The following is a 45,053-nucleotide window of genomic DNA, read 5'->3' as shown; positions in this document are numbered from 1 at the left end:
GCTCTAGCAGTTGCTTCCCCGTGTCAGTGGATGCGCATTATAGGGATCTTCTGACACATGGCAAGGGCTTTTTTAAACTTTTCGAACACAAACACTTGAATGATTAATTATCAGCCAAAAATGTAAAATAACCAGTTTTTTTGGCAACTATTTTAACAATGAAATGACATCTTGAAGGGATTCAATAACATGATCTGCTAGTTCTTCTCCTTCTACTGTAATTGGCTTCCCTGTTCTCACCAATATATTAGTACCTATACCCGCAGCCTTACCTGCCTGTATATCAGAAAGCTTATCGCCAACTAAGTAAGATTGTTCTAAATCGAGCTTAAGAAACTCTTTTGCACTATTTATCATACCTGGGGCTGGTTTACGGCATTCACACACTTGCTTATATTGACCAATACCTTTTTCTGGGTGATGAGGGCAATAATAGATACCATCAAGCTCAACACCCTTATCTGCGAATGACCAATCCATCCATTCTGTTAATGTCATAAAGTCATCTTCTGAAAAGTAACCTCGTGCAATACCCGATTGATTAGTTATGACGATTAACTGATAACCCATATCTTTTATTTTCTGACACGCTTCAATGACGCCTTCGATAAACTCAAAGTCATCACTATGAGATACATAGCCTGTATCTATATTAATCACACCATCGCGATCTAAAAAAACTGCTTTATCACTCACCAAAATCACTCTTTATTCAATATCATTTAATGCCGTCATATTAACATATAAGACTTCAATTTTTGATTTATTTAGTTGCTAGTTCGATTAGCTAACTCAACTGATGATGGCCTTTCTCTTAAAAAGCTTGCAAAGCGTGGTATATTATTTTGTGTCACGCCATAATATTTAAATGTTATTACACTACCAATCTTCGGCGGATTTTCTCTTTGTGCTTTACTAAAGCCACTTCCAATTTTAAATCTCGTTCCAGATGGAAGTTCCACAACTAATGCTCCTAATATGTTTTCAAACTTCCCTTTCCCAGCAATATGCTCAATAACAACAGCCTCAGCATCTTGGTATTTTTTTAGTTTTAAGAGTTTTTTACTCCTAGCGGCTATATATAGTGCATCAGCTTTATGTAGCATAAGCCCTTCACCTCCCTTCGCTAAAACAGAGTCTAATGCATTATTTAGCTCTAACTTATTTGCCAATTGACGCTGTTCTATCATTCCTAGATGAAGCGCTGTAGAAGACTGCAAAATTTGTAGCATACGCTGTACCCGTCTTCGAAATGGCTTAGTTGATGTCGGAATATCAAACATCATAAATTTTACTTGCCTCCAACGTTGGTTATTTAAACGCTTTTGCCGAACGATGCCTGACACTAAATCAAATTGATTAGGGGCAATCCATAATTCACCATCAAGGGCAACTTTAGGAAAGCCCTTGGTAAACCACTCAGGTGAAGAAAATATATGCCCACCGCGTGATATTAAGTGCGTTCCGTCCCAATAGGCTCTAACGCCATCAAGCTTTTCACTAACAAAATAATCTTGGATTTGGATATTGTTTCGATATTTAGATGCAAGTTGTATTGAAGGGGGTTCAGATGCACTAACTGTTGTTGTAAGTAGCACAGCACAAGCTACTATTAAAACAAGTGAAAAGCGACAGCACATATGACACTCCTTTGTCATCAAGTTATGTATTGTCTCGTAGTGTAGTTAAGGTTTATTTTTTCGCTAAAAATAATTAATTATTTTCTTTTGCCTTCGTCTCGATAAACTTTAACGCGTCATCAGAAAGATAATTGTTAGATAGATAGTTTCTACCACCAGCATGATGAAGTAACACGCCCCTTGACGTTGTAGATATTTTCTTAACATCCTGCCAATCGAGCTGACTATTTACATGAAAGGATTTGGTTGTAACTCCCTGCTCATCGACAATCACTTCTACAGTATGATTATATGCTTTACTCAGCATTTGCCGCCATAACCACCATGTTTTTTTATAATAAACACTCAAAGCTTCTACCGCTGACAACACTACGACGAAAAATGCCGCATAATGATTGGTCCCTACAACAAAAAGTAATAATAGACCAACAAAGCCAATGATTGCCGCTTTGATATAATCCTTAGCACCCTGTGAAATAACAGACTCTTCAAAGCATTCGAGAAAATGTGCCTTATCAAGAACAAAAGATGTAGAGTAAGAAAATGATTGAGTCATAATTATGTATATACCGCGCTAGATGTTTGCCGCTATTTTACCTTCATAAAAATATTAGGCCACAAATATCGCATTGTTAAAGCAACCCTTATGCAGATAATCACAGAACTTGCCTTGCGAACATTGAAAATGTCAGCTTTCTCATAAGCAAAGTTTAAATCGATCGACTCTATATGGCGTCATATCTATTAAACCAGTATCATTGCTTACTAATTGAACGATTAGTTCAGCACTAATCGCAGCCCACGTTAACCCTAAATGTTGATGACCGAAGTTAAACAAAATATTTTCGTTCAAAGGACTTTTATCAATAATAGGTACAGAGTCAGGAAGCGATGGCCGCAACCCCATCCAACGTGCCTGCGGTGATAATTGCGCTAAGCTTAATTGAGCTAACTCAGGTATATCAACAAACATTGCTTTAGCATGCGTCAATAGAATTTCACTACGTCTATAATCAGGTAAATTCTCTAAACCACCAAATTCTACGGTCCCCGCGAGACGTAAGCCTTCTCTCATCGGAGTCATAATAAACTTCCTATCATCAGAGGCAACGGGTCGTTTGATACCTACTTGAATCGGCAGCATTAAGTGATATCCCCGCTCGGTTTCAAGTGGTACCTTATACCCTAAGTCGGCCACCAACTTTTTACTATGTGCTCCTACACAAAGTACCACTTTATCGACTTGATAAGGCTTTACTGTCGTATGAATTACTGGTCTATTATCTTGAGTAACACAGGTAATATTTTCTTTAATGAACGTTCCACCTTGGTTCAAGAAGTATTCCGCTATATCTTGACATAACTTTCCCGGGTTAACCGTATGAGCAACACTGTTAAATAACAATGCCCCCTTAATATTGCTGTTTAATAAAGGTTCTATCTGTCGAACTGCTTCACTATCTAAGTATTCAACATCAACACCTTTTGTCTTGTACAATGCCATCGTTTTTAAAATTGATTCTTGGGATGTATTTTCATACGTTACCATTGAACCTTGCATAGTAAGTCCGCTATCCGTTTCAATGTCACTTATCAAGCGCTGCCAGCTTGCTATCGCGTGGCTATTGAGCGCCATTATTGCTTCACTGTTATTCTGACGGTTACGTTGTGTCATTTCTAACATAAACCTCAAGAACCAAGGAACTGCTTTGCACAAGTAGTTAGGCTGGATCTTAAACGGTCCAAGCGGGTCAAGTAACATTCTAGGTAACTGAGACAACAATGCAGGATCAGATAATGGAAAGACCTGCTCTGTCGCAAAATGGCCTGCATTACCAGATGAAGCCCCCTGAGCGATACCTTGTCCATCAAACAAGGTGACGCAATATCCTTCCTTTTGTAACAGCAAAGCCGTAGTTAACCCGATAACACCTGCGCCGATAACGGCAATGTGCTGTTGTTCAGCATCTAACTTCACCATATTCTATGTTCTCTAGATTTAAACCGTTTACGTATTACTAAACTGTAGATAGTCCACTTTAATATAAATTATTTAGTTCGCTAGACCTCACAAAAAACGTAAGTTCAAACTCACCATATATAAAGAGCATTTATATTTCTCGACTTAGAAATATAATCTAACAAATTGTACATTTTATATCTTTAAGCTTGGCAACACCAAATAATTGTATACAATATACTTTGATAGGCGAGACATTACAAATTCTTAATGCGCCTAAACTTTATAAAATGGAGTCTGAAATGAACATTAATTGGAACGGTGTTTTCCCAGCAATATCTACACAATTTAATAACGACGGTTCGATAAACTATGAGTCGAATGCTCGTATGTTGGAACAACTGATCAATGATGGTATCGATGGGATCATTGCACTAGGTACTATCGGTGAAAACCTTTCACTCACGCCACAAGAAAAACGGGATTTTATTAAGCATACAGTCGATACCGTTAAGGGCCGAATTATTGTCTTAAGTGGTTGTGCAGAGAACACCGCTCAGGCAGCGGCTCAATACGCAAAAGATATCCAAGACTCGGGCGTTGATGGATTAATGCTATTGCCTGCGATGGTGTACCGTGGCTGTGCTAAAGAAACGTTAACCCATTATCAAACAGTGGCGCGTGCAACTAAGCTTCCTATTATGATCTACAACAACCCTGTAACTTACGGGGTTGATATAGACATCGAGATGACGGCAGTACTTGCTAAAGAGTCCAATATTGTTGCGATTAAAGAGTCAACCACTGACACGCGCCGTTTAACAGAATTACAATCGCGCTTTGGTGACCGTTTTACACTATTGTGTGGTGTTGACGATATTGCCCTAGAGTCCATCTTATTAGGTGCCACCGGCTGGATTTCAGGATTAACTAACGTTTTTCCGCAAGAGTCTGTAGCGCTAATGAAGCTTGCTCGTTCTGGACGTTTGAAAGAGGCGCGTGAGCTGTACCGTTGGTTTATGCCATTACTTCGCCTAGACACTATCCCTAAATTAGTGCAAGCAATTAAGCTTGCTGAACAAATTGTTGGCCGTGGAAGTGAGAATGTTCGAGCACCACGTTTAATACTTGAAGGTGAAGAGCGCACTTATGTTGAAAACACCATAAAACACGCCCTTGCAACACGTATTGATCTATCAAAATTCAACCTAAATTAATGCTAGTTACAAAGCATCGTTAACAGTCGGTGTAAGATGATAATTAAAGCTGGGCTCAAACTTGCTAACTCAGCTTTATTCGTTTGGAGGTTTTATGCGTAAAGGAACTTTTTTTTGTATTGACGCACACACCTGTGGCAACCCAGTTAGGCTAGTGACAAGCGGTCACCCTAATCTAAATGGCACGACGATGAGTGAAAAACGTCAAGACTTTCAAAAAAACCATGATTGGATCCGTCAATCATTAATGTACGAACCACGTGGGCATGACATGATGTCAGGCTCCTTTCTTTATCCGCCCTGCTCACCAAACAGTGATGCGAGTATTTTGTTTATTGAAACCAGTGGCTGCCTCCCCATGTGCGGTCACGGCACAATTGGCACGATTACCGCTGCATTAGAGCAAGGATTGATAACACCTAAAACACCAGGAAAGTTAATCATCGATGTGCCAGCAGGACAAATCGCCATTGAATATAATCAAACTGGTCAGAAAGTGGACTTTGTAAAAATATTTAATGTGCCCTCTTTCCTCGCTCACCAAGACACAATCATCGATGTTCCCGGCTTAGGCACGCTTATGGTCGATGTAAGTTACGGTGGTAATTATTATTGTATTATTGAGCCCCAAGAAAATTTCCCAGGGATAGAACAATGGAGTGCCGCCAACATTCTACATTGGAGCCCTATCGTCAGGAAAGCTGTCAACGAGCAACTAAGTTGTATCCATCCAGAAGATGAGACCGTTTGTGGCATCAGCCACCTACTCTGGACGGGAAATTCGATAAAGCCTAACAGCCATGGAGCTAATGCTGTTTTCTACGGCGATAAAGCCATTGACCGTTCCCCCTGTGGAACAGGCACCAGCGCCCGTATGGCCCAACGTTTTGCAAAAGGTTTATTACAAAACGGTGAGACCTTTATTCATGAAAGCTACATTGGCAGTCAATTTATTGGCAAGGTTGAATCTGTTACCCAAGTAGGTAATTACCCTGCCATCATGCCAAGTATTCAAGGATGGGCTCAAGTTACTGGCTACAACCAAATCATTGTCGATGATGAAGACCCTTATGCATTCGGTTTTCAAGTTATCTAACAAAAAAATTTAAGAGTACATTATGATAAAAATAACAGGACAGCACTACATTAATGGCCAATGGACAAATTCAACAAACGAAACATTTTCAAGTTACAACCCTTGTACAGATAAAGAAAATCCTTGGCAGTTTTTTACTGCAAGCACCAATGACATAAACAATGCCGTCTCTACCGCTGCCCAAGCGTTTACACAATATAGAAACACAACCACGGAACAACGCGCACAATTACTTGACAACATAGCGGTAGAAATAGAACGACTGGGTGAACAACTCATCACGACAGTAATGAATGAAACAGCCCTCCCTCAATTAAGAGTAGAGGGAGAGCGCGGACGTACTTGTAGTCAACTGCGTTTGTTTGCAAACAATTTACGTCAATCTATCTGCCCTGTTTATATTGATAAAGCCATGCCTGAGCGCCAGCCATTACCCAGAGCAGATAGTCGCTTAACCCAAATACCATTAGGGCCAGTAGTTGTCTTTGGTGCGAGTAACTTTCCGTTAGCGTTTTCGACCGCTGGCGGTGATACTGCTTCAGCGCTTGCAGCCGGTTGCCCAGTGATTGTCAAAGGCCACCCAGCACACCCAGCAACATCAGAGTTAGTGTGTCACGCGATTGACCGAGCCATCAAGCAAAGTGATATGCCAAGGGGGATTTTTACCTTAGTACAAGCAAATACTTCACAAGCAGCACAGCAATTAGTCAACGCACCACTGATCAAAGCCGTTGGGTTTACGGGTTCACAGCATGTGGGGGATATTTTAAATAGTATTGCGCAATCACGCCCAGTCCCGATCCCTTTTTACGGCGAGTTAGGCAGTACTAACCCACAGTTTATACTACCTAAATTACTATCTAACCAACCAGTGGCACTAGCACAGAATCAGGTCAATTCAATGCTAATGGGTCACGGGCAATTCTGCACATCGCCGGGGCTGGTTGTGGTAGAAGAGTCACCCGCACTTGATATCTTTGTTAGCGAAATAGCAACGGGAATAGCAGCTGCTAACCCAGGCACGATGTTAACCAAAGGTATCGCTTCAGCTTACCAAAAGAAGTTAACTGAATATTCCAACCATCCAAATTTAACGCTCATTGCTCAAGGACAAACAGGTGAAGGACATTGTCAAACACCTGCGGCAATATTTAGTATCGCCGCAACAGACTTTCTTAGCCAACCCGTGTTGCATGAAGAACTATTCGGACCATGCGCGCTAATCGTAAAATGCCAATCTAAAGTTGAATTTGAACAGGTGGCACAATCTTTACCGGGTCAGCTAACAGCTTCTATACATGGAACTGAGGCGGAAATAAGTGATGCTTTATCATTAATTCATGAAGTTGCGCAACATGTAGGCCGTTTAATTTTCAATCAACTTCCCACTGGCGTCGAGGTGTGTCATTCAATGCAACACGGGGGTCCATACCCAGCATCAACAGCGCCGCAAACAACGTCAGTTGGCAGTCAAGCCATCACAAGGTTCACACGCCCTATATGTTTACAAAACATGCCTCAGGATATATTACCCAATGAACTAAAAGATGGTGCTGCCACACTTCAAATCATTAACTAACGGTTTTTAATTATATTCAACTTTAGTGAAAAAGGGGCTGTATTTGCTTCTTTTTCATGACCAGCTCTTATCATTCTAAACAAAAAAGACTACTATATAAGGTAAGGAAGATAAAAATTTATATAAGTAGTAACAAATAGCAATGGATACGAACTCACCAATAGTACACAAAACACGCACCCAAGTTGTTGTAGAGGTCTTACGAGAAAGGATACTTTCTGGTGATATTGAAGCGGGGAAACCTCTAAGACAAAGCGCTTTAGCTTCAGAGCTAAACGTTAGTCGGATTCCTATCCGCGAAGCACTATTACAACTAGAAGCAGAAGGCCTTGTGAAATTCGAAGCACATAAAGGTGCCACAGCTGCCGCGCTTTCAAGCGAGCAAGTCTGTGAATTATTTGAATTACGCGCTTTAATCGAAACTGATCTCTTAGCAAAATCAATCGTTAATATGAATAGTATTGATATTGAACAAGCTCGTGCAATCTTAACCAAGCTTGAAGAATCATTTAGCCATGCTAATAGTAGCAATTTGTGGAGCGAGCTAAATACCGAGTTCCACACTAGTTTGTATAAAGCCGCTAATCGCCCGAACACAATGGAAGTAGTGCAAAACCTCAATTCAAACTGTGATCGCTATATCCGATTACATTTATTACGAAAAGGCGGGATCCCAAAAGCAGAACAGCAACATCAACAGCTATTAGCTTTATGTGAAGCAAAAGATGTTGAAGGCGCTTGTGCACTTTTAAAAGAACATATCCTAGGCAGCGCTCAAGATTTAATTGAGCTAGTTGATGCTCACAACCACAGCTCAAGTTAATTGACCTACCTATGTTGCTAGCTAACTGTTTTAACTAGCAACTTCTAAACACTCTGAATATCCTAAAGAGTTAATCTTATATTGTGCCTGTTTTGTTTTTCTTGGTGCGAGTACCCTGCGTTGCTGTAGTTTAGTCGCATATAATAAATGCTCTAAGCCATCAAAATCTTGCTCACAACGTATTTTATCCGTTTCACATTGAAAGTGTAGATAGTTATTACTGGAAAAGAGCTGTTTATAAAGACGCTGGTGCGTTTTACTTGATACACAAAAAGCGTACTGGTAACCCAGCTCTGCACTAAGGACAGCAAGTGCTAACGTAAACTCACGGTATAGTTGCCCGTATGGAATATCACCAAAAGGAGCAAGGGATAAACGCATCCATTGGCAGTAACCACCTTTTGATAGATTCAGCTGCGGAAGCTCTTCGATCAACCCTTGCGCGCGATACTCTAGAGGCAGTGGGCCTTGAAAGCCTCTCCCACATATTCGGACACCTCCAAGGCAGCGAGAACCAACACGGGCAATGAAAATATCACTGGTAAGGTCGTTGACATCCGCTTTTCCATCAAACTCAGTTAGCCCAAGCGTCTTATTAAAATTGTCATGTCTTAATTGATAATATTGTTCAAGTAATTTGGGATCTTGAGATAATTCAAAAATAATGTCACTCATGTCTTTTAACCTCCTATTGCACCGCAGTAAACGGGACAACACTTCGTTAATAGACACCGTTGACTGCAAAAAGAGGAGCAGCTTAACAAGCGAAAATTACCGCTAGCTGAACAAAAAACCTCCTTTTAACAGCCTGTATAACTTAGCTCAAAATTAAAAACCAAACAGTTAAAAGAACAAGAACTTATAGAGGAAAAAAATAAAAAAATTTATTCAGCGTTTTTAATCACACGCTGCCATACCTCATACTCAACGCGTTTTTTCCCATCAAACCTCGAGCTATACCATTTGTCTCCCTTAAGTTCGAAGCTAAAAGTGTATTGCTGATTAGCAGGTATTTTATAAGAGGTATGGATAGGTGTTTCTATATATAAATTACCTTCGACTTGGTATGTACCCGCCCCCGCGCTCCAGAACTCATCGCCTGACTTTGTGATAAAGCTAAAATGATTGGCGTTAATTGTTTTTAACGATTTTAACTTTAAGTCGGCATAATTAATTAATTCACCATTATGATCGACATACTCTCCAGAGAGTAATTGCCAAGTACCGACAAATTGGGGCTTCATCTCTACCTGCTTAGCAACCACTGTACTCGTCAACGTACACGCGCTTAAAATGACTAATGACGCTGTGGATACCCCACGTACAACCTTTTTCATTACAATTCCTTATCGTTAATGACTATATTTCATGATCTCTCTTAAGGTTATCGTTTGGCCACCGCTAATTGCTGCAACTTGCGCCAATAATAACTGAGCAGTCGCAAGTGCATCGGCAAGTGCATTATGTGCTGACGCATTCGGTAAACCATAACGATGACAGCAAGCATATAAGCGTAGAAGCTGCTTGTCAAAATGCTCACCTTGACGACTAAGTCTTTTAGCTTCAATAAGTAAAGTATCGATTAATTCAAAAGGTAGTTTATGCCCATACAGCTTTTGCGCAGCTTGCTGTAGAAAAGAAATATCAAGAGCGCCATGATGAGCAACTAGAACTCGCCCTTTCATGGCTGCTAATAATTGCTCTAACCCTTGCTCTAAACTAAGCGCATTCGCTAAATCACGATCATGAATACCGTGAATTGTAGCGCTGTCCCCTACGCCTTGTTCAGGTGAAATTAGTAATTGCCTCGCCTCAGCCAAAATAATTTCACCATTAATAATCGGTACCCAGCCCATGCTGATCACTTCATTCTTTTTTGGATCAAGACCAGTCATCTCAAGATCAACACTGAGCAGTTCACTATGCTTAAATGAACGAGATAAGTCACAGCTATGACGAATAAAACGTTTTAGCTCAGGGTCTTTTGCTTTGAGACCTAATAGCACGCGATTAAGCTGCGCAAAGCTTAAATTTGTGCTCAAAATAGCCCCCTTGTAAACTTAAGCTGTAAACCATTTTGTGCACTATGGACAGCTTCGAACGCATCTTTTAACTGATGACGTAATAAGCGTGAAATATCGCCAGGCTTTAGATAATTCGATGGTTTCTTACCGCGTGCCGCCTGTTTACCTTGATTTTTCAGGCGCATATGGCCAATGAATTCCAATGCATCTTTCAGGTTTTTGACGTCCTTCTCACTGAGTATTGCTTTACCAAGTAACTTATCGAGCCTCGCTTGGGTATTAACCTCAGAGATCCCTTCAGCTAAAGCATAGACCCTTGCTATATCGTTAATTAATGCGACACCGCGATGTTTGAGGTCTAACGCTTTATTCTCTTCACCGTCACGGTCTAAAACAAATTTACCAAAGAACCCTAAAGGAGGGCGACTCGATAAGGCAACTCCTGCCATCGAAGCAATAAATATTTGATTGCCACGAGTCTTTTTCAATACAAAAGTTTGGAGTAACTCAAAGAGCTCTTCACTACCACTTAATAGGCGCATATCGAAGAATATTGACGTATTAAGCAACGCCTCTGGCGATGGGGTATCGACCCACTTTTTAAAGTACCCCTGCCATGTTTTTAAATCAACGCGCCACTTATCTGTTTGGGCCATAATTTCACCTGGGCAATAAATATAGCCACAAGCGTCTAGACCATGACAGACAAACTCACTCAATAATTTGAAATAAGCATCCTGCTCTGGCGTCGGTGTTTGTGATAAAATCATCGCATTATCTTGATCTGAGCCTGCGGTTTGATCCATACGCCCTTGTGAACCAAACACAATCCAGCTATACGGAAATGGAGGCGTACCGAACTGTTCCTCTCCAAGCTTAAGTAATTGACGCGTTAAAGAGTCTGAAAGTAATGTTAAAATACGGCCAATCTCTTCAGCACGAGCATCAGAGGCAATAAGGCTTTGTAATAGCGCAGGGAAACGCTTACTCAAACTAACTAGCCCCTCAAGTGTTTGCTGACGATTAATCTCTCCAATTAAAAAGATCGGCTGGTTATTTTGTGAACGTACAATGTCCGTAGTGGTTAACATTCCGACCACTTCATTATCTCTTAACACAGGTAAGTGATGAATGTTATGGGTACTCATCATCATTGATGCTTCGAATAATAAGCCTTTACAATCAATGCTCGAAGGGTTTTCTGTCATCACATCTCTGATTAGTGTTTGACCATCTAAACCAACGGCAAGTACCCGAGAACGCAAGTCTCTATCCGTAACAATACCCGCTAACTGTCCGTGTTCAAGAATAATCAAGGACGAGATACGTTGTTCACTCATTAGCTGTGCAGCATCAACAATTTTATCGTCAGGACTTAAGCTAACGACGCCCTCGGTTAATAAGCTCTCAATCGTAATATTAATAGGGGCTGACGAGCCCACTTGCTGTTCAAAGCGCTTCATCCGTTTAGCATGAGCACGATTAAAAAAACGATCAAACTCGCGTGAATCATTACGCAACTGTTTAAATAGCTCTAAATCAATTAAGTAAACTAAGCCATCTTCTAGGATGGTAACTTTGTTATTAACATTTTCTCCGGTTAACAATGAGGGAAAGCCAAAGAAATCCCCCTCTCCTAGTCGATCAAGTAACTCACCTTGCTTGTCTCGGACCTCAAAAGCTCCCGTACGAACAATATAAAGCTGTGGATTATCATAATCGATCTCAACATGGCCGCTGGCTGAAGAAAAATAGCTAATGCGGATCCCTTTGGCTGCCCGAGAAAGAGTCTCTGGAGACAAACTATCAAAAGGAACAATCTGCGATAGGTAGTCTTTAATTTCGGTGATTTCAATATCTTCAGTCAATTTAGCGTCCCCTTGCCACGTTAGTCGTAGTTCATCTGGAATAATATTTAGTTATAGTGTAGCTATCTCAGTTGACTTGCTTTGTTGTAGGTCAATAAAACAACAACTTTATAATGAGAAAAATTATATGTTTATTCAATTTCTTAGCGTACTTGAAACGCTATTATTTACCGCTGGTATTTTACTAATCCTAACCGCTTTATTTAAGTACACTAAACGAACCGAAGACTATCAATCTGTTTGGCGCGTTTTTGTAAACAAACTAAAACATGGCTTTGATATAGCAGAATTCAAGTTTTACCGCGCAGGTGTTTTAGTATTAGTTACTGCATTAATATTACGTTTAGTTAATCAAATCTTTTTTCCATCTTATTGGTAATGAGCAAATATTGCACAAGACATTAGTCTAAGCTTAAAAAAAAGCCCCGATTTAATCGGGGCTTTTTTATGTCTTATAGCTTACTCACTCAATCAAGTAAGCCATCGAGTTCAAATAACGGTTGGTCAGGAGAAAACGTTTGATGTGCTTTAACTTCACCTAATAGTGGCTCTGTAATAGACTGCTTTAAATAAGCTAAATTTTCATCATAATTACTCATCGGCAGGTCTAATTGATTCGCTACCCAACCTTTGATCACCAAACCATCTTGGCGTATCGTTTCTAGGGTCAGCAAGGTATGGTTTAGACAACCCAGTTTCATTCCTACCACAACAATCACTTCAAGTTGATGAGCTTTAACAAAATCACTTAAGAACTCATGATCATTTATAGGCAATCTCCAACCACCAGCTCCTTCAATCAATGCGACAGGGCTAAGATGCTGTACCTTGTGCCACCACTGTGAGAGTGCTTCAATAGATAAAGACTCATTGTGCAGTGCTGCAGCGATGTGGGGGGCAATGGCTTCTTGGTAACAAATAGGGTTAATCGTACTATAGTCAATACCAGAAACACTCGATTGCTGTAAAATCAAAGCGTCACTATTACGTAACCCATCTTCAGTCATCTCTGCACCCGCAGCTATCGGCTTATAACCAATTGTTGGCTGGTGTAGATTCAATTGCTTGAGCAATAGTTCCGTGACAAATGTTTTACCGACATCGGTATCTGTACCTGTAATAAAATAACTTTTAGTCATGTTGCTTTTCCAAAACACAATAGGCGACTTGATAAGTCGCTGGTAAACCTTGTTCAACTCGATAGACTTCATAAGCTGAAGTTAATGTTTTTAATGCTCCTCGCCCCATTAAGCCAGATGGCTTTTGCGCGGTTTGATTAGCACCTATCGCTTTCAAATCTTTCATTAGCGCAATAACACTTTTGTAATACACTTGCTGTGATTTAACCTCAACCCTTATCGTGCTAAACGGTGTCGCAGCAATCGCTCGCTCAAGAGATGTTAATGATAAGAATTCATTAACATGTTGATTATTATCAACCTGAGACCAAGCATGTACTAACTCACCTAACGTGCCTTCTAATAGCGTGGTGAAATAAATACTCCCCCCAGGCTTAAGCACACGATATGCTTCATTGAGTGCTTCAGATAATTGATGCACCCATTGCAGCATTAGGCTAGAAAAAATATTGTCAATACACTGTCCAACGAGTGGCAAATTTTCTGCATCCCCAGCGACCCAATTGACATTAAGAGACTTATTACGCTCACGGGCAAAGCTCAACATTTGCGGCGCGATGTCCACACCTAATAGTTGCTCTGAACGTTTTGATAATGCTTGAGTGAAAAACCCCGGTCCAGTGCCAAGATCCAGCAAAGTTGGACACTTTTTTGGTAATAAATGTAGCAGCTGTTGACCAACGTCACGCTGTAATGCTGCGCCGCTGTCATAACTCGCCGCACAGTCACCAAAGCTTTGGCTGATTAATGCTTTATCTATGACCTGATTTTTCATTGTTTCTGTTTCATTTTTATCAGAGGTTGAGACAACTACAGACATGAATCATTCTCTTTATGGTATTCGTTTGAGGCAAGGATTGTCGCTAAGGCTTCAAGTAAACTTTCAATATCAACAGCTTGATGGTTAGCCGATAACGTCATGCGTAAGCGAGCCGTACCAACGGGCACAGTCGGCGGCCTAATTGCTGTCACCCAAAAGCCTTGTTGTTTTAGCTGCTCTGCTATGGCTAAGGTTGCTGCACTATCACCGATAATTATTGGCTGGATAGCACTATTTGAAGGCGATAAATTAAGCGACAACAGCTGTGCACGTTGCCTAAACACATGTATATTATGCAAGAGCTGATCATGCCGCCAAGACTGCTGCGCCAGTTCAATACTTTTTATCGTTGCAGCAACAACAGGGATCGGTAAAGCAGTAGAGTAAATATAATGACGACAGAAGTTAGTCAAAAACTCAACAACTTCTTGATTAGCAGCAATAAATGCCCCCGAAGTACCAATAGCTTTACCAAAGGTTGCCATTAAGATATCGGGTTTAATGCCTTGCTGTAGGCAAGTACCTGCACCTTGCCCATGCTTAGCACCGTTAATACCAAACCCATGAGCATCATCAACCATCAACCACGCATTATGTTTTTTAGCTTGTGTGGCAATAGCTTTAAGATCACCTTGATCGCCATCCATCGAAAATACTCCCTCACTAACGACTAGAGTATTTTCAAAGTTATTGCTATTAGCGAGTGTACGTTCAAGATGAAGCATATCATTATGTTTAAAGCGCTTCATCGTCGCCGCACTTTGCATTCCAGCATCCATTAACGAGGCATGGTTGAGTTTATCTTGAACGAGCAAGTCACCTTTGTTTAATAACGAGGAGATAACACCACTATTAGCAGCAAACCCCGAACTAAACAATATCGCACTATCTTGGTTAGTTAAGGTGCATATCTGCTCTTCTAAACGCTGGTGAAAAGACGAATGCCCTGTTACAAGTGGTGAGCCACCACTACCGACACCATTAGCAACAATAGCATCACTAGCCGCTTGTAATACGTCAGGGTCACAGGCAAGACCTAAGTAATCATTGCCTGAAAAGTTGATATAGTGCTGTCCATGATGAAACAAAGAGACATGATTACCACCGTCAACTGTTCGAGTTTGCCTGTAGCCTTGTTTTTGATGCTGAGCAGTAATCTGCTCAGCAAGGTGCTTAAAACTCATTGACGGAAATTAATTAGCAGCATCATAAAACATTTGATCTTGGCTGTTTAATTTAACCGCATCCAAGATTGAGGCCTCATGCGCCTCATCAGAGTATTCGCGTCCACGCTCGGTGTTAATACCCAGCTTTTTAAAGAGTTGTACATCGCTCGACTCTTCTGGATTGCTTGTGGTTAATAACTTACAACCGTAGAAAATTGAGTTAGCACCAGCCATGAAACACATCGCTTGCATTTGCTCATTCATTTTCTCACGGCCCGCAGATAATCGAACATGAGATTTAGGCATCATGATACGCGCAACAGCAATAGTACGAATAAACTCAAAGTGCTCTAAGTCATCAACGTTTTCAAGTGGTGTACCTTTAACTTTAACTAACATGTTAATAGGAACACTATCTGGATGTTGTTCTAAATTCGCTAATGCCATTAATAGACCGTAACGGTCATGCGCTTTTTCACCCATACCTAGGATACCGCCAGAACATACTTTCATTCCGGCACCACGTACGTAATCTAATGTGTCTAATCGATCTTGATACGTACGCGTGGTAATAATTTGATCATAAAACTCAGGGGAGGTATCTAAGTTATGGTTATAATAATCTAAACCAGCATCAGCCAATTGCTGAGCTTGACCTGCTGTTAACATACCCAAAGTCATACAGGTTTCCATACCCATGTCACGAACTTGGCGTACCATATCTAATACGATAGGCATGTCGCGGTCGTGTGGGTTACTCCAAGCCGCGCCCATACAAAAACGGGTCGACCCCACTGATTTTGCATGCTTTGCTGCTTTAATTACTTTTTCAACTTCCAGTAACTGTTCTTTTTCTAAACCCGTTTTGTTACGAGCTGATTGAGGACAGTACTTACAATCTTCAGGACAAGCGCCTGTCTTAATTGAAAGCAGGGTTGATACCTGAACTTCATTCGGGTTGAAGTGTTGACGGTGAACCGTTTGCGCTTGAAACATCAAATCATTAAACGGCTGATTAAATAATTGCTCAACTTCTTGTAACGTCCAGTCGTGACGTAATTGCTCTGCGCTCATTGCTAACTCTATTATTATTGATAATTTGTTGGCTAGGATACCTTGCTCAGGTATGCTGTCAACTAACTTAACCAAAACCACTTTACATCTGAGCAAAAATTAACCATGAATGAGTCTGATTTTAATTTTGATAAAGAGCACATCTGGCATCCATATACTTCTTTGATTAACCCGCTTCCTTGCATCGGCGTTACCAGCGCCGAGGGTGTACACTTAACGTTATCAGATGGTCGCCAGATCATTGATGGGATGAGCAGTTGGTGGTCAACAATTCACGGTTACAATAACCCACGCTTAAATCAGGCCGCTAAAGATCAAATCGATAATATGTCACATGTGATGTTTGGTGGTATCACTCACCCGAGCGCCATCGCGTTATGTCGCAAACTGGTTGATATGACAGCACCTTCATTAGATCGTGTGTTTATTTCAGATTCCGGCTCTGTGGCTGTTGAAGTTGCTATTAAGATGGCGATTCAGTATTGGGTAGCCAAAGGGCAAAGTCAAAAATCACGCTTACTGACTATCGAGCACGGTTATCACGGTGATACTTTTGCCGCGATGTCAGTATGCGATCCCGTTAATGGCATGCATGAACTATTTAACCAAGTATTAAAAAAACAGTTATTTGCCCAAGCCCCACAAAGCCGTTTTGATCAGCCTTGGCAAGAATCAGATATCGACTCATTAAGGCAGCTATTTGTCGAGCACCACCATGAAGCCGCCGCCATCATCCTTGAGCCTATCGTTCAAGGCGCTGGCGGTATGCGTATTTATCACCCTAACTATTTAAAAGCGGTCCGCACGCTATGTGACGAGTTCGATGTCTTACTCATTTGTGACGAAATAGCCACAGGCTTTGGCCGTACCGGAAAATTGTTTGCTTATGAGCACGCTAATATCGAACCCGATATTCTATGTGTAGGAAAGGCACTTACTGGTGGCTACATGAGTCTAGCAGCAACGATGACGAGTCAAGTTATTGGTGAAACAATTTGTCGCACTCAAGCGGGCGTTTTCATGCATGGCCCAACCTTTATGGCCAACCCACTCGCCTGTGCAGTTGCCAATGAAAGTTTAGCTATTTTGCAAGAAAACAAATGGCAGCAACAAGTCGCCGCTATTGAAGAGCAATTGGCTCACTCTTTCTCTCGCTTTAAATCGCTATCGGTTGTTGCTGATATACGAGTTCTTGGTGCTATTGGTGTCATTGAATTGCACCAAGCTGTCGATATGGCCACTATTCAACATGCATTTGTCGATAACGGCGTTTGGGTTCGCCCTTTTGGTAAGTTAGTTTATATTATGCCGCCTTATGTCATCAGTCCAAAACAGCTTGAAGAATTAACGACTGCGATTTATCAAGTGATAAGTCAGCTATCAACATGATAAAAAACTAATATCATTATGCTTTGCATGGAAATAGATTCACCAATTAGGTGTTTTTGATAACAGTTCTAACCTTTTATAATGAAATCTTAGATTTACACTGCTATGATATGAAGCATAGAATTGACTCAAAAGAGATAACGATGGCTGACGAAAATTTAGCACTTAAAAAAGCAGGGTTAAAAGTAACTTTACCTCGCATTAAAATTTTAGAGATCTTACAACTTCCTGTTAACCAACATATCAGTGCTGAAGATTTATATAAAATCTTACTTGAACAAGGTGAAGAGATTGGCTTAGCAACCGTTTATCGTGTATTAAACCAATTCGATGACGCTGGTATTGTGACGCGTCACCACTTTGATAGCGGAAAGTCTGTCTTTGAGCTAGCGTCTAAAGAACATCACGATCATTTAGTTTGCTTAAACTGTGGTAAAGTTATTGAGTTCAACGACGAAGTCATTGAACAACGCCAACATGATATTGCTGCCAAACATGGTATTGAACTGACTAACCACAGTCTTTACTTATATGGTAAACCAGTCAACGGCGAGTGTGATCATTAGTCAATAATGTGCACATATTAAAAACAAAAAAACCGATTATTTTCATAATCGGTTTTTTTATATCAACACATTAGTTTTCATCGCACTAAATTTGTTGCGCTATTTCTTGTGCTAATGCTTTTTCACAACCTAATTTAACTAAAGCTGCTGTTAACATAGAGCGTTTCTTTCCTGTATTTGAATTAGTAATAACCCAAAATTCAGTTGCACCAATTTGCTTAGGTTTTGTTGTGCCATTTTTACCCAGTAAGCTTTCTTTATCCTTAGCAAAGTAAAGGCGATCACGACCACTAATTTGAAGCACACGCTCAAACTGAGCAGGGTCTAACTGATGTAAACTACTCAGCAAATATAGAAAACGACCGACGGCCGCTTTTTGTTTAGCGACTTGGTCTGATGCTATTAATTGATTAAAGCCTAAGCGAGCGCTAGTACTATTTGGTTTGGTAGCGGCAGTCGATTTAACATCAGCTTTACTAGTGACAGCACTTGCTGGCTCACTTTCACTGTTAGTTAATACCTGCTCTCTGACTTGTGCCGGCGACTTAATTGGCTGTACGACAGGGATCTCACCGATTGCAGGCAACCCTAACAAACGGCGTAATATGGCCGATGCACTTTCACCAATATCTTCAGTTTGACTGGCAATATAACGATATAAATCGTCTTCGACCTCAATCGATTTCATGTAAACCTCATCAATAATCAACCGCCCTTAATAAAGAAAATCACGATTAAGGGCGTTCTCAATCTGTTTAATGCGAGATTATACAGATTGAGATAAAAAGCTCCATGATTAAATTGAAACGCGGCGATAGTCGCGATACTGAGGGTTCCAGAAATTTTTCTCAATTTTCTTTAATAATTGCTCATCACTGATTTGTAAGGCATGACCTTGTTCTATTGCAACTTTTGCTACATCGAATGCCATTTGCTTACTGATATTCGCAATTTCTGTCAGAGGTGGTAGCAAACTACCCTGTCCATCATTTGCCAGTGGTGACACACTCGCTAAGCATAAGCTTGAGGCCATTAACATCTCATCGCTAATCCGTTTTGCACCACAAGCCAACACACCTAAGCCAAGTCCAGGGAAAATATAACTATTATTACACTGTGGAATCACAAATGATTGCTCTTGGTAGATGACAGGCTCAAACGGGCTACCCGTTGCCACAATCGCTTGACCTTTAGTCCATTCAATCACTTGTTGTGGCGTTGCCTCGACCTGCTTAGAAGGGTTGCTTAATGGAAAGATGATTGGGCGTTCACAACCTTGATGCATTGTCTCTATGACTTGCTGGGTAAATAACCCTGGCTGTCCCGATACACCAATTAAGATAGATGGTTTAGCATGCTGCATCACTTCAAGTAAAGATGCATAGTCCCCTGCCACATCCCATTGTTCAATCGTTGCTTTATTGGCCGCTAAACGCTGTTGGAAATCACGTAAATCACTCATCCCATCAGTAACTAGACCGAAACGGTCGACCATAAATACTTGGCTGCGAGCTTGCTCATCACTGATACCTTCGGTTTTCATTTGCATGATTATCTGCTCAGCAATACCGCAGCCCGCAGAGCCTGCACCAACAAAGGTAACGACTTGCTCAGAAAGTTTAACTCCTTTTGAGCGGCAAGCAGCAAGTAGTGAGCCAACGGTTACTGCTGCTGTCCCCTGAATATCATCATTAAAACAGCATAACTCATCACGGTAACGCTCAAGCAATGGCATTGCTTTAGGCTGCGCAAAATCTTCAAACTGTAGTAATACATTTGGCCAGCGACGTTTGACGGCCTGAATAAAAGTATCAATAAACTCAAAGTATTCATCACCATCAATACGTGGGCTTTTTACACCCATATACATCGGGTTATCAATTAATGACTGGTTATTGGTTCCGACATCAAGCATCACCGGCAAAGTATAAGCAGGACTGATGCCGCCACAAGCTGTGTATAGTGATAACTTACCAATTGGGATGCCCATACCACCCATTCCTTGGTCGCCTAACCCTAGAATACGCTCACCATCAGTTACAACAATGACCTTAACATTAGGCTTGATAGCATTGCGTAGTATGTCATCCATATCATGACGCTGATCATAAGAAATAAATAAACCACGGGCGCAGCGATAGATATCAGAAAACTTTTCACAAGCTTCTCCCACTGTGGGTGTGTAAATCACAGGCATCATTTCTTCTAGGTGCTGTTCAATTAAAGCGTAGTAAAGCGTTTCGTTCATATCTTGAATACGACGTAAATAGATATGCTTGTCTAAACTACTGTTGAATTTACTAAATTGCGCGTATGCACGATCAACCTGCTCTTCAATTGTTTCAATTAAAGGAGGTAATAGTCCGCTTAAATTAAAGTTAGCACGTTCAGATTTGCTAAAAGCACTTCCTTTGTTTAGTAAAGAGGTTTCTAATAGTGCATGTCCTGAATAAGGAATATAAAGTGGCTTGTCATTTTTTGTTGGCATAATTACATCATCCAGTGTTATTTTTTATTATGATGCGTTTAAGCCATCACAAATTGTTATACTGATTATTAACGGTAATTATATATCCTTTAGTCTAAAAGATCAGTTAAAATACTTACTACAACTCAAAGTTTATTTGTTTAAAAATAGACTTAACTTATTATTAATTAAAAAATTAAATTAAAACGAACGTTTAAATAAGCTAAGCGTTTGTATTCATTCTTAATTGTTGTTTATCGCAATTTTAGCGTGTTTAACCCCTTATCCTCTGACGGTTACGCTTCATAAAAGTAGAGAACAAAAATGCAACTTAATTACAAAATTATTGGCGACGGGCAACCGGTTATCTTATTACACGGTTTATTTGGCACCTTAGATAATTTGGGCCGCTTAGCCCGTCACCTCTCAACTACATATCAAGTGATCAGCATTGATTTACCCAATCACGGCCTTTCGCCACACACAAACTCGATTAGCTATCCGGATATGGCTAATAGCGTTTCTGATCTGTGTGATGAGCTGGGTTTAAATAAGGTCAATATTGTCGGGCACTCTATGGGTGGAAAAGTCGCCATGGAGCTAGCGCTTTTAAAACCGCAACTTATTAACACATTAACCGTCATAGATATCGCACCAGTAGCCTACACTGATCGTCATAATCATATTTTTAACGCACTCAAAACAGTGAACCTAGAACAAATAAATAATAGAACTGACGCCAGTAAACATCTCGTCGCTCAAGGTATTGAACCTGGTATTGCACAATTTCTGTTAAAAAACTTAGCAAAAGATACCAACTCAACCCATTTTTGGCGCTGCAATCTAGACGGCTTACATAAAAACTATAGCAGTATTATTACTGGCCTGACGACAACGGGAACTTATGATAAGCCGACCCTATTTGTAAAAGGAGGAAATTCAAACTATATCCTCGCTGAGCATCGCCCGACAATCATGGGCTACTTCCCTCAAGCACAAGCAAAAATAGTGCAAGGAACGGGTCATTGGCTCCATGCAGAAAAGCCTGCTAGCGTAAACAAAATAGTCGATGACTTTCTTAGCAACCATCAAAATTAAAGAGTCAAAAAAATCAGATAGACCGCGCAATAAATTTTATAATAGAGCCGTAGCACCACTACGGCTATTATGCTATATTGCGCCTCAATAATTTCACAACCCTAGTTACAACAATGACTCCACAAGAATTTCAACAACTTGAAACAGTAGGATTAAACTTCTTATTCGCTGGGATTTTCTTTCTTATTGGTATGGCTATCCATGACGTATTAAAGAAAGGACAAGTACCTTTCTTTGGAAAAATCGTTGTATGGGGTGTTCTGACCTTTGGCTGCCTTGGCTTCGTTGCTAAGGGACTAATTCAAGCATTTTGGAATACAAACGGTCTTGGTTAATCAAGACGTTTACAGATAAAAGATATGGCAAAAGCATCCAACGATAGAACAACCATTGATCTGTTTGCCAACGAAAAAAACCGTGGACGCCCTAAAACTAATCCGCTTTCTCGTAAAGACCAATTATTGGTTAACAAGCGTAACCAAGTCAAACGAGACAAAGCCAAGGGCCTAAAACGCGTTGAATTAAAAGTTGAAACAGAGTTATTCAATAAATTAAACGAGCTTGCTGCAGTAAACAACATGAGCCGCAGTCAAGTAATAGAATCAATACTGGTGACACAGATCAATGCTTTATCGCATACCAACGATACACTGTCACCAGAGACAATAGAACTAGATAAAGCATAGGAATATTTATGGCTAGTGTAGGTATGTTTTTTGGCAGTGATACGGGTAACACCGAAGCTGTTGCAAAGATGATTCAAAAACAGCTTGGTAAAAACTTAGTTGATGTTTATGACATCGCCAAAGCAACACCAGCAGAACTCGAATCATTTGATTTATTATTATTAGGTATCCCAACATGGTACTACGGTGAAGCACAATGTGATTGGGATGATTTTTTCCCAGAGTTAGAAAACATTGACTTCAACGATAAACTTGTTGCAATCTTCGGTTGTGGTGACCAAGAAGATTACGCAGAGTATTTCTTAGACGCTATGGGCACACTCAAAGACATCATCGAACCTAAAGGGGCGATTATTGTAGGTCACTGGCCAATTGAAGGCTATGAGTTTGAAGCATCAAAAGCATTAGCTGATGAAAGCCACTTTATCGGTCTAGGTATTGACGAAGATCGTCAACCAGAATTAACTGACGAACGTGTTGAAGCTTGGGTTAAACAAATCCAAGAGGAAATGTGTTTAGCTGAATTAGCTTAACCGTTAACAACTACCGTCATTAAAAACCTCGCTTAGCGAGGTTTTTTTATGCCTAAAAAGAATACTAAAGTCGCCCTTTCTATATCATTAATTTTAAGCTATGTTGAACAGTCGTTTAATGCTACTAATTTATAATATTTCTGTGGAGACTCAAGGTGTTCAACAAGTCGAACAAATTACATAATGTCTGTTATGACATTCGCGGTCCAGTTCATGAAGAAGCACAGCGACTTGAAGAAGAAGGCCACCGAATCTTAAAACTTAATATCGGTAATCCTGCGCCTTTCGGGTTTGAAGCTCCCGATGAGATTGTTCGGGACGTGATCTACAATTTACCCCAAGCACAAGGTTACTGTGAATCTAAAGGCTTATTCTCGGCGCGAAAAGCGGTTTTTCATCACTATCAAGAAGTCATCGAGCACATCGATGTTGACGACATTTATATTGGAAACGGTGTTTCTGAATTAATTCAAATCGCGACCATGGCGCTTCTCAATAACGGAGATGAAGTGCTCGTGCCAGCACCTGATTATCCCTTGTGGACAGCCTCAGTAAACTTGGCTGGCGGTAAAGCTGTGCATTACCGCTGTGATGAACAAGCGGACTGGTTCCCTGACCTTGAGGATATTCGCAGTAAGGTGTCAAAAAACACTAAAGCAATTGTGATTATCAACCCAAACAACCCAACAGGGGCAGTGTACTCTGAAGAGCTGTTGCTAGGGCTATTACAAATTGCCCGAGAATTTAATCTCGTGGTATTCTCTGATGAAATCTACGACAAAATATTGTTTGATGGTGTCACCCATACCCACACGGCTTCATTAGCGAACGATTTAGTCATCGTGACATTTAATGGCTTATCTAAAGCTTACCGTATTGCTGGCTTTCGTGCTGGCTGGATGGTTATCTCTGGCGCAAAATTTAAAGCCCAAGGTTATATCGATGGCTTAAACATGCTCGCGTCAATGCGCCTGTGTGCTAATGTCCCCTGTCAACATGCGATTCAGACTGCTTTAGGCGGTTATCAGAGTATTAATGAGTTGATATTACCAGGAGGACGTTTGCTCGAGCAACGTAACGCAGCGTACGATGCCTTAACTCAGATTGATGGTGTTACCTGTGTTAAGCCAAAAGGGGCAATGTATTTATTTCCGAAGCTTGATATCAAAAAATTTAATATTAAAGACGATCAACAACTGGTGTTCGACCTACTGAAAACGGAAAAAATTCTACTTGTTCATGGTACTGCCTTTAATTGGCCTGAGCCCGACCATATTAGAATTGTCTCGCTTCCTCACGCTCACGATTTAACTGCAGCCATGGAAAAGTTTGGCCGTTTTTTATCAACCTATTCTCAATAGACCTAAGGCATGTTTATCATTGGAGTGCTCTGTTAAAACTGAAAAATGATAATTAAATTAGGCCCTTGAGCTAGCGTCTTGCTTTAAAACAATAATGACTTAAAGCAAGGCGTACACTATACTGAGTTTAATTAAATCCTTTCAAGTGTATCTAATGAACGATAAACAGATAACATCCCTATGGCTGGCTAGAAAAAACGCAGAAGGCAAAGAGCGTCACCACGATCACCGCAACAGTTATCAACGTGACCGAGCCCGAATTTTACACTCAGCAGCCTTTAGACGTTTACAAGCAAAGACGCAGGTCGTCGGTATTGGGCAAAGTGATTTTTACCGTACGCGATTAACACACTCGCTTGAAGTTGCACAAATCGGTGCAGGGATAATTAGCCATCTCAGTGCATATCATCCTGACTTAGATCGGTTATTAGGGTTTAATGAAACCTTAATTGAAACGCTTGGCCTCGCCCATGATATTGGTCACCCACCGTTTGGTCACGGTGGCGAAGTTGCACTAAACTACATGATGCGCGATCATGGTGGGTTCGAAGGGAATGGTCAAACGTTTAGAATACTAACTAGACTTGAGCCTTATACCCCACTGCACGGCATGAATTTAACTAGGCGCAGCTTGCTAGGCACTTTAAAGTATCCCGTCTTGCATCAGCAGGTAGTAGGTCACTATCCCGACCAGCCCAGTGAGAGTTTTAGACAATTAAAAGCGCACAATTGGTTACCACCAAAAGCTATTTTCGATGTTGATGCCAGTGCTTTATCTTGGGTACTTGAGCCGTTATCATCTCAAGATATAACACTACTAAGTAGTACCAGAGCAATAATTGATGCTAAACAGCCATCTCCCCACCAGCAAAGTCAGTATAAGTCCTTTGATTGCTCGGTAATGGAGTTAGCAGATGATATCGCCTACTCAGTTCATGATTTAGAAGATGCTATAGTCATGGGAACAGTCAGCTATAACCAGTGGCGTAAAGACGTTGTTAATGTACTGAGTGACCTTGAGCATAATCCTATTGAAGATGAAATCGATGAAATCACCCAAAAACTATTTTCTACAGAGCAATACCTGCGTAAAGACGCCATTGGAGAACTTGTTAACATACTAGTAACGGCAATTGATATTGTGAAAGTTGATGGATTTGAAGAGCCCTTACTCGCATATAATGCAAAACTAAGTCCTGATTACTTTGCGCTACTTGAAATACTAAAACGCTTTGTCTTTAACCGAGTCATCTTGAAACCTGAATTTCAAGCAATGGAATATAAGGGGCAACAAATTGTCATGGAGTTATTTGAAGCTTTTGCATCAGACCCTCTTCGGTTATTGCCAGAAACCACCAAAGGACGATGGTTAGACGCCCAAGATAAAAAAGATGAAGTTCAGATGCGCATTATCTGTGATTATATTTCCGGCATGACTGACGAATATGCTGCAAAATTATACCATTCACTATTCACACCAAAACATTAAGTATTAGTACTTTAGTAAAAACAAATTAATTAGACTATTGAATTATATATTAATATTTCACAAAATAACCTTTAGAAACATTTTGTACCAATGTTCAACTTTACTTGACACATTATCTAGCACAAAATAAACCTAGTTTAATAAGGGTTATCCATAATGACATTAATGAATTTCTGTTATAAAAAATCTGTCTTCTGGCTTACGGCTGCCATGCTAACAAGTGGCGTGGCAAGTTCTGTTGCCTTTGCACAGCAACAGAAAGATCAGTTAACAGGAGTAACCCAACCTGAAGTCAATATATGCTATGAGCGATTAAGCAAAGCATATTTATCGCTTGATCCGCAAAAAATGGTCGATGTATATACACCAGATGGACATTACATCTCTGCTGGTAAGCATTTACCAGTCATGCAAGGACAAAATGATTTAATGCAATTGTACAGTCGTTATTTTTCGCGGCTTAAAAAGCATAACTCATCTTTAGATCTTCAATTTAGGGTAACTAATCGTCTCACCGGTGAAAATACGATTAACGATGTCGGCTATTATGTTGTCACAATTATTCCGCCCAAAGAAAGTAAACAGCCAGCAAAACAACATGCAGGGAAGTTTATGATTACATTCAAACGTCAGTCAGATGACAGTTGGGGAATTTGGGCTGAAGCAAACAGTAAAGCAAAAATAAAGTCCTATATCAACGCAAAAGCGGTCGACAATTTACATTACGATCCTTACTACCCAGCCCAATGGTATGAAAACTACACCACTCATGAGTAACTGCCCTTGTGGGTCTGAGCTAACCTATCAACAATGCTGCTCGCCACTGCATCAAGGCACTTTAACTGCCACAAATGCACATCAATTAATGAAGAGCCGTTATTGCGCTTTTGTAGTCGCAGACATTGACTATCTTGTAATTACTCACAGCCCTCAAACGAGACATAACATTTCTCACCAATCGATTAAGCAATGGAATAGCCAATGCCATTGGTTAGGGCTTGACGTTCGTTCTTTCACAGAACAAGGCCCGAATGTTCAGGTCGAATTTATAGCTTGGTATAAACAAGACGGCGAAATTCACTATCACCATGAACATTCAACCTTTTCACAGCAACCGATAGACAGCCTGTTAGCAGAGCGCTTAACAGAGAAAGAAAGCTTACCAACGCATGCTTGGTACTATGTTGATGCGACGTATCCAGAACAAAAGATACCAATGCCCAAGCGTAACGATATTTGTATTTGTGGTAGTAACAAAAAATTTAAGAAATGTTGTGGTAGTTAACCATTACTCAAACGGGCTTGAAATAGAAAGGGGTTAAATAAGGTTTGCCTGATAAGCCTGTTGTGCAGCAATAACCTGATTCAGGTTTATAGCAGACTCAATCGGCTCAACTGATTGGCCCAGCACTTTAGCAGCGTTAACAAAATCAAGATTATCAAAGATATCGCGTTCAAAACTTTCAATTTTTTCTAATTGATAACACAATGGTTCAGGTTGAATACAATGGCTTAAGCGTGCTGCCACTAACCCTTCTTCAGCAGCAATCTTGGTTTGAGACAATGATTGTGCACTATCCTTTTCTTCACCGATTAATTGCTGAGGTTGCGGCATTTCAAATTGCTTTCTCAGATCAATTTGTTCAGTCGTCTCAGTTTGATCTTGCTGTTTAAAATGAAATTGGCTTTGGTCACAGACATCTTTTGATAGCATTGACAGTAATAGCGCAAAGTCAGCTTGCTGACTTTGTTCAATACTATTATTTAATTGTTGCCCTAGCTGGATTTCTCCGACTAAAAGTTCGCCAATCTGCATAGAAAACACACGTAAATGTACACTAATTAACTTATCGGCACACTTAATAAGAACTTTAATAAATTTTTATAAAAAAATGCTTTACCTTCACCGCTAAGTGCACTACTATGCGCTCCGTACTTGATTGGAGGGGTTCCCGAGTGGCCAAAGGGAGCAGACTGTAAATCTGCCGGCTCAGCCTTCGGTGGTTCGAATCCACCTCCCTCCACCATCAAGCTCTCTTCTAAGACTCAAAAATCTTCCTAACACCCTGTAACTCCTCTACACTATTAGTTATTTATTATTTTTATTTCTTTCGATTTCTTATATGATAACCACTTATACCGTTTATGGAATATAAGGACATTTATTGTCTGCAGTAATAAAAATACCTTACCCAAAGCTTCAAGTATTACTTGTTGATCCTCAGCGTCCCTTTCAAATAATGATGAAAGGTATATTAAGTAATTTTGGGGTTAGAAAAGTAGACTTTGCCGATAACGGTGAAGCTGCGGTGCGCGCTTGTCGAGCTAAGGAATATCATTTATTACTGGTTGAATATAACCTCGGTAGCAATAAAAATGGTCGCCAGTTACTGGAAGAACTTAGGACGCTACGCTTAATCAAGCCAGATACTCTCTTTGTTATTGTCTCCGCAGAAACCGACCGCGCCGCAGTCCTTGGCACAATGGAAATGGCGCCTGACGATTATATCATTAAGCCATTCTCCCAACGGTTGCTTGATAATCGCTTACAGAAAGCTTGGTCTAAGCGATTATCCCTTAGCGCTATTCATCATTGCTCTGACAAAAAAGACTTCCCACGGGCTATCGCCACCTGCAAAAGTTTAATCAAAGAAAAAAATCGTTATAGTGCCTTAATATTGCAAATGATGACTGATTTTATGTGTCGTGAAGAACGGTATGAGGAAGCAACGGAAATACTTGCTAGCATCTTAAAGGAACGCGAGCTTATCTGGGCCAACATTACCCTTGCTCGTGCTTACCTTGGTCTATCAAAATTAGAACATGCAGAAGCGCGTTTAAAAGCAGTATTAAAGCAACAGGTTAATAACGTGGATGCCATGGACTTATTAGCACAAGTACAGCTAGCGAATAAGCAAGCAGAAACAGCTGAAAAAACGTTAACTAAGAGTTTAGAGATATCTCCTTATTCAATGAGCCGCCATCAGCTAATGGTGGATGTTGCCACAGCAAACCACAACCACGCACTGGTAAAAGATAGCTACGGCCAGTTACTCCAACTAAGCCGTCGCTCAGTCCATACTGGCACAGACCATTTGTTTAATTATACGCGCAGCATTATTAATCAAGTCGCCCACAGTGAAGAACCCAATGCTATTTATAAGCTGCAAAATGAACTAACCAGTACCCTTCACCGTGCAAAGCTCGAAGAAGGAAGACAGTTAAAATATCATTTTAGTGCTCTAGAAGGGGTCATCATTTCACAGCTCCAATCCGCCAAAGGTGAAACCTTATTATCGAAGAAAACGTTAATGGAGGCAATCCATGGCTTTTGTGATGAAGATGATGAATGGAGCTTACCCGATGAGTTGGCGCCGGATACCTGTATTACGCTGTTAAATTTAAGTGACTTTGAATTGGCATCTAAGTTCGCAGAACAACTCGATGATACGAATGACATCACGAATCAAATTCAAGCGCGATTAAATGATGACGAAGTCGTAGAAAAGAAAGCAGAATTTAATAAAATAACACGCCAAGGTATAGACGCCTATAGTGCTGGTAACAACCTCGAAGCGTTAGAATTATTTAAACAAGCAATATTTATCTCCCCTGTTAATTCTGGCGCTGTGCTTAATGTGGCTCAGGCGCAGATTAAGTTGATGCAAGAAAAAAAGAAATACGTTAAGTCACTGATGGGTGAGTGTAAAGAATCCTTCCGTGTCTTAAACGGTATGAAACTATCTAAAGCTCACCAAAAACGATTTGTAAAACTAAGAACAGACTTCAATCAATTACAGAAAAAGTAATTGCCGCTAGCTAGCCTTTTACTAAAGGTGTTAATAATCGCTCTAAACCATTAAGCTTTATTTCTGCAATTTGATCAATTTGCACTGCAAGTTTCCCTTTGACAATATCCTGGCTCCGCAGCCAAATAAGGTACCTCTCTGGCAAACGATGAATAAGTTGATCGCGATGCTTACCAAAAGGCATTCTCACATTGGCTAATGCAATTAAATCGTGATTCATATCCATTTTTGTTATACCTTATATCAAAGTTTAATCGTTTGAGAAGTTAATGGTAAAGCCAAGAGCTTGGATAAATCAAGCAATCGCGAAAATAGAAGCAGACTATCAACGTAGTGCAGACACCCACCTTTTAAAGGTTGAAGTGCCTCAATTCCCTAGCATTCAACTTTATTTCAAAGATGAGTCAACCCACCCGACCGGCAGCTTAAAGCATCGTTTAGCCCGCTCGTTGTTCTTGTATGGTTTATGTAACGGCTGGATAAAAGAAAACACTACCATTATTGAAGCGTCCTCGGGGAGCACAGCTGTTTCTGAAGCTTATTTTGCGCGATTGCTCGGTCTGCCTTTTATTGCCGTGATGCCAGCAAATACTTCACAACAAAAGATCGACTTAATCAAGTTTTATGGTGGCCAATGTCATTTAGTCGAGGACCCTAGTGCACTTTATCAAGCCTCTCGACAATTGGCTAAACAAACCAATGGGCATTTTATTGATCAGTTTACTTATGCTGAGCGCGCAACAGATTGGCGCGGTAATAACAATATTGCCGAGAGTATCTTTAATCAACTAGCCAAAGAGCCCCATCCGCAACCACATTGGGTAGTCATGGGTAGTGGTACTGGAGGCACTAGTGCAACAATTGGTCGCTATATAAGATACAACCAACTCAATACCAGACTGCATGTGGTAGATCCTGAGAATTCGGTCTTTTATGATTATTACCATAGCCGTGATAATAATTTAACTAACAAGCAAGGGTCAAGAATCGAAGGGATCGGTCGTCCAAAAGTTGAGGCATCCTTTATCCCTGATGTTATCGATTCAATGCAAAAAGTACCTGATGCCGCATCGATTGCAAGTATGTTATTTTTAGAAAAGCTGCTAGGACGACAGATTGGGGGTTCTACTGGTACTAATTTTTATGGTGTTCTTAGTCTAATGAAGCAGTTAGTGGCTGAAAATAAATCAGGATCAATGGTTACTCTTATTTGTGATGACGGCTCTCGATATTTAGATACTTATTACAACCCCCAATGGCGTGAGAAGCAGAAGTTAACTATTTCCAGTTACAGCAAACAAATAGAAGATTTTTGGTATAAAGGCCATTGGTGTGAATTGTAAGTAGTCAACGTGAGGTAAACATTGGCGTTAACCTCACTGACTGGCGTTCTATTGAATTGCTAAATACTTGTGTGTTTGAATTGAAAGCCACCAATTACGCTCAATACAAGTATCAATAGCCAATTGTGTAGCTCGCTTCTGTTGACTAATCGGCTGTAAGTATATTTTCTTTTGCGCGAGTTGCTCGGGTGTTAACCTCGCCAATAAGGCATCTAGCTCATCAATATGTCGACTCATTGCCACTGGATGTTTGATTTCATTAGCGCGTACTAAGGCTTGATCTAGAATTTCATAACCCCCTTTCATCGCAACTTTAGGGGAGACCGTAACATGAGTACTGTCACTCACTTTCACATCAAAAGTTCCTGATGTTTCAATTTGACAACTAAAACCATTAGCTTCAAGTTCTGTGGTTAATAGCACCAAATCATACATACATGGCTCACCGCCACTGATAACAATGTGACGCGCCTTGTAAGTTAACAAGTGCGCTATCAGTTGATCCACTTCAACGTCACACCAGCTATCACCGTCACCCGTTTTAGCAAGTACCTGTTCAAAGGAGGTTTTATCTTCTTCATTAAGATACCAGCTATGTTTAGTGTCACACCAAGCGCAGCCTACAGGACAACCTTGTAAACGAACGAAAATCGACGGTGCACCAGTAAAGGAGCCCTCACCTTGGATTGATTCAAAAATTTCATTAAGTGGTAGCTTGATCATACTCATTTGCTTAAAGTTCGCGTAAACTGAGCGTTTATACGTTATATATAGCCGAGATACAAGCAAGATGAAAGAAAAAGTTGTGGTGATTTACTCTGGTGGCATGGACTCTTTTACCGTGTTACATAAAGCCATTGAAGAGGGTAAAGCTGTCTACCCACTAACCTTTAATTATGGCCAACGCCACAGTAAAGAAGTCGATGTAGCCGCACAGGTCTGTAAAACGTTAAATGTTCCGCATAAGGTTGTCGATATCAGTGCAATTAATCAGTTGATGGCTGGTTCGTCACTCACTAGTGATATCGATATTCCTGAAGGGCATTATGAAGAAGACAGTATGAAGTCAACCGTCGTACCTAATAGAAATATGGTCTTGTTATCGATGGCCATTGCCTACGCTGTTTCTATTGAAGCCAATGCAGTGTACTACGGAGCACACAGTGGCGATCACGCAATATATCCTGATTGTCGTCCTGAATTTGTTCATAAAATGAATGAAGTGTCGCAAATTGCCAATTATGAGCCTGTTGATATTGTCTCACCCTATATCAAAAATAATAAGATTGAGATCTTAGCTGATGGCTTGCGTATGGGGCTAGATTATGGACAGACTTGGACTTGTTATAACGGCCGTGAACAGTCTTGTGGCGTGTGTGGTTCATGTCAAGAGCGCTTAGAAGCCTTTGCTAAAAATGGTCTAACCGACCCACTTGCATACGAGAGTAGCTAAGCACAAGCTACCGTATTGTACGACATACCAAGGATGGTAAGTTAGGCTGTGCCGATCGTTATTTCACCGCGCATATAATCTACAGCTCGCCCTTCGAGTATCACCCGTTCCCCTCGTAGGTGACATGTAAGTTCACCACCACGAGTCGACAGCTGTTTTGCAGTTAACTGTGTTTTATCCAACTTTTCCGCCCAGTAAGGGGTTAACTGACAATGAGCGGACCCAGTGACCGGGTCTTCATTCACCCGTAATTTAGGGTAAAAGCAGCGGCTAACAAAGTCGGTATCTTCACCTTTTGCTGTGACCACAACACCGCGTCGATCCAGTTCATGCCAAGCGGCAAAGTCTGGGACTAAATCGATAAGCTCTTGCTCACTGCCTAACTCGACAATATAATCAAACCCCGCGATGACCTGCTTCGGAGTAACATTGCCTAAGCCATTAAGTAATGCGACAGGTGCAGTTACAATTTGTGGTTTAGTCGCTGGAAAGTCCATAGAAAAACTATTGTCATGTCGAGTAACAACGAGTTTACCACTTCGGGTTTGAAATCTTACTTGCTGTTGCTGAAAGCCTAAATGTTGATACAAAACATGGGCTGTTGCTAGCGTCGCATGCCCACATAAGTCCACCTCTTCGAGTGGAGTAAACCAACGAAGGTCAATATGCTCACCCGATTTAACAAAGAAAGCCGTTTCAGATAAATTATTTTCCTCAGCTATTTTTTGTAAAATCGAATCATCGAGCCATTCTGACAGCGGGATAACAGCGGCAGGGTTGCCTTCGAAAGTACGGGTCGCAAAGGCGTCTACTTGATAAATTGATAATGTAGTCATAGTTTTAATCAGCTCGCTTTATAAATACCAACAATGAAATTATCAAAAGATTAATTTATTTTCAATTAGTTAAATGTCTGAATCGTAACTTGGACTGCGGACAAAAACAATGAACGTCACTCACGTTGTTGACCTAAGCGAGGCCGCGAATAAAAACACTTTCAGCACAAGAATGATTAGCGTCCTCAAAGGCGTCGTTTCGGTAGGCTTTTAGCCGGAAGCTCAATTTTGTTAGATTTTAGGACCAGTTAAAACGAGGGCCTGAATCCAACACTTTCAGCAACAAGGATAATTGCCGCCCTCAAAGGCGTCGTTCCGGCAGGCTTTTAGCCGGAATCTCAATTTTGTTAGATTTTAGGACCAGTTAAAACGAGGGCCTGAATCCAACACTTTCAGCACAAGGATAATTGCCGCCCTCAAAGGCGTCGTTCCGGCAGGCTTTTAGCCGGAATCTCTCATTTAGTAATGTCTCATCTGAAAGCCATTACTTAGTGATTGCCAATAAGTGCTCATCAAAGTAAACCCCCTCTTTAAATGAGGCTTGTTTTAATATGCCTTCAATTTTAAAGCCATTCTTTTCAAGTACCCGAATAGACGCGCCATTTTCTGACACAACAGAGACAAATAAACGATTGAGTTTTGTTTGGGTAAATAGTAACTCACAACAGAGTGAAACGGCTTGTGTCGCTATTCCTTGATTCCAATAGCGCTTAGCAACCCAATAACCCAACTCAGCACTGCGCTTATATTCAAACGCACCAACTTGCGCCGATATAGCACCAACAAGCAAACCTTGGTATTCAATTGCATAGATATACTCGGTTTTATTGGCATATTCAATCCAACCATTAGCATCGACAACGGTATAGGGGCTCGGGATAGCCGCCGTGATGTATTGCGTCACCTCTGAGCAGTTAAGATAATCAACTAATAAATCCCTATCAGCATCAGTAAACTGCCGTAACGTTATTTTCAACAACAATAACCCCTTAACCTATCAATATAAAAAAAGGCTGCTTAATTACTTAAGCAGCCTTTCACATCATCACTTAAAAATGATGATGGTTCAATACAGTTTCATTAAAGAGAAACTTATTGACCTTTAACTTCAGATAAACCGTTGTAAGGAGCACTTGCGCCTAACGCTTCTTCAATACGTAATAATTGGTTGTATTTAGCAACACGGTCACTACGGCTTAAAGAGCCAGTTTTGATTTGACCAGCTGCAGTACCTACCGCTAAATCAGCGATGAATGCATCTTCAGTTTCACCAGAACGATGTGAAATAACTACAGTGAAACCAGCTTCTTTAGCCATGTTAATCGCTTCAAGTGTCTCAGTTAAGCTACCAATTTGGTTATACTTAATTAAGATAGAGTTACCGATGCTGTTTTCGATACCGCGTGCAAGGATCTTAGTGTTAGTAACGAATAAATCATCACCCACTAGTTGAACTTTATCACCAAGCTTAGCCGTTAAGCTTGCCCAGCCATCCCAGTCACTTTCGTCAAGACCATCTTCGATAGAAACGATTGGGTACTCTTCTGTTAGTGCTTTTAAGTAATCGCCAAAGCCTTCAGCGTCAAATACTTTGTTATCACCTTTTAGGTTGTACTGGCCATCGCTGTAGAATTCAGAGGCAGCACAATCAAGAGCTAATGTAATGTCAGTACCTAGCGTGTAACCGGCATTAGCAACCGCTTCTTTAATAACAGCTAGTGCTTCAGCATTTGAACCCAAATCAGGGGCAAAACCACCTTCGTCACCAACAGCAGTGTTGTAACCTTTACTGTTTAAAACTTTCTTTAAAGAATGGAACACTTCTGCGCCCATACGTAGACCTTCAGTAAAGGTTTTAGCACCAACAGGTTGTACCATGAACTCTTGGATATCAACGTTGTTATCAGCGTGCTCACCACCATTGATGATGTTCATCATTGGTAAAGGCATTGAGTATTGACCCGCTGTACCATTTAACTCACTGATGTGTTGGTATAAAGGAATACGCTTATCAGAAGCAGCAGCACGTGCCGCAGCTAAAGATACTGCCAGAATAGCATTTGCACCAAACTTAGCTTTGTTCTCAGTACCATCAAGCTCGATCATAATGTTATCGATAACACTTTGCTCGCTAGCGTCTTGACCTACAAGCGCCTCTGCAATTGGACCATTTACAGCTGCAACGGCTTTTAGTACGCCTTTACCAAGGTAGCGGCTCTTGTCGCCATCACGTAATTCTAATGCTTCACGTGAACCAGTTGACGCACCTGAAGGTGCACAACACATACCTGTCGCACCAGACTCAAGATGAACTTCGGCTTCAACTGTCGGGTTACCACGAGAGTCCATGATTTCGCGACCAATAACTTTAACAATCTTTGACATGTTTACTATCTCTATAAATTTTAAATTAACTTGCCCTATTTAATGGCAATAACTACTGAAATACAAGAAGAAAAGATTACTACTTCACTTACACTTTTGGACGACAAATGCATAAATGACAGCGCTATCATCCCCCTTAAAATGTTAAAAAGCCGCTCAATGGCGGCTTTTAATTTTTACTTAGTCTTGTTGAAACTGCGTTGCAGCAGCAACAAAGCCTTCAAACAATGGATGACCATCTCGAGGCGTTGAGGTGAATTCCGGATGGAACTGGCCAGCAACAAACCAACGATGATCTTTTATTTCAATGATTTCAACCAGCTTTTTATCTGACGAAAGTCCCGTGAAACTTAACCCTGATGCTTTTAAACGATCAACAAAGTTATTGTTAACCTCAAAACGGTGACGATGACGTTCCATACACGTGGTCGAGTTATATAACTCAGCGGCTTTCGAACCTGGCTCTAAGTGACATAATTGTGCGCCTACACGCATCGTTCCACCTAAATCAGAGTTATCCGTACGCTGTTCAACATTACCGTCTTCATCCAACCACTCAGTGATTAGACCTACCACCGGATTTTCTGATTCTTTATCAAATTCAGTTGAGTTTGCGTTTTCTAACAATGCTACATTGCGAGCGAACTCAATTAACGCCACTTGCATTCCTAAACAGATACCAAAGTAAGGTACATTGTTTTCACGTGCAAACTTAGCCGCTAAAATTTTACCTTCAACACCACGGTCGCCGAAGCCACCCGGCACTAGGATACCATCCATCTCTTTTAAAATGTCAGTACCTTTAGACTCAAGGTCTTGCGAGTCTACATAATTAATTTTAACGTTGACGCGGTTCTTAAGGCCTGCATGCTTTAACGCTTCGTTGACTGACTTATAAGCATCTGGCAGTTGGATGTACTTACCAACCATTGCAATGTTTACGGTGCCCGTTGCATTAGCTTCTTCATAAACAACCTGTTCCCACTCTTTTAAGTCAGCTTCAGGACATTCAAGATTAAAACGGTTAACAACATACTCATCTAAGCCTTGTGCTTTTAATAACGCAGGAATTTTGTAGATGCTGTCCATATCAGGTAATGAGATAACGGCTTTCTCTGCAACGTTTGTGAACAAAGCAATTTTAGAACGTTCATTACTAGGGATACCGACTTCTGAACGACATACCAAGATATCAGGCTGAACACCAATAGAGCGTAGCTCTTTAACAGAGTGTTGAGTTGGCTTAGTTTTAACTTCACCAGAGGCTGCAAGGTATGGAACTAATGTTAAGTGCATGTACATCGCGTGATCGCGACCAACTTCAGTACCTAGTTGACGAATTGCTTCAATGAATGGTTGTGATTCGATATCACCTACTGTTCCACCAAGCTCAACAATCGCAACGTCAGCGCCCTTACAACCCGAGACAATACGATCTTTCATCGCATTGGTAATATGAGGGATAACCTGAATAGTGGCACCAAGGTAATCGCCGCGACGCTCTTTACGTAATACTTCTTCGTAGATACGACCCGTAGTGAAGTTATTACCTTTAGTCATTTTGGTACGAATGAATCGCTCGTAGTGCCCTAAATCAAGATCGGTTTCAGCGCCGTCTTCAGTAACAAATACTTCGCCGTGCTGAATTGGGCTCATGGTACCCGGATCGACATTAATATAAGGGTCCAACTTCATCATTGTTACTTTTAGACCACGCGCTTCTAAAATTGCCGCTAATGATGCTGCTGCAATACCTTTACCTAGCGAAGATACAACTCCGCCCGTCACAAAAATATATTTCGTTGTCATGTTGAACCTGAGAATCCGAGTTTATAGAATTGAAATAGCAATAACGCCAAAGGCTTACCTTATCGTATAAATAAGATATTGCTTCGGTTTAAAAGTTGATTACTAGACGGGACGGCATATTAGCAAATCATCGACGGTTGAACAATTTAAATCTTACTTTTTCTAGCAATTAATCACATTCCAATTCGTTCAATTTGACTTTTTGCCATGCCTGCTCCATCTCACTTAAATTGGCTTGTTTAATGTTACTATCTTCTCTGTGCAAGAGCGCTTCTACTTGCAAAAAGCGGTTAGTAAACTTTTTGGTTGCTTCACTGAGTACCGTTTCAGGGTCTAAACCTTGATTTCTTGCTAAATTGACCACAGCAAACAGTAAGTCACCAATCTCATCTTTGACTTTACACCGGTCAATAACATCAGCTTCTAACTCATTGTTAACTTCTTCAACCTCTTCCTTAACTTTTTCTAACACGCCATGCCATGATGGCCAATCGAAACCGTACTGAGCAACCCGTTGCTGAGTCAAATAAGCTTGAGTCAAAGCTGAATCGCTCATCATCATATTACTTAATACACTCTCTTGGTTCGTTGTTTTGTCTTTGCTTTGGCTCATATTTTTCCCACCACAGTAATAATTATTGATATATTATAGACTTGATAACAATAATACCTAGTGGAATACCATGAAAAAAATAATAACAAGTACAGGATTACTGTCTCTACTGTTCACAGCAGCTCCTTTTACGTCGGCAGAAGCAAAGGTCCGCGGTCCAAGTGAGATTATAGCCAATGCTCCAGAGTCAGCATGGCGAGAACTTAACCTGCAACAAACTCTCTACATCGAACTTGAACAGGGACGTGTCGTTGTTGAGCTAAACTCCGCACTAGCGCCAAACCACGTAAAGCAATTAACAAAACTCGCTCAAGAAAACTTTTACGACGGCTTAAACTTCTATCGTTATGTTGAAGGCTTTGTTGCTCAAGCAGGAGATATGGCTAAAACGAAGGCGGTAAAGCACGCTAAGCCATCGATCAAAAGTGAACGTATTTATTACACCGACACCCCTCTTGATGTTACTTATCTTCCGCACGGTGATGGCTATGCTGCCAATACTGGTTTTTATCAAAGTTTCCCAATTGCTAGTAACCAGCAAAAAAATCAATTTTGGCAACCTCATTGTCAAGGCGCATTCGCTATGGCACGCAGTAACGATCCTCACAGCGGCGGCACCGAATTTTATATCACTATTGGCCAAGCTCCCCGATACCTCGATAAAAACTTAACGGTATTTGGTCAGGTCAGAAGCGGTATGCAATATTTGCATCAGCTGCAACGTCAACCTGTTACTAATAAAGACACTAAGCAGTATGACAATCCAATTAAAACCATCAGTGTGGCATCTGATGTACCAAAGGATCAACAAAGCGCGCTGCAAGTGATGAAAACCTCTTCTGCGAGCTTTAAAGAGCTAGTGCAATCCCGCATGAATAGACCCGAAGCATTCTTTATTGAGCGCCCTAATTATGTTGATGTTTGTGGTGTTACTGTTCCTACACGTACCCGCTAGATAAAATGCACCTTTAAAAGGCCATTTATTTCTCATTCTTTGACAAAGTGATGCTAACCTTTAGCTAGAGGCCACACTTTATAATATTAATACGGAGCTTAACCATGGATTTTGAAGGTGCTTTATCTGCTTGGCAGACACAACTAGGACCAGAACACGTTGTCACCGAGAACGACGCATTAGAACAAAAACAAACCGCAACCTTTGAAACATCACAACAAGTTTTAGCCATTATCTCTCCTAAGAATAGTGCTGAGGTACAAGCCGCAATTAAGATTGCCAATCAATTTAACGTACCAGTTTACCCAATTTCATCAGGCATGAACTGGGGCTATGGTTCCGCTGTACCTACTTGTGAGCAAGGCGTGATTATGGAGCTATCACGCTTAGATACAATCGAAAACTTTAGCGAGACCTTAGCACACGTCACTATAGGCCCAGGAGTGACACAACAAAAGCTCTATGACTTTTTACAACAAAAAGACTCTAATTTATGGATGGACGCCACCGGTTCAAGTCCCGATTGTAGCATCATCGGCAATACAGTCGAACGAGGTTTTGGCCATACGCCATATGGCGATCATTTTAATCATGTTTGTTCAATGGAGGTCGTCCTTCCCTCCGGCGAAATTATCAATACTGGCTTTAGTCGCTTTGATAACGCCCATGCTGCTAGCACTTATAAATGGGGTGTGGGTGCGTACGTCGACGGTTTATTCACACAATCTAACTTCGGTATTGTGACTAAATTAACGTTATGGCTGATGCCTAAACCACAATATTTCCAAGCATTTTATATTATGGTCGAGCATGATAATCAACTCGAAGAGTTAATCGACACCTTACAGCCCTTCAGACTTAACCGTACTGTAAAAAGTACCGTACACATAGGTAACGACTTTAAAGTCTTATCTTCGATTACGACCTTTCCCTGGGATAAAGTAGGAAAAAATGGCAAGTTAACACAAGATGTGGTGGATGAATTTGCAAAGCTTTGGGATTTTGGTGCATGGAATGTATCAGGGGCTCTCTACGGGACCAAGCAAGAAGTCGCTTCTGCAAGAAAACAACTTAAAAAAGCTTTTAGTGGTAAAGTAAAAAGCATCCGGTTTCTCGATGACACCATGTTGTCGCTGGCAATAAAATTACAAAAACCCTATAAATGGATCACAGGGCTTGATTTACCGCGCTTACTTAAAGTCATGGCTCCAGTACATGGCCTTAAAAAGGGAATCCCAACACCAGATATCATTGGCAGTACATTTTGGCGTAAAAAGGTCGACGTTCCTGAAAACCCACATCCAGATAGAGACAAATGTGGCCTTATTTGGTGTGCCCCCGTTGCACCTACTACGGGCCATCATGCGCGTGCGATGGTTGAGATCATCAAAAGTAACGTCGACAAATATGGCTTTGAACCTCTGATCTCAATGTCGATGATTAACGAACGGAGTCTCGATAATGTCATCAGCATCATTTATGACCGAGAAGAACCAGGACAAGATGAAGCGGCTCATCAATGCCACCAGCAACTAATGGATGACTTTAACAAACAGGGTTATTACCCTTATCGATTAGGGATCTCGGGGATGGAAGTAACCAATAAAGCCGAGCCGCAGTATTTAGCATTTATGAAACAGTTAAAATCGACTTTAGATCCTAACAATATCTTAGCGCCTGGGCGTTATTCTAGTGAAAAGAAATAGCTTTAATTGAAAATGCATCGCCTTAGAGTGTTTTTAAGGCGACGCACTCAAAATAAACTCTTATTAATGTCACTTACTAACCACTTAATAAGAAGCTGCTACACAAGTTGTGAAAATGCGACATTAACCCCTAACAAAATTAAAATGACACCCATAACTCGGTCAAAAATATAACCTGAAGCTAAAAAGCGCTGTCTAATCGAGTGGCGACTTAGTACAACGGAGATCATACAAAACCAAGCCATAGTCGCTAGGGAAAGGTATACCGCATAGCCTGCCATCCATGTCATCGGAGTCTGTGCTGATAACACCACAGAAAATACCGATAAGAAAAATAGGGTCGCCTTAGGGTTTAACACGTTAGTAATAAAGCCAAGACCAAAAGCTTTTGTTATCGGTTGGGCTGGCAAGGAAGCATCAGCGTTAGTCTCTCGTGTTTGTGGTGCTGACGGCTTCGCTCGTAGCGCTTGAATACCAATATAGGTAAGATAACCAGCACACAAGTATTTAAGTAATGAGAACAACAGTTCAGATTGCTTAATCAGCAGCCCTATGCCTAACACACTGTAGCTAACATGCACTAAAATGGCCAAGCCAATGCCAACGCTGGTGACTAGAGCATGACGCCTGCCATAAGAAACACTTTGCTTTAAAACAACAGCTAAATCAGGTCCTGGACTCGCAACAGCAAGAAAGTGAGCTGTTGCTAAAACAGCAAACTGACTAAAAAATAATGGGTCTATCATTTACGGCTTCTGCGACATCTTATTCTTATGCATCTCAAGACGCGTTTCTAGCAATTCACGACGAGCATATTTATGCTCAACAAATTCAAATACATTAGTCGCTAATGACAACTTAAAATAGTTAAGTGCGCGATCAGGCTGATCATACATTCTCGCATAAATGCCTAAGTAGAAATAGGCTTCACAAAGGCGTTCCGCCAATTCAGTTTGGCTCTTAATGTTCTTGGTTAAGTTGTTGACAAAAGTCGCCTCTGAAATATTCATTAAATACAGATCTGCAACTTGCTTAGCCCACATAGAATCAGGAATATTTTCTCTGTTTTGTTTTAAATTATCTAATGCGCGCTGTTTATCAATTTTATGTTCAGTGAGATAACGCCAAATCACACGATATGGGTCTGTCTGATCAAGCTGATGAAACTTAGTTAAATCCTCAACAGCAAGCTTATTTTTACCGCCATAATACAGAGAAATACCACGGTTTAAATAAACATATTCATGATCAGGTTCTAGCTCTAATGTCGTATCAAATGCTTCATAGGCTTTATTAAACTGACCTGCAAGCGTGTAATGAATACCGAGAAAGTTATAAGCGGCAGCCAGCTTAGGGTCAACGCGCAGTGCTCGATTAAAATCAAGACGAGCAAGATTAGCCAAACCAAAACTATCATAGAGTAAACCACGATCATAATAAGCTTTAGCGCGTTGCTCTTGACTGATTTCTCCATTGACTAAGAAGTCTGAAATACGGGCTAATGCCACTTCTTTTTTAAAGTTGACCGTTAAAGGTTCACTAATAATAAGCTGGTCAATCTCTTGATGCTGTGCTGTCGATTGGCCTGAATTATTGCTTGTCGTCTGACAACCAGCCAATGATAGGAAAGCGCAACCAAGCACCAATTTGCCACAATGCTTTAACATGCTTTATATTCCACCGTTATTTTTCTTCTACTATGCCATAGCCCCGTTAGGTTGGCTATGCTTATTAAGTATGTTTTGATTAGCAATCAGACACTTGGTTCAATCTATTTTAAGGCAAAAAAAAACCTGCTGAAATAGCAGGTTTTTATTAAGATTTAAGCTAATGATTATTCAGCTGGCGCTGCTTCACTTGGCTTAGCATCTTTCATGCTTAAACGTACACGGCCTTGACGGTCGATTTCTAGAACCTTAACGTCTACTGCTTGACCTTCTTTTAAGAAGTCAGTCACTTTCTCTACACGCTCTTCAGCGATTTGAGAAATATGAACTAAGCCATCTTTACCAGGAAGGACTTCAACGAATGCACCAAAGTCAACGATACGTTTAACTGTACCGTGGTAAATTGTACCCACTTCAACTTCAGCAGTGATCGCTTCGATACGCGCGATAGCATCTTTAGCTTTATCGTTATCAGTCGATGCAATCTTAACTGTACCATCGTCTTCAATTTCGATAACACAGCCCGTCTCTTCGGTTAATGCACGGATTGTTGCGCCGCCTTTACCGATGATGTCACGGATTTTGTCAGTCGCAACTTTCATTGTAGTGATACGTGGAGCGAACTCAGATACGTCATCACGTGCACCAGCAATTGCTTCGTCCATTACATTTAGGATATGTAAACGCGCCGCTTTCGCTTGGTTTAAAGCAATATCCATGATGTCTTTAGTGATACCTTCAATCTTGATATCCATTTGCAGAGCAGTGATACCTTCAGTAGAACCAGCTACTTTAAAGTCCATATCACCTAGGTGATCTTCATCACCTAAAATATCAGAAAGAACAACAGACTTGTCGCCTTCTTTCACTAAGCCCATTGCGATACCCGCAACAGAAGCTTTGATTGGAACACCTGCATCCATTAACGCTAGCGATGTACCACAAACTGAAGCCATTGAGCTTGAGCCGTTTGATTCAGTGATTTCAGAAACAACACGTACTGAGTACGGGAATTCTTCTGATGTTGGCATTACTGCTAATACACCACGCTTAGCTAGACGACCGTGACCAATTTCACGACGCTTAGGTGAGCCAACCATACCCGTCTCACCAACACATGATGGTGGGAAGTTATAGTGAAGCATGAAGCTATCAGTTACTTCACCCATGATGCTATCGATGCGTTGTGCATCACGCTCTGTACCTAATGTCGCAGTAACAAGTGCTTGAGTCTCACCACGAGTAAACACAGATGAACCGTGAGTACGTGGTAATACACCAGTCATAACGTCTAGTGCACGAATCGTTTCAGGGTCACGACCATCAATACGTGGAGCACCAGAAATGATGCGTGAACGTACAACGTTCTTTTCTACATCGTGAGCGATTTCAGCAGCTTTCTTCGTATCTACTTCTTCATCAGCAGCAACTAATGCTTCTAATACGTCAGCAGTGATCACGTCGATTGCGTCTTTACGTTCCATCTTATCAGTGATTTGGTAAGCTTGAGTGAAACGTTCTTCACTTAGCTCAGTCACTTTAGCAATAAGATCTTCGTCTTTTGCAGGAGCAGTCCAATCCCAAGTAGGCTTGCCTGCTTCAGCTTTTAATTCGTTGATCGCTTGGATAACAACTTGTTGTTGTTCGTGACCGTAAGTCACAGCGCCTAGCATCACTTCTTCAGACAAGATATCTGCTTCAGACTCAACCATTAATACCGCATTTTCAGTACCAGAAACAACAAGGTCTAATTGGCTTGATGCTAATTCAGTTGCTGTCGGGTTAAGAACGTATTGACCATCAACATAACCAACACGGGCACAACCGATAGGACCATTAAATGGAACACCAGCTAGAGAGATTGCTGCAGACGTACCGATCATTGCAGCAACATCTGGGTTTACTTCTGGGTTTACAGAAACAACAGTCGCAATCACTTGTACTTCGTTTAGGAAACCTTCTGGGAATAATGGACGAATAGGACGGTCAATTAAACGTGCAACAAGCGTTTCATTTTCGCTTGGACGGCCTTCACGCTTGAAGAAGCCACCAGGGATTTTACCAGCAGCGTATGTACGCTCTTGGTAGTTCACTGTTAGTGGGAAAAAGTCACGGCCTTCAATGGCTTTTTTCTTAGCAACACAGGTAACCATTACGACGGTATCATCCATGTTTACTAGCACAGCACCATCCGCTTGACGAGCGATAGCACCAGTTTCGATGGTCACATTATGTTGACCATATTTAAACGTTTTAATTGTAGGATTCACTGATTGAATTTCCTTTATCTTTTAGTCATCTTTAAGTTTTCCCGCATAGTATACGACTAGAATTGAGCTTTTAAAAGGTTCTATTGAGAATGCGCGAAAAATATAGTTTTAGGCAAAAAAAAAGGAACCTAAAAGGTAATGCCGATCAGTTAAGTAAAAAATAACTTGAAAAATGGCTCAATGAGATCAAAATCCGATGAATGCTTTTCATC

General features: G+C 40.8%; 45 protein-coding genes and 1 tRNA gene. 21 read left to right on the top strand and 25 right to left on the bottom strand.

What is annotated here, in order from left to right:
• Positions 1 to 147 precede the first annotated feature (147 nt).
• The 4 genes from gmhB to Q8W26_RS15250 all read right to left on the bottom strand — a co-directional run bounded on the left by gmhB (position 148) and on the right by Q8W26_RS15250 (position 3,621).
• Positions 148 to 702 carry a D-glycero-beta-D-manno-heptose 1,7-bisphosphate 7-phosphatase gene (gene gmhB / locus Q8W26_RS15265; RefSeq protein WP_305473732.1) on the bottom strand — a complete coding sequence of 185 codons (555 nt, stop codon included), beginning with the start codon at positions 700 to 702 and terminating at the stop codon, positions 148 to 150.
• Positions 703 to 767: 65 nt separating this feature from the next.
• Complete coding sequence (locus Q8W26_RS15260) at positions 768 to 1,640, bottom strand: DNA ligase (protein ID WP_101215753.1); 873 nt, start codon at positions 1,638 to 1,640, stop codon at positions 768 to 770.
• 73 nt (positions 1,641 to 1,713) lie between these two features.
• Positions 1,714 to 2,196, bottom strand: coding sequence for a YcxB family protein (locus Q8W26_RS15255; protein ID WP_101215752.1), 483 nt, complete (start codon positions 2,194 to 2,196; stop codon positions 1,714 to 1,716).
• A gap of 141 nt (positions 2,197 to 2,337) precedes the next feature.
• Positions 2,338 to 3,621 (bottom strand): FAD-binding oxidoreductase, encoded by a 1,284-nt coding sequence (locus Q8W26_RS15250; RefSeq protein WP_101215751.1) that lies wholly within the window; start codon positions 3,619 to 3,621, stop codon positions 2,338 to 2,340.
• A 281-nt stretch (positions 3,622 to 3,902) separates the two neighbouring features.
• Between Q8W26_RS15250 and Q8W26_RS15245 the strand changes: the two genes are divergently transcribed.
• The 4 genes from Q8W26_RS15245 (at position 3,903) to Q8W26_RS15230 (ending at position 8,315) form a co-directional block, all read left to right on the top strand.
• Positions 3,903 to 4,817, top strand: coding sequence for a dihydrodipicolinate synthase family protein (locus Q8W26_RS15245; protein WP_101215750.1), 915 nt, complete (start codon positions 3,903 to 3,905; stop codon positions 4,815 to 4,817).
• A gap of 94 nt (positions 4,818 to 4,911) precedes the next feature.
• Positions 4,912 to 5,913 (top strand): 4-hydroxyproline epimerase, encoded by a 1,002-nt coding sequence (locus tag Q8W26_RS15240; RefSeq protein ID WP_101215749.1) that lies wholly within the window; start codon positions 4,912 to 4,914, stop codon positions 5,911 to 5,913.
• A 22-nt stretch (positions 5,914 to 5,935) separates the two neighbouring features.
• The gene (locus Q8W26_RS15235) at positions 5,936 to 7,492 is read left to right on the top strand and encodes an aldehyde dehydrogenase (NADP(+)) (RefSeq protein WP_101215748.1); all 1,557 of its coding nucleotides are present in this window, start codon (positions 5,936 to 5,938) and stop codon (positions 7,490 to 7,492) included.
• Between the two features lie 142 nt (positions 7,493 to 7,634).
• Complete coding sequence (locus tag Q8W26_RS15230) at positions 7,635 to 8,315, top strand: GntR family transcriptional regulator (protein WP_101215747.1); 681 nt, start codon at positions 7,635 to 7,637, stop codon at positions 8,313 to 8,315.
• Positions 8,316 to 8,345: 30 nt separating this feature from the next.
• Here the strand turns inward: Q8W26_RS15230 and Q8W26_RS15225 are convergent, their stop codons facing one another.
• The 4 genes from Q8W26_RS15225 to Q8W26_RS15210 form a co-directional block, all read right to left on the bottom strand.
• Positions 8,346 to 8,990 carry a hypothetical protein gene (locus Q8W26_RS15225; RefSeq protein ID WP_101215746.1) on the bottom strand — a complete coding sequence of 215 codons (645 nt, stop codon included), beginning with the start codon at positions 8,988 to 8,990 and terminating at the stop codon, positions 8,346 to 8,348.
• Positions 8,991 to 9,199: 209 nt separating this feature from the next.
• Entirely contained in the window at positions 9,200 to 9,652 is a 453-nt protein-coding gene (locus Q8W26_RS15220) for a hypothetical protein (RefSeq protein WP_101215745.1), read from the bottom strand.
• 15 nt (positions 9,653 to 9,667) lie between these two features.
• Positions 9,668 to 10,357, bottom strand: a complete 690-nt coding sequence (locus tag Q8W26_RS15215; protein ID WP_101215744.1) for a 3'-5' exonuclease — start codon at positions 10,355 to 10,357, stop codon at positions 9,668 to 9,670.
• Positions 10,354 to 12,207 (bottom strand): DUF294 nucleotidyltransferase-like domain-containing protein, encoded by a 1,854-nt coding sequence (locus tag Q8W26_RS15210; protein ID WP_305473731.1) that lies wholly within the window; start codon positions 12,205 to 12,207, stop codon positions 10,354 to 10,356. The genes Q8W26_RS15215 and Q8W26_RS15210 overlap by 4 nt, the downstream gene beginning before the upstream one ends.
• Before the next feature lie 127 nt (positions 12,208 to 12,334).
• Between Q8W26_RS15210 and Q8W26_RS15205 the strand changes: the two genes are divergently transcribed.
• On the top strand, positions 12,335 to 12,586 hold the full coding sequence (locus Q8W26_RS15205; protein WP_101215743.1) for a hypothetical protein: 252 nt from the start codon (positions 12,335 to 12,337) through the stop codon (positions 12,584 to 12,586).
• Between the two features lie 88 nt (positions 12,587 to 12,674).
• Here Q8W26_RS15205 and bioD read toward each other — a convergent pair whose 3' ends face one another.
• The 4 genes from bioD to bioB are packed head-to-tail and all read right to left on the bottom strand — an operon-like array spanning position 12,675 to position 16,406.
• A complete protein-coding gene (bioD, locus tag Q8W26_RS15200) occupies positions 12,675 to 13,346 on the bottom strand; it encodes a dethiobiotin synthase (RefSeq protein WP_305473729.1) in 672 nt (223 codons plus the stop codon).
• Positions 13,339 to 14,166: a malonyl-ACP O-methyltransferase BioC gene (gene bioC / locus Q8W26_RS15195; protein ID WP_101215741.1), complete on the bottom strand. Its 828-nt coding sequence runs from the start codon at positions 14,164 to 14,166 to the stop codon at positions 13,339 to 13,341. Before bioC ends, bioD begins: the two co-directional genes overlap by 8 nt.
• Positions 14,157 to 15,350: an 8-amino-7-oxononanoate synthase gene (bioF, locus tag Q8W26_RS15190; protein WP_101215740.1), complete on the bottom strand. Its 1,194-nt coding sequence runs from the start codon at positions 15,348 to 15,350 to the stop codon at positions 14,157 to 14,159. The genes bioC and bioF overlap by 10 nt, the downstream gene beginning before the upstream one ends.
• A gap of 9 nt (positions 15,351 to 15,359) precedes the next feature.
• Positions 15,360 to 16,406 carry a biotin synthase BioB gene (bioB, locus tag Q8W26_RS15185; RefSeq protein ID WP_101215756.1) on the bottom strand — a complete coding sequence of 349 codons (1,047 nt, stop codon included), beginning with the start codon at positions 16,404 to 16,406 and terminating at the stop codon, positions 15,360 to 15,362.
• A 105-nt stretch (positions 16,407 to 16,511) separates the two neighbouring features.
• Here bioB and bioA point away from each other — a divergent pair, with 105 nt between their 5' ends.
• Positions 16,512 to 17,795 carry an adenosylmethionine--8-amino-7-oxononanoate transaminase gene (bioA, locus tag Q8W26_RS15180; protein ID WP_101215739.1) on the top strand — a complete coding sequence of 428 codons (1,284 nt, stop codon included), beginning with the start codon at positions 16,512 to 16,514 and terminating at the stop codon, positions 17,793 to 17,795.
• Positions 17,796 to 17,938: 143 nt separating this feature from the next.
• Positions 17,939 to 18,361, top strand: coding sequence for a ferric iron uptake transcriptional regulator (fur, locus tag Q8W26_RS15175; RefSeq protein ID WP_101215738.1), 423 nt, complete (start codon positions 17,939 to 17,941; stop codon positions 18,359 to 18,361).
• A gap of 85 nt (positions 18,362 to 18,446) precedes the next feature.
• On the opposite strand, the gene seqA is transcribed toward fur, so the two are convergent.
• Positions 18,447 to 19,049, bottom strand: a complete 603-nt coding sequence (gene seqA, locus Q8W26_RS15170; RefSeq protein WP_101215737.1) for a replication initiation negative regulator SeqA — start codon at positions 19,047 to 19,049, stop codon at positions 18,447 to 18,449.
• Positions 19,050 to 19,157: 108 nt separating this feature from the next.
• Entirely contained in the window at positions 19,158 to 20,849 is a 1,692-nt protein-coding gene (locus Q8W26_RS15165; RefSeq protein WP_101215736.1) for an NAD-dependent malic enzyme, read from the bottom strand.
• 303 nt (positions 20,850 to 21,152) lie between these two features.
• Between Q8W26_RS15165 and Q8W26_RS15160 the strand changes: the two genes are divergently transcribed.
• From Q8W26_RS15160 to Q8W26_RS15125, 8 genes are all read left to right on the top strand, one after another.
• Positions 21,153 to 21,926: an alpha/beta fold hydrolase gene (locus Q8W26_RS15160; protein ID WP_101215734.1), complete on the top strand. Its 774-nt coding sequence runs from the start codon at positions 21,153 to 21,155 to the stop codon at positions 21,924 to 21,926.
• Positions 21,927 to 22,039: 113 nt separating this feature from the next.
• Positions 22,040 to 22,261: a DUF2788 domain-containing protein gene (locus Q8W26_RS15155; RefSeq protein WP_101215733.1), complete on the top strand. Its 222-nt coding sequence runs from the start codon at positions 22,040 to 22,042 to the stop codon at positions 22,259 to 22,261.
• A gap of 24 nt (positions 22,262 to 22,285) precedes the next feature.
• A complete protein-coding gene (gene ybfE / locus Q8W26_RS15150) occupies positions 22,286 to 22,612 on the top strand; it encodes a LexA regulated protein (RefSeq protein WP_101215732.1) in 327 nt (108 codons plus the stop codon).
• An 8-nt stretch (positions 22,613 to 22,620) separates the two neighbouring features.
• On the top strand, positions 22,621 to 23,145 hold the full coding sequence (gene fldA / locus Q8W26_RS15145; protein WP_101215731.1) for a flavodoxin FldA: 525 nt from the start codon (positions 22,621 to 22,623) through the stop codon (positions 23,143 to 23,145).
• Between the two features lie 155 nt (positions 23,146 to 23,300).
• Positions 23,301 to 24,506 (top strand): pyridoxal phosphate-dependent aminotransferase, encoded by a 1,206-nt coding sequence (locus Q8W26_RS15140; protein WP_305473728.1) that lies wholly within the window; start codon positions 23,301 to 23,303, stop codon positions 24,504 to 24,506.
• 154 nt (positions 24,507 to 24,660) lie between these two features.
• Positions 24,661 to 25,995: an anti-phage deoxyguanosine triphosphatase gene (locus Q8W26_RS15135; protein ID WP_101215729.1), complete on the top strand. Its 1,335-nt coding sequence runs from the start codon at positions 24,661 to 24,663 to the stop codon at positions 25,993 to 25,995.
• A 156-nt stretch (positions 25,996 to 26,151) separates the two neighbouring features.
• A complete protein-coding gene (locus tag Q8W26_RS15130) occupies positions 26,152 to 26,772 on the top strand; it encodes a hypothetical protein (RefSeq protein WP_101215728.1) in 621 nt (206 codons plus the stop codon).
• A complete protein-coding gene (locus tag Q8W26_RS15125) occupies positions 26,747 to 27,280 on the top strand; it encodes a YchJ family protein (protein WP_305473727.1) in 534 nt (177 codons plus the stop codon). Before Q8W26_RS15130 ends, Q8W26_RS15125 begins: the two co-directional genes overlap by 26 nt.
• A 33-nt stretch (positions 27,281 to 27,313) precedes the next feature.
• Here Q8W26_RS15125 and Q8W26_RS15120 read toward each other — a convergent pair whose 3' ends face one another.
• Positions 27,314 to 27,811: a VC2046/SO_2500 family protein gene (locus Q8W26_RS15120; RefSeq protein WP_101215726.1), complete on the bottom strand. Its 498-nt coding sequence runs from the start codon at positions 27,809 to 27,811 to the stop codon at positions 27,314 to 27,316.
• A gap of 126 nt (positions 27,812 to 27,937) precedes the next feature.
• Between Q8W26_RS15120 and Q8W26_RS15115 the strand changes: the two genes are divergently transcribed.
• Positions 27,938 to 28,022: transfer RNA gene (locus Q8W26_RS15115), tRNA-Tyr, on the top strand.
• A 138-nt stretch (positions 28,023 to 28,160) separates the two neighbouring features.
• Entirely contained in the window at positions 28,161 to 29,804 is a 1,644-nt protein-coding gene (locus tag Q8W26_RS15110; protein ID WP_101215725.1) for a response regulator, read from the top strand.
• Positions 29,805 to 29,814: 10 nt separating this feature from the next.
• Here the strand turns inward: Q8W26_RS15110 and Q8W26_RS15105 are convergent, their stop codons facing one another.
• A complete protein-coding gene (locus tag Q8W26_RS15105) occupies positions 29,815 to 30,030 on the bottom strand; it encodes a putative quorum-sensing-regulated virulence factor (protein WP_101215724.1) in 216 nt (71 codons plus the stop codon).
• Positions 30,031 to 30,073: 43 nt separating this feature from the next.
• On the opposite strand from Q8W26_RS15105, the gene Q8W26_RS15100 reads away from it, so the two are divergent.
• Complete coding sequence (locus tag Q8W26_RS15100) at positions 30,074 to 31,147, top strand: PLP-dependent cysteine synthase family protein (protein WP_101215723.1); 1,074 nt, start codon at positions 30,074 to 30,076, stop codon at positions 31,145 to 31,147.
• Between the two features lie 48 nt (positions 31,148 to 31,195).
• Here Q8W26_RS15100 and queE read toward each other — a convergent pair whose 3' ends face one another.
• Entirely contained in the window at positions 31,196 to 31,870 is a 675-nt protein-coding gene (gene queE, locus Q8W26_RS15095) for a 7-carboxy-7-deazaguanine synthase QueE (RefSeq protein WP_305473726.1), read from the bottom strand.
• 67 nt (positions 31,871 to 31,937) lie between these two features.
• Here queE and queC point away from each other — a divergent pair, with 67 nt between their 5' ends.
• Positions 31,938 to 32,600 (top strand): 7-cyano-7-deazaguanine synthase QueC, encoded by a 663-nt coding sequence (queC, locus tag Q8W26_RS15090; RefSeq protein ID WP_305473725.1) that lies wholly within the window; start codon positions 31,938 to 31,940, stop codon positions 32,598 to 32,600.
• A gap of 41 nt (positions 32,601 to 32,641) precedes the next feature.
• Here queC and Q8W26_RS15085 read toward each other — a convergent pair whose 3' ends face one another.
• The 5 genes from Q8W26_RS15085 to Q8W26_RS15065 all read right to left on the bottom strand — a co-directional run bounded on the left by Q8W26_RS15085 (position 32,642) and on the right by Q8W26_RS15065 (position 38,243).
• Positions 32,642 to 33,436, bottom strand: a complete 795-nt coding sequence (locus Q8W26_RS15085; RefSeq protein WP_305473724.1) for a PhzF family phenazine biosynthesis protein — start codon at positions 33,434 to 33,436, stop codon at positions 32,642 to 32,644.
• Between the two features lie 484 nt (positions 33,437 to 33,920).
• Entirely contained in the window at positions 33,921 to 34,412 is a 492-nt protein-coding gene (locus tag Q8W26_RS15080; protein ID WP_305473723.1) for a GNAT family N-acetyltransferase, read from the bottom strand.
• 116 nt (positions 34,413 to 34,528) lie between these two features.
• The gene (gene eno / locus Q8W26_RS15075) at positions 34,529 to 35,821 is read right to left on the bottom strand and encodes a phosphopyruvate hydratase (RefSeq protein WP_101215718.1); all 1,293 of its coding nucleotides are present in this window, start codon (positions 35,819 to 35,821) and stop codon (positions 34,529 to 34,531) included.
• A gap of 180 nt (positions 35,822 to 36,001) precedes the next feature.
• A complete protein-coding gene (locus Q8W26_RS15070) occupies positions 36,002 to 37,630 on the bottom strand; it encodes a CTP synthase (protein WP_101215717.1) in 1,629 nt (542 codons plus the stop codon).
• Positions 37,631 to 37,799: 169 nt separating this feature from the next.
• Positions 37,800 to 38,243, bottom strand: a complete 444-nt coding sequence (locus Q8W26_RS15065; protein ID WP_305473722.1) for a MazG nucleotide pyrophosphohydrolase domain-containing protein — start codon at positions 38,241 to 38,243, stop codon at positions 37,800 to 37,802.
• A gap of 70 nt (positions 38,244 to 38,313) precedes the next feature.
• Between Q8W26_RS15065 and Q8W26_RS15060 the strand changes: the two genes are divergently transcribed.
• Positions 38,314 to 39,198 (top strand): peptidylprolyl isomerase, encoded by an 885-nt coding sequence (locus tag Q8W26_RS15060; RefSeq protein WP_101215715.1) that lies wholly within the window; start codon positions 38,314 to 38,316, stop codon positions 39,196 to 39,198.
• A 104-nt stretch (positions 39,199 to 39,302) separates the two neighbouring features.
• Positions 39,303 to 40,904 (top strand): FAD-binding protein, encoded by a 1,602-nt coding sequence (locus tag Q8W26_RS15055; protein ID WP_305473721.1) that lies wholly within the window; start codon positions 39,303 to 39,305, stop codon positions 40,902 to 40,904.
• A gap of 98 nt (positions 40,905 to 41,002) precedes the next feature.
• Here Q8W26_RS15055 and Q8W26_RS15050 read toward each other — a convergent pair whose 3' ends face one another.
• The 3 genes from Q8W26_RS15050 to pnp all read right to left on the bottom strand — a co-directional run bounded on the left by Q8W26_RS15050 (position 41,003) and on the right by pnp (position 44,841).
• Positions 41,003 to 41,650: a LysE family translocator gene (locus tag Q8W26_RS15050; protein WP_305473720.1), complete on the bottom strand. Its 648-nt coding sequence runs from the start codon at positions 41,648 to 41,650 to the stop codon at positions 41,003 to 41,005.
• Positions 41,651 to 42,571 carry a lipoprotein NlpI gene (nlpI, locus tag Q8W26_RS15045; RefSeq protein ID WP_101215712.1) on the bottom strand — a complete coding sequence of 307 codons (921 nt, stop codon included), beginning with the start codon at positions 42,569 to 42,571 and terminating at the stop codon, positions 41,651 to 41,653.
• A gap of 167 nt (positions 42,572 to 42,738) precedes the next feature.
• Complete coding sequence (gene pnp, locus Q8W26_RS15040; RefSeq protein WP_101215711.1) at positions 42,739 to 44,841, bottom strand: polyribonucleotide nucleotidyltransferase; 2,103 nt, start codon at positions 44,839 to 44,841, stop codon at positions 42,739 to 42,741.
• Positions 44,842 to 45,053: the final 212 nt, after the last annotated feature.

This window comes from Psychrobium sp. 1_MG-2023 (assembly GCF_030689115.1).
In the GTDB taxonomy this organism is placed as follows: domain Bacteria; phylum Pseudomonadota; class Gammaproteobacteria; order Enterobacterales; family Psychrobiaceae; genus Psychrobium.
This window is presented reverse-complemented; position numbering and strand designations above follow the sequence as displayed.

Bases quoted from the DNA above. Each gene is read 5' to 3' on its own strand.
- Q8W26_RS15260 (WP_101215753.1), bottom strand. From the start codon at position 1,640: ATGTGCTGTCGCTTTTCACTTGTTTTAATAGTAGCTTGTGCTGTGCTA.
- Q8W26_RS15255 (WP_101215752.1), bottom strand. From the start codon at position 2,196: ATGACTCAATCATTTTCTTACTCTACATCTTTTGTTCTTGATAAGGCA.
- Q8W26_RS15250 (WP_101215751.1), bottom strand. From the start codon at position 3,621: ATGGTGAAGTTAGATGCTGAACAACAGCACATTGCCGTTATCGGCGCA.
- Q8W26_RS15245 (WP_101215750.1), top strand. From the start codon at position 3,903: ATGAACATTAATTGGAACGGTGTTTTCCCAGCAATATCTACACAATTT.
- Q8W26_RS15240 (WP_101215749.1), top strand. From the start codon at position 4,912: ATGCGTAAAGGAACTTTTTTTTGTATTGACGCACACACCTGTGGCAAC.
- Q8W26_RS15235 (WP_101215748.1), top strand. From the start codon at position 5,936: ATGATAAAAATAACAGGACAGCACTACATTAATGGCCAATGGACAAAT.
- Q8W26_RS15230 (WP_101215747.1), top strand. From the start codon at position 7,635: ATGGATACGAACTCACCAATAGTACACAAAACACGCACCCAAGTTGTT.
- Q8W26_RS15225 (WP_101215746.1), bottom strand. From the start codon at position 8,990: ATGAGTGACATTATTTTTGAATTATCTCAAGATCCCAAATTACTTGAA.
- Q8W26_RS15220 (WP_101215745.1), bottom strand. From the start codon at position 9,652: ATGAAAAAGGTTGTACGTGGGGTATCCACAGCGTCATTAGTCATTTTA.
- Q8W26_RS15205 (WP_101215743.1), top strand. From the start codon at position 12,335: ATGTTTATTCAATTTCTTAGCGTACTTGAAACGCTATTATTTACCGCT.
- bioD (WP_305473729.1), bottom strand. From the start codon at position 13,346: ATGACTAAAAGTTATTTTATTACAGGTACAGATACCGATGTCGGTAAA.
- bioC (WP_101215741.1), bottom strand. From the start codon at position 14,166: ATGTCTGTAGTTGTCTCAACCTCTGATAAAAATGAAACAGAAACAATG.
- bioF (WP_101215740.1), bottom strand. From the start codon at position 15,350: ATGAGTTTTAAGCACCTTGCTGAGCAGATTACTGCTCAGCATCAAAAA.
- bioB (WP_101215756.1), bottom strand. From the start codon at position 16,406: ATGAGCGCAGAGCAATTACGTCACGACTGGACGTTACAAGAAGTTGAG.
- bioA (WP_101215739.1), top strand. From the start codon at position 16,512: ATGAATGAGTCTGATTTTAATTTTGATAAAGAGCACATCTGGCATCCA.
- fur (WP_101215738.1), top strand. From the start codon at position 17,939: ATGGCTGACGAAAATTTAGCACTTAAAAAAGCAGGGTTAAAAGTAACT.
- seqA (WP_101215737.1), bottom strand. From the start codon at position 19,049: ATGAAATCGATTGAGGTCGAAGACGATTTATATCGTTATATTGCCAGT.
- Q8W26_RS15165 (WP_101215736.1), bottom strand. From the start codon at position 20,849: ATGCCAACAAAAAATGACAAGCCACTTTATATTCCTTATTCAGGACAT.
- Q8W26_RS15160 (WP_101215734.1), top strand. From the start codon at position 21,153: ATGCAACTTAATTACAAAATTATTGGCGACGGGCAACCGGTTATCTTA.
- Q8W26_RS15155 (WP_101215733.1), top strand. From the start codon at position 22,040: ATGACTCCACAAGAATTTCAACAACTTGAAACAGTAGGATTAAACTTC.
- ybfE (WP_101215732.1), top strand. From the start codon at position 22,286: ATGGCAAAAGCATCCAACGATAGAACAACCATTGATCTGTTTGCCAAC.
- fldA (WP_101215731.1), top strand. From the start codon at position 22,621: ATGGCTAGTGTAGGTATGTTTTTTGGCAGTGATACGGGTAACACCGAA.
- Q8W26_RS15135 (WP_101215729.1), top strand. From the start codon at position 24,661: ATGAACGATAAACAGATAACATCCCTATGGCTGGCTAGAAAAAACGCA.
- Q8W26_RS15130 (WP_101215728.1), top strand. From the start codon at position 26,152: ATGACATTAATGAATTTCTGTTATAAAAAATCTGTCTTCTGGCTTACG.
- Q8W26_RS15125 (WP_305473727.1), top strand. From the start codon at position 26,747: ATGAAAACTACACCACTCATGAGTAACTGCCCTTGTGGGTCTGAGCTA.
- Q8W26_RS15120 (WP_101215726.1), bottom strand. From the start codon at position 27,811: ATGCAGATTGGCGAACTTTTAGTCGGAGAAATCCAGCTAGGGCAACAA.
- Q8W26_RS15105 (WP_101215724.1), bottom strand. From the start codon at position 30,030: ATGGATATGAATCACGATTTAATTGCATTAGCCAATGTGAGAATGCCT.
- Q8W26_RS15100 (WP_101215723.1), top strand. From the start codon at position 30,074: ATGGTAAAGCCAAGAGCTTGGATAAATCAAGCAATCGCGAAAATAGAA.
- queE (WP_305473726.1), bottom strand. From the start codon at position 31,870: ATGATCAAGCTACCACTTAATGAAATTTTTGAATCAATCCAAGGTGAG.
- queC (WP_305473725.1), top strand. From the start codon at position 31,938: ATGAAAGAAAAAGTTGTGGTGATTTACTCTGGTGGCATGGACTCTTTT.
- Q8W26_RS15085 (WP_305473724.1), bottom strand. From the start codon at position 33,436: ATGACTACATTATCAATTTATCAAGTAGACGCCTTTGCGACCCGTACT.
- eno (WP_101215718.1), bottom strand. From the start codon at position 35,821: ATGTCAAAGATTGTTAAAGTTATTGGTCGCGAAATCATGGACTCTCGT.
- Q8W26_RS15070 (WP_101215717.1), bottom strand. From the start codon at position 37,630: ATGACAACGAAATATATTTTTGTGACGGGCGGAGTTGTATCTTCGCTA.
- Q8W26_RS15065 (WP_305473722.1), bottom strand. From the start codon at position 38,243: ATGAGCCAAAGCAAAGACAAAACAACGAACCAAGAGAGTGTATTAAGT.
- Q8W26_RS15060 (WP_101215715.1), top strand. From the start codon at position 38,314: ATGAAAAAAATAATAACAAGTACAGGATTACTGTCTCTACTGTTCACA.
- Q8W26_RS15055 (WP_305473721.1), top strand. From the start codon at position 39,303: ATGGATTTTGAAGGTGCTTTATCTGCTTGGCAGACACAACTAGGACCA.
- Q8W26_RS15050 (WP_305473720.1), bottom strand. From the start codon at position 41,650: ATGATAGACCCATTATTTTTTAGTCAGTTTGCTGTTTTAGCAACAGCT.
- nlpI (WP_101215712.1), bottom strand. From the start codon at position 42,571: ATGTTAAAGCATTGTGGCAAATTGGTGCTTGGTTGCGCTTTCCTATCA.